Origin of the sequence: Trinickia sp., from assembly GCF_051953955.1 — a bacterium.
In the GTDB taxonomy this organism is placed as follows: Bacteria; Pseudomonadota; Gammaproteobacteria; order Burkholderiales; family Burkholderiaceae; genus Trinickia.
The window spans coordinates 113444-169146 of the sequence record NZ_JBQCIF010000079.1 but is presented as its reverse complement, the minus strand read 5'-3'; the positions used below and the strand labels follow the sequence as shown (position 1 = coordinate 169146).

Genomic DNA, 55703 nt, shown 5'->3' with positions numbered 1-55703 from the left:
AAAAAGAGATTGAAATCACTGTGAATCATGAATTTTCCCCGGATTGATGAATTGACAATCTCGAAATGCGGGATTAGCATGACTTCCATCGATCGCGGCGCGGGTGCGCCGCTACGTGTCTCATCAGGACAAGCCGATTGGAAACTACTTATTCCCCCGCTCTCGCCCCGGACACGACCGGCGCCGATGCTGCGCCGAACGGCGCCGAACGTCTGCTCCTCGCCGCGCGCGCCGCTGGCGCCGAGGTTTGCTTTGCCAATCCCGGTACGACGGAAATGCCGCTCGTCGCCGCGTTGGACGCCATCCCTGGAATTCGGGCCGTGCTGGGCTTGTTCGAAGGGGTGTGTACGGGAGCCGCCGATGGATACGGGCGGATGACGGGCAAGCCGGCGCTCACGCTGCTGCATCTCGGCCCAGGGTTCGCGAACGGAATCGCCAACTTGCACAACGCAAGGCGTGCACGTACGCCGATCGTCAACGTCGTCGGCGACCACGCGAGCTGGCATCTGCAATACGACGCGCCACTGACCTCCGACATTCATTCGCTGGCTCGGCCGGTGAGCGGCATGGTCAGAACGATCGAATCCACGGCGGACATCGAGGGTGACACCGTCGAAGCATTCCGAGCCGCGCTGAAGGCGCCCGGCAGCATCTCGACGCTCGTTTTTCCCGTCGATCACCAGCAACATCCCGCCCCGGCGAATGTCGGTGCGCCAGCGTTGATTCCCTCCGCGCGCGGATTCCAAGAATCGCGCGTGCAAGCCGTCGCGCAAATGCTGAAGGCGGGCAAGCGCCTCGTGTTCCTGCTGGGCGGCGGTGCGCTGTCCGAGCGCGGGCAGCGTGCCGCCGGTCGAATCGGTGCGAACGCCTCTGTGCGTTTCTTCAGCGAGACCTTTCCGGCTCGGACGGAGCGCGGGGGCGGCCTTCCCGATATCGATCGTCTGCCGTATTTCCCCGAGAAGGCGATCGAGCAACTTCAAGCCGCGGACGCGGTGGTGTTGGTGGAAACGATCGCGCCCGTTGCTTACTTCGGCTACGAGGGGCTGCCGAGCCTGCTCGTCGATGAGCGGCGATTGGTGACGCTCGCCGATGTGGCGGAGTGCGGCGAGGGCGCGCTGGAACGACTCGCGCACCTCGTCGGACCGGGCGATTCCGAGACTTTTGTGCCGGCATCGCGCTATCCGATTCCTGATAGCGCGCTCGATCCGGCGCTCGTCGGCAAGGTGCTGTCGAACGCGCTGCCCGATGCAGCGATCGTATCGGTGGAAGGCGGGACCTGCGGCTATCCGTTCGTCACTGCGTCGGCGTCGGCGGCCCGCCACACGATTCTCACGAATACGGGCGGCGCGATCGGACAAGGGTTGCCCGTCGCGCTGGGCGCCGCCGTCGCCTGTCCGGCGCGCCGCGTGTTCGCCCTGCAATCGGACGGCAGTGCTCAGTACACGATTCAGTCGCTCTGGACGATGGCGCGCGAGCGCTTGCCCGTCGTCATCCTGATTGCGTCCAATCGCCGCTACGGAATATTGCAGACGGAACTGCGCCGCGCAGGCAGCGAACGGTTCGGTCCTCAAGCTCGCGCGCTCACGGAACTCGACGACCCGGCATTCGATTGGCCCTCGCTTGCTGCGGGCTACGGCGTGCCCGCCGTTCGTGCATCGACCACGCGGGAGTTCGAAGCTGCGCTCGGCGATGCGCTCGCTCACACGAGCGGCCCTTTCCTCATTGAAATGGTGCTCGCCTGAGCATCGCCTACCGGATTTCGAAACATGTCCACCGACGTTAATGGTTGGCGCGATCTCATCGGCGATGCGGCGCGTCGTTTTGCAATGCGCCCGCATCGGCTGTTCATCAATGGCGCTTGGCACGACGCCGCTGAGGGGGGCACGTTCGATACGCTCGATCCCGCAAGCGGGACGGTCATCACGAGCGTGGCCGACGCGGGGGCGGCAGATGTCGATGCGGCCGTCCGCGCCGCGCGCGCAGCGTTCGAATCGAATGCATGGCGCAAGATGACGCCGATCGATCGGGGGCGCTTGCTGAACCGCTTGGCCGATCTGATCGAGACCAACGCGCAGGAATTGGCCGAGCTCGAATCGCTCGACAACGGCAAGCCGCTGACGGCCGCGCTGAACGGCGACGTGGCGGGCACCGCGAAAATGTTCCGCTACTTCGCGGGGTGGCCGAGCAAGCTCGAAGGCGCGACGATTCCCGTATCGCCGAGCGGAGGACGGACGTTCTTGAACTACACGCGCAGCGAAGCGGTGGGTGTGTGCGGGCTGATCGTTCCGTGGAATTTCCCGCTTTCGATGGCTGCGTGGAAGCTGGCGCCGGCGCTCGCGGCGGGCTGCGGCTGCATCTTGAAACCTGCCGAGCAGACGCCGCTCACGGCGTTGAGACTGGCCGAATTGATCGACGAAGCGGGGTTTCCGGCCGGGATCGTGAACGTCCTGACGGGACGAGGTGCGACTGCGGGCGCGGCACTCGTCGCCCACCCCGGCGTGGACAAGATTGCGTTCACAGGGTCCACGCTGGTCGGCAAAAACATCGCGCGCCAATGTGCGGATTCGCTCAAACGCGTCACGCTCGAACTGGGCGGGAAATCGCCCAACATCATCTTGCCCGACGCTGATCCCGCCGAGGTGGCGGAGGCCGCGGCTGCCGCGATCTTCTACAACCAAGGTCAGGTCTGCACGGCCGGCTCGAGGCTCTATATCCATCGAAAGCACTTCGATCGCGTCGTTGCCGACGTCGTATCGAAGGCCCAAGCGATTCGAATCGGCCCCGGGCTGGAAGCCGGCACGCAGATGGGACCGCTCGTTTCAATGCTCCAGCATCAGCGCGTGAGCCACTACGTGGACGTCGGGCGCAGCGAGGGTGGCACGACGGTCACCGGCGGCGGACGCCCGCACGGCAGAAAGGATGGGTACTTCTTTGAACCGACGGTCTTCGTCGATACCCGAGACGGCGCACGCATCGTCAAAGAGGAAATATTCGGCCCGGTGCTGACGGCGATGCCTTGGGACGATATCGATGACCTCGTGAATCGCGCGAACGATTCGCCGTTCGGCCTCGCGGCGGGCCTGTGGACGCGCGACGTCAAGCAAGCGCATCGGATCGCCGCGCGCCTGAAGGCCGGAACCGTCTGGGTGAATTGCTACAACGTGACGGACCCGGCGTCGCCGTTCGGCGGCTTCAAAGAGTCGGGGTGGGGCCGAGAGCTGGGCCGCAAAGGCATCGAAAACTACCTCGAAACGAAAAGCGTTTGGATCAACGTCGATTGAAAACGGAGCATGCAATGGATTTGGGATTGAGGGGCCAGACGGCATTCATCACGGGCGGCAGCATGGGCATCGGCAAGGCCATTGCCCAGCAACTGGCCGGTGAAGGCGTGAACGTCGTGCTCGCCGCACGGCGCATGGAGCATCTCGAAGAGGCCGCGGCCGAGATTCGCTCACGCTTGCCGGCCGGTTCGGGAGAGCTCGCTTGCATTTCGGTCGACACGTCGAGCACCCCCTCGGTGGAGGCCGGTGTCGAGCAGGCGGCGAAGCGATTCGGCCGCATCGACATCTTGATCAATGGTGCGGCCCACCCGGGCGGCCTAGTACGTTCCGAACTCGAGGATGCCGATGCGGACGGCCTGTTGAAAGACATCGATATCAAGGTCGTGGGCTATTTCCGCTGCGCAAAGGCCGTCGCGCCAATCATGAAGCGCCAGCGATACGGCCGCATCCTCAACATCGGCGGGCTGACGGGGCGCGGGAGCAAGCAACTGTCGGGCATGCGCAACGTGGCGATCGTCCACATGACGAAGGTGCTGTCCGATCAGTTGGGGCCTTTCAACATCACGGTCAACACGATTCATCCTGGCGTCGTCGAAACGCCGCACATCCACGAGCTCTACGAGAAGGAGGCGGCCAAGCAGGGACTGACGGCCGACCAAGTCGAGCAGAACTACATCAAGGTCACGCCCATTCGCCGCGTGCTCCAGCCGGAGGAAATGGGTTGGATCGCTGCGTTCATGGCCTCACCGAGAGCCGGAGCGATCACGGGAGAGTCGATCGGCGCCGACGGCGGAATCACGCGAGGCATTTTTCTGTAAAGAGGAACAGCGAGTGAACAAAACCATTCTGGTCGCGACCGCCGGCCAGGGAATACTGCGGAGCTCCGATAACGGGAAGTCGTGGAAGCGGCTCGACCTGGATCAGGACATCGAATTCGACGGCGTGGTGCGCAGCCTAGCCGTGCATCCGAGCGACCCCTTCGTGGTGTTCGCCGGTGCCGATGTCGGCCTTTGCAAGAGCACGGACGGCGGCGTCAATTGGAAGCGCATCGATTCGATCCTGAACGGCCAGACGGTATGGTCGATCTGTTTCGATCCGAGCAATCCGAAACACATGCTCTGCGGCACGGGTGCTCCCTCGCGTGCGGGCTTCTTTCGTTCCACCGACGGCGGCGAGAGCTGGACGAAGCTCCCGCCGGAAATTCCGGAGCGGTGCGCCGGCGTGAGCAAGCCACGCGTGTTGACTTGCGCGATCGACCCGTCGAACCCGAGCCATTTGTGGTTCGGTATCGAAGAGGGGGGACTCTTTCGCAGCCGAGACGCAGGGGAAACGTGGGAGCGTATCGATGGCCAGCGAGGCGGTGTCGCCAATTCCGACATCCATTGCGTCACGTTCATTCCCGGCCCGCCGCAGACCTTGCTCGTCGTCGTGGTCAACGCGATTTATGTCTCCAAGGACGATGGCAAGACCTGGAAGGGTTTGAACGCAAAACTGGAATGGACGCTCCGTTACGCGCGCACCGTGCGTGTCCGGCCCGGCACCAACGAAGCGTTCCTCGTCATCGGCGATTCCACTCCCGGTCATACGAGCAAGGTGCTCAAATCGACGGATCTCGGCGAATCGTGGGTCGAGGTGCCGCTGACACAAACGCCCAATTCGGCGTTTTGGGCCGTGGGGGTCAACGATGCGGATCCGCTTCTCATGTTCGCCGGCTCGAAATACGGCCACTTGTTCCGGACCGAGGACGGCGGGCAGACCTGGTTCAAGGAGTGGCGCGAGTTCAGCGAAATCACCGACGTGACATGGACACCGGTATTGACCGTCGACAACCCTCCTCAACACCATTGAGGCCTGACATGGAAAAACCCAACGTCAAACGCACGCACATTGCGCTTTACGTTCGCGATCCGATTGCATCCGGCAAGTGGTACGAAGAAGTGCTCGGCATGGAGGAAACGGCGCGAGGCGAACACTGGGTGTTCATGTCCTTCGGCAAGAAGCACCACGACATCGCCCTGATTCGAACGGACGAGGCGAGACCGCCGATCAAGCGTGGCCTGCAGCACTACGGCCTCGAGATCGGCGATGACGTGACCTACTTGCGGCGCTTGTACGGAATGCTCTTGCGCAAGAACGTGGAAGTCGTGAAGACGACCGATCACAAGATCGGGTACGGCTTGTACTTCAACGATCCTGACGGCAATCGGCTCGAATTCTTTTGCGACCTGGTCTTCGACGATGGCGAGGGCAAGCGCCTCCTCCACGAGTATCACGCGCCCAGCGATCCCATCGATCTGCAACCCTTATTCGACTAACCGGTATCCGGAAATGAAAACGTCATCCAACTTCGAAAGCTTCCAAGTCCGCAAGTGGTACACCCAAATCGACGATACCCTCACGAACGAGAGTGGACTTCACGCCGACGGCGCACCACTGCGAAAAATCGTGATCGCCGCGGCGATCCTCAATCCGTTTGCGGGCCGCAGCGTGCAGGACCTCAGCGAGGTCGTGAATGCTTCGCCCGCGCTGGGCCACGAGTTTGCCCGGCGCATTCGGCAGTTGCTTGGCGATGACACGGTCGAGAGCTACGGCAAAGCGTGCGTCGTGGGCGCGGACGGCGAATACGAGCACGGCAACGCCTTCCTGACGAGTGTGTTCGCCGATCCGGTGCGCGATGCCGTGGGCGGCGGCAAGGCGTGGGTGCCGTCGACGGGCAAGCGCGGCGGCGTCAATACGACGATCGACATCCCCTTGGCTCATAAGGACGCGTTGTACGTGCGCTCGCACTACGACACCGTATCCGTCATGTTCGCCGACGCGCCCAATCGCGACGAAGTCGTCATCGCGTTCGCATTTGCTTCGCGCGGCCGGCTGCACGCGCGGCTCGGCGGCATCAAGGCTTCCGAAATCAAAGGCCAGGACGGGTTGCATTGACGGCCGGCGATAGGGGTGACATGCGATGAGCGAGTGGCAACCGAGAACGGGTGAGTTTCGCAGTGGAGCATTGACGCTGCGATACGTCGAATGGGGGCCGGTGGATGCGCCGCCGGTAATTCTCCTGCATGGCTTGCGAAGCTATGCGATGACATGGGAGCCAACGGCCAGGTTCTTTTCCGAAGACCTGCGATTGATCGCGCTCGATCAGCGAGGACGCGGCGACAGCGATTGGGACCCGGCGTGCAACTACTACACCCAGGCCTACGTCGACGACCTCGAAGCGATGGTGGCTCACCTCGATATCGACACGTTCGTGCTGATGGGCCACTCGCTCGGCGGCACGAATGCATTGGCTTATGCGGCGCGCCACCCCGAGAAGATCCGCGCGCTTGTCATAGAAGACATCGGCCCGGGCTCCTCGATCGCGACCGAAGGCGCAAAACGCATCGTGCACGAAATCGAGTCCACGCCTACGCGCTTCGACGACTGGGATGCCGCGCGGCAGTTCTGGCGGAGCAAGAGGCCGACGATCTCCGAACAAGCATTGAACTCGCGGCTCGATTACACGCTGAAGCAGAATGACGATGGCAGCGTGGTGTGGAAGTACGACGCCGAGGGGATCGGCCGGGCGCGTATCGAGCTCGCGCGGCGGCCCGAGTTGGGGGTGGAACTCTGGCCGATCGTGGAAGGCATCTCTTGTCCTACGCTCGTCGTTCGCGGCGAGCATTCGGACTTCTTGCCGAGATCGACCGCACAGGAGATGTCGCGGCGCAATCCGCGCATCGCGTGGTGCGAAGTCGCGAACGCGGGGCATTACGTTCACGACGACAACGCCGTTGGCTTCCTGCTCGCGCTCGACGATTTTTTTCGGAAGCTGAAAGCCGCGCAAGCCGTTTGAGTTCAACATCATGGAAAAGATCTGTACCAGCGTAGCGATCGTCGGCGCGGGGCCGGTGGGATGCACCGTGGCCAATTTGCTGGGTGTGTACGGCATCGACGCGATTCTGATCGACCGCAGTGAAGACATTCTCCCGTACCCGCGCGCGGTCGGCATGGATGACGAGGCGTTGCGCGTCTTTCAGACGGCCGGCGTCGCCGACGCTTTGCTCGACGACATCATTCAAAACGTTTCGTTGAGGATGTTCACGGCGAAAGGCGGGCTCTTTGCCGACATCCGCCCCGGCACGCGCGAGTTCGGATGGTATCGCCGCAACATCTTCATGCAGCAGCTCGCGGAGGCGACGCTGCGTGAGCATTTGGCGCATTTTCCTCACGTCCGGATGCGGCTCGGAACCGAAGTCATATCGCTTCGGCAGGGCGCGCGGAACGCGACGCTCACGGTGACCGACCGAGACGGCATCGTGCGCGAGATCGAAGCGCAGTATTGCGTGGCCGCCGACGGCGGCCGCAGTACGCTTCGGGACCTCGTCGGCGTGACGTTGGTGGGCAATACGCACCCCATCAAATGGCTCGTCGTGGACGTGCGCAATGCTGAGCTCGACGCGCCCTACACGGCGCTGCACTGCGACCCGAGACGGCCTAACGTATGCATTCATTTGCCCTTCGGTTATCGACGTTGGGAGTTCATGGTGTTTCCGCACGAAGATACGGATCGCCTGGTCGAGGAAGCTTCGGTCAAATCCTTGATTGCGCCGTACGTCCGCGATGCGGATCGTCTGGACGTCGTGCGCGCGCGCATCTACACGCACCACTCGCGCGTGGCGGATCGCTTCGTCGTGGGCCGCACGATGTTTGCCGGCGATGCGGCACATCTGAGCCCGCCCTGGATCGGGCAGGGATTGAACATCGGTTTGCGGGACGCAGGCAATCTCGCATGGAAGCTCGCTGCCGTGGTCAAGGGGCAGATGGATTCGTCGATCTTGACGAGCTATGAAGTGGAGCGACGCAACCACGCCAAGGCGATGATCGATCTTGCCGATACCTTCGGCCGGATTCTCATGCCGACGAGCAACGTCATAGCGTGGCTTCGCGACGCGTTTTTCAAGTCGTTCGGCTCGCTTCGCGCCGTGCGCAACTATGTGCTGCAGATGAAGTTCAAGCCGATGCCCCGCTATGACGGAGGGCTCGTCGTCGAACCGTTGCACGAGGCGGCCGATATTGCCCATACGGCTGTTGGCCGTATGTTCATCCAACCGGACGTCGAAGTCGGGTTTCGAAAAAAACGGAAACTGGACGACGTGCTCGGACCATGGTTCGCGATCGTCGGGTGGCGCACGGATCCCTATGAAGCGCTCGATGAACAGGGGAGAGCGTTTTGGCGCACCATGAATGCCGCCTTCGTCCGCGTCGAGCGTTCGCGCAGCGGTGTGTCGCGAGACGAGCGGCTCGTCGGGTCGGAGACGACGGTGTGCGTCGAGGATCTAGAAAATGCGCTGGAACCTTGGTTCCAGCAGCAAGGGCACACCATCGCGGTCATTCGTCCGGATCGGTACGTGGCGGCGCTCGCCGACCGAGCGTCGTTTGCGGAGGTCACGCGTGCGTTTGCCGCGAAGGTGCGTTCGAAAAGCGATGAATTGGAGGCGGTGCTGTGATACTCGAAGAACGAAGGTACACCTTGATACCCGGCGGCGTGCCGCAATACATCGCGCACTATCGCGCATTGGGGCGCGAATCGCAAGAAAAGCACCTGGGCCAAATGGTGGGCTGCTTCCAATCGGAAGTGGGCGAATTGAATCAACTCGTCTTCCTATGGCGCTACGAGAGTTTGGCCGACCGGGAAGCGCGCCGCGCTGCGCTGATGGCCGATGCGCAGTTCACCGAATTTAGACAGCGCGTGCGGGGCCTGCTGGTGCAACAAAAGAACTGTATTCTCAATGCGGTCATTTTTCCGGGGGCCGAGCGATGAGAGAGACGAATGGAGAGATCGAGCGGATGCCGCTGAGCGATCCCGCTTTGCTGCGCAGCGAGGCCTTCATCGTCAAGCAATCCGGCATGGGGCGAGACGGTTCGCGGTTCAGCATCGACGACTACACGACGCCGAAATATACGGGTATCGCTCGGTTGTGAGATCGCGGCCAGGCGTTGGCGAAGATGCGAAGGTCGGTGGCACCGGCCGCCGCGAGTAGGCTGGCGTATCGAAAAGTCCTTCTGTTTCAGCCCTTTTGGTGCTAATTTTCGCCCCAGAGGTAGCGCACGTTGCGCAGCCCGCACCCGCAAGGAAGATCGCAGTGGACAAGACCTGGGACATCGTCAAAACGGAAGCGGAAATCGCCAAGTTGATGGCGGAGACGGCGAAGCTGAATTTGGAGTCTCGCTGGATGCCGTTCGTCTGGGCTAGCGGCTTGATCCTCGCCGTCATGATGATCACGAAGTTCTTCTTCGAATAGACATCCAAGGGCCGGCGCTAGCCGGCTTTTTACATGAAATATACGGCCCCCACAGCCGAAGACTTCCAGCGTCTCAAGAACGAACTCGGCCGCACCGGCGAATGGATGGCCGAGCTTTTCGGCGTCGCCGGCGGCCAGCAGTGGCGCAAGTACACCGGCGGCGCCGCCCCCAGAGAGATGAGCCCGCAGATGCTGTTCTTTGGCGCAGCGCGGCTCGTGCTGTCTGAAGATGAGTTCGAGCGAGTGCTCGCGAAAATGCGCGAGATCGGCGCGCAGATCGAGCTTTAGCTTTGCTCGCCGGTGAACGCGACGGTACGTTTGCGGCGCTCATCGACGGACAACGAGAACACATCCGGGCGCGCGTAATGACCGACGACGTCGAGGTCGTAGCGGGCGCGCGTCAGTTCGTCCGTATCGATCTCTGCCACCACGAGTCCGGCCTCTCGATATAGCGGCCCCGCGAGGATGTCGCCCAACGGCCCGACGACGACGCTGCCGCCGTTGATGAGCGGCCTGTCGTCATCCCAGTGCACCACCTTCGCGCCGAGCTGTGCCGGCGATGGCTGGACCTGACACGCACTGACCACGAAGCACCGGCCTTCGTGAGCAATGTGACGCATCGAGCATTGCCAGATTTCGCGCTCATCGACAGTCGGCGCACACCAGATCTGCACGCCTTTCGCATACATTGCGGTGCGAAGAAGGGGCATCTGATTTTCCCAGCATATTGCGGCGCCGATCGTCCCCGCGTCCGTTTTTACCGTCGCGAGCGTCGAGCCGTCTCCTTGGCCCCAGATCAAGCGCTCGGTGCCGGTCGGCATCAGCTTGCGGTGCTTTGCGACGAGGCCTTCCCCCGGGTTGAAGAACAGCGCGGTGCAATAGAGCGTGCTGCCGTCACGCTCGATGACGCCGATGACGATGGATGCATCGCACCGAGTGGCGAAGTCCGCGAGCGCCTGCGTCTCTTCCCCGGGAACGTCGATCGCATTGTCGTAGTACCGTGCGAACGCTTCACGCCCTTCAGGCAACCGATAACCCAGACGGGTTCCGAAGATTTCACCCTTCGGGTAGCCGCCCAACAGCGCCTCGGGCAGAACGACGAGCCTGGCGCCGGACGAACGAATCTCGTCTTCGAAAGACAGGATGTGTTCGAGCGTCTGGGCCTTGCCGGCGGCCGATGAGCCGATTTGAAGGGCTGCAACCTTGGATTTGGACATGGCGAATCTCCTTGATCTCCTGTGGGAACGTGCACGAATGTTCTTGCAACGATAAGATTCCGTGAACAGATATCGGAACTATGTGATATGAATAGAATTAATATCGATGACGTCGACCTCAACCTCTTCAAAGTCTTCGAAGCGCTGGCTGAGGAGGGCGGGGCGAGCCGGGCGGCAATCCGCTTGAACATGACGCAGTCGGCTGTCAGTGCGGCGTTGCGGAGGCTGCGCGAGGTGTTTTCCGACGCGCTGTTCGTTCGCACTGGCCGAGGCCTCGCGCCGACATCGCGCGCGAAGGAGCTCAAGCCCATCGTCAGCGAGGCGCTTGACCGTTGTCGGCAGAGCCTGGCTATTGCATCGCCCGAAGCCACGAGCTTTCATGGCCGATCGATTTCCGTGGGCATGTCGGATGACTTCGAGATCGCCCTCGGACGGCAACTCATCGAAACAGTCGCGCGGATGGCACCTGGTGTAAGGCTGATTTACCGGCAGACGCATAGCCAAATCGTCAGCGATGCGTTGGCTAACCAGGAAATGGACCTCGCCGTGTTCGCGGGGGCTTTTGCCGGGCGGGGGCTTCGGCATCAGTTGATCGGCGAAGGAAGCTACGCCTGCCTGATCGACGCTACTCAGCATAAAAAGCGGCGCACCCTCAGCGTCGATGAATTTACATCGAGGGCGCACGTTCTCGTCTCGTCCGGTGGTGTGGTTGGAATCGTCGACGAGGTTCTGGCGGCGATCGGAAAACGCCGAACGGTTATCGCTTCCACTACCCATTTCGCGTCGTTGCCGCACCTGCTGAAGGGTACGAAGGCGGTTGCCACGATTCCAGAGCATGCGGCCGTAGCGATTTCGAGGATGACGGGTCTCGCGTTATTGCCTTGCCCGATCGATCTGCCGAAGTATCCGGTCGCGATGGGCTGGAGAAGCAACGCGATGCGGGATGCCGCGATTGTGAGAGTGCATGCCGCAATCGTTGGCTGCTTCGAGGCGAGCGTGCTCCGTCTTTTAGGCGGAGACGAGCGGTGACGCAGACGGCGACGCGTTGAACTCGACCGGCGCGCTTACCTCTGCGAAGCATGTCGGACTTCGTCCGAAAAAATGCGAGGAACCGCTCGAAGCCGACATCTGAAGGCTAGTATCGGCCGGTGACATACCCGATTGAAATGATGACCATCTCAAATATTCGCCGCCGATCGAGAAGCGCTGACGCCGAGTTACCCCCGCCACCGATTGACAACACCGGCGGCGGTGGCGATGATGGCCGAATGGATGCCAGAATCGTTGCCCTTGAAGCGGCTAATCTTGAAACGCGTGATCGGCTTGCAAGGATCGAGACGCGCTTGACTTCCGTCGCCACCCGCGAGGATCTTCATAAGGAGATCAACGCCCAGACTTGGCGACTGGTGACATTCGTCTGCAGCTTTGGTACCGCACTCGTTGCGGCTACCTACTTCGTCGCCACGCAATTCCGTTAAGCGTTGATCCCTCGAGCTGCCTGGGGCTCCTCGGCGGCGGCCGGGCACGCCGGAGAATTGCATGGAATCCAGAATCTCGGCACTCGAAGCTGCCAGCATAGAGACGCGCCTTGACGCCGTCGCGACCAAGGCTGATCTGCTCGATGTGAAGGCGGATCTTCGTCGTGAAATTAACGCTCAAACCTGGAAGCTCGTGACCTTCGTATGCAGTTTCGGTACGGCACTTGTTGGGGCGACATACTTCATGACCAGGTACGTATAAAATCCGCCGCCTTCGTCTTTACGCGTACTTATCGCCGACCGCCCCGCGGATCGGATGCGTGTCGTAGACGATGATCATCCGCTCGATGAGGCCGTTCTCATCGAATTCGAACACGTCGACACATTCGAATTGGACCGACGTGCCGTCCTTCAGCCCCCAGTCATAGACGAAGTAGCCCGTTGCGCGTCGCGCGCCTGTGGCGCTGACGCAGATGTCGATCGGCGTGATCGTGCTTTGGCCCGACGCCGCATCGACCTTCGAAAAGAAGGGCGCAGGTTCCATCCACCCGAGAAACGGCGAGTGGATTTGCGCGTCGGGCCTGAACAGTGCACAGATCGCGGCCACGTCGCCGCGTTCCAATGCTTCGAGGTAGGTACGAATCTGCCGCGTGTATAGTGTTGCGGACGATGAAGCCATCATCTTTCTCCGATCGTTTATTCGTTGAAATCCCGCTTGCTCGCGTGAGCGGGCATCGCGTACTCGTACGATAGCCACGCCTAGATGACCGAACAATCGAAAAATCCGCAAGCCGGGTATGCGGCGCATGCATACCCGCTGGCGGATTTGACGCGCCCGCTGCCGCCGATCGCTGCCTTGCAGGCATTCGTGACGGCTGCCCACCTCGGCAGCATCAGCAAGGCCGCCGAGCATTTGTGCCGCACGCAAGGTGCGGTGAGCCGCCAGGTTCAGCAGTTGGAGGCACACTATGGCTGTGCGCTATTCTTGCGCCATGCTTCTGGCCTGACGCTGACGACGGAAGGGCACACCTTGCTGAACGTTGCCGTCGACGTACTGAGCCGGTTGGCTGAGCATGCCGACCTCCACGCGGGAACGAAATCGATTCTGACGCTCCGATTGCCGTCCACGTTCGCGATTCGGTGGTTGCTTCCGCGCCTGCGGGACATCCATCATGCGCTTGCCGGCATCGAACTGCGAATCTCGACCTCCGCCGACGATACGCCGGAGTTCGACACACCCGACGTCGACGCGATCATCGTGCGCGGAGCAGGGAGGTGGACAGGGCTTGCGGCCCTACCGCTGTTCGAGGAGACGCTGACACCGCTGTGCACCGCGGAACTGGCGTCGTCGCTGAAATCGCCGGCCGATCTCGCCCGCGTCGTCTTGCTCCATCCGGGCCCGAGCCACGGCGAGTGGCATTGCTGGTTGGATTACGCCAAAGCGTCACAGGTGAACGCCGAAAGCGGGCTCGTTTTCGATACGCTCGAATTGACACTCACCGCGGCCGCACAGGGGCACGGTGTCGCCATCGGCGATCCGAGAATGGCGCGCGAGCGGCTCGAGACGGGCGCATTGGTCGCGCCATTTGGACAGGTCGCGGCGAACGGCTTGGGATACTTTCTCGTCTATCCGCCGCAACGTGCGGGGCAGTCGAAGATTCGCGCGCTTGCCGATGTCCTCGCGAAGATGGCGCAGGCGGATCGATCGATTGGGATGTCGTCGTGATGCCATCTCCGCCTGCCATGCCGCCCGCAGCCCAAGCGTCAGCCGAGCCAGCCCTTGATGCGCGTGCACATGGCTTCGGTCGCGATGCCGTAACGCTCGTGCAGCGTCGGTAACGCACCCGCGTCAAGAAACTCATCAGGCAGCGCAATTTGCCTGAAAGCCGGTGCGACCCCCGCCGTCAGCAATTCCCGCGCGACGGCTTCGCCAAGCCCTCCGATCACCGTGTGATTCTCTGCAACGACGACCATGCGGCCGCTGCGTTTCGCCTCGTGCAGGATCGTTTCCGTATCGAGCGGCTTGATCGTCGGCACGTGCAGCACGGCAACGCCCACGTTGTCGGCTTGCAGCGCTTTCGCGACTTCGAGCGCGCGCATGGTCATGATGCCCGAGGAAATCAGCAGAACGTCGTTCCCGCCGCGCAACAGCTTGGCTTTGCCGAGCTCGAACCGATAATCGTATTCGTCGAGCACTGCGGGCACATTGCCGCGCAGCAGGCGCGCGTAGACGGGCCCTTTATGCGCGGCGATCGCCGGGACCATTTGTTCGATGTCGAGCGCGTCGCAAGGATCGATCACGGTCATGTTGGGCATCGCACGCATCAGCGCGAGATCCTCCGCGGCCTGGTGGCTCGGGCCATAGCCGGTCGTCAAGCCCGGCAGCGCGCAGACGATCTTAACGTCGAGGTTGTCCTCGGCGATCGTTTGATGGATGAAGTCGTACGCGCGTCGGGTTGCGAACACGGCATACGTCGTGACGAACGGCTGAGCGCCTTCGTGAGCGAAGCCCGCTGCAGCGCCCATCAACAGCTGCTCTGCCATCCCCATTTGGTAGTACCGGTCGGGGAATGCCTTCGCGAAGATGTGCAGGTCGGTGTACTTGCCGAGGTCGGCCGTCATGCCGATCACGTTTTGCTTCACATGCGCCAATTCGACGAGCGCATGACCGAACGGGGCGGAACGCGTGACTTGCCCGTCCGCCGCGATCGAAGCGATCATCGCGGATGTTTTGAGGCGCGGCTTTTTCTCGATGGTGCTCATGCGTGTCTCCCGGCTTCGAGTGCTTCGAGCGCGAGTTGCCACTCGTGCGCATCGACTCGGATGAAATGGTTCTTCTCCCGCTCCTCGAGGAACGGCACGCCGCAACCCATCTTCGTGTCGCAGATGATGATGCGCGGCTGTGGCTCGCCATGACGGCGCGCGTTGTCGAACGCACGCTTGACCGCTTCGATGTCGTTCCCGTCCACGCGCTGGGCGTACCAGCCGAATGCTTCGAGCTTGGGCAGCAGCGGCTCGAATGCCAGGATCTGGGTGGAGGGACCGTCGGCTTGCTGATTGTTGACATCGACGATGGCGATCAGATTGTCGAGCTTCCAGTGCGAGGCCGACATGATGCCTTCCCAGATCGCGCCTTCGTCCAGCTCGCCGTCGGAAAACAGCGTATAGACGAATGCGCTCGAGCCTTTTCGCTTCAAGCCGAGGCAACGGCCGACCGCGATCGTGAGCCCTTGGCCGAGCGAGCCGCCGGACATTTCCATGCCGGGCGTATAGCTGGCCATGCCCGACATCGGAAGGCGGCTGTCGTCGCTGCCGTAGGTTTCGAGTTCGTCGGCGGGCAAGATGCCCGCCTCGAACAGCGCCGCGTAGAGCGCGATGGCATAGTGGCCGTTCGACAGCAGGAAGCGATCGCGGCCTTCCCACTCGGGGTCGTGCGGCCGGTAGCGCATCGCGCCGAAGTACGACACGGCGAGCACGTCGGCGATGTCGAGTGCTTGGCCGATATAGCCTTGCCCTTGGACTTCGCCCATGAGCAACGCATTTCTTCGTACCCGATACGCGCGCTCGGCGAGCGAGACGTCCTCGGTGATGGCTTCGGTGTTCATCAGGACTCCTTGGTATCGAAAGACCGTTGATCTGTTGATCTTTCAGCGATTGACCGACTTGGCCGGAACGAGGAACACGAGCAGTGCGCCCAATGTGACGGCCAGGGCGATGAAAATGAGCCCCGCCGTCGATTTGCCCGTGATGTCGTTGAGCCAGCCGACGATTGCCGGCGAGAAGAAGCCGGCTAGGTTGGCGAAACAGTTGACGGCGGCGATGCCCGCGGCGGCCGAAACGCCGCCGAGCAATGCGGTCGGCAACGACCAGAACTGCGACGATGCTGCAAGAATGCCGGCCGATGCGATGCTCAGGCAGACGATCGAGGCCGCGACGCTGCCCAGCATCGGCAGCGTGGCGAAGCCGGCGACGGCGACGAGCATCGGAATCGCGAGGTGAAAGCGGCGCTCGCGAAGACGGTCCGCGCTCATGCCGATGAGCGGCAGCGCGACGATCGCGCAGAGATAGGGAATGGCGGTGAACAGTCCCACCCACAGCGGGTCCGACACGCCGGCCTTGCGAATGATGGTCGGCAGCCAGAACGTGAGACCGTACTGGCCGAGCACGACGCAGAAATAGATGGCGGCCAACAGCCATAGGCGGCGGTCGCCGATGAATGCCTTGATGGAGCCGTGCGCGGTCTTGTGGGTGTCGTCGCCCTGGACGTTGCGTGCGAGCAGGCGTTTTTCGGCATCGGTGAGCCACTTGGCGCCGGCAATGCCGTCGTCGAGATAGAGCAGGATCACGACGCCGAGCACCAGGGAAGGCACGGCTTCGAGCAGGAACAGCCATTTCCATCCCGTCAGCGACAGCGTGCCTTGCAGCGAATGCATGATCCATCCCGACAACGGCCCGCCAAAAATGCCTGCGAGCGGAATGGCCATGAAGAAGATCGACAACGCCTTCGCGCGCCGCTCGCTGGGGTACCAATAGGTCAAGTAAAGGATGACGCCGGGCGCGAAACCGGCTTCGGCGATGCCGAGCAAGAAGCGCAGCGCATAGAATGCCGTCGGCGTCTTGACGAAGATGAAGCAGGCGGAGATGGCGGCCCACGTCAGCATGATTCGGGCGAGCCATTTGCGGGCGCCGACTTTGTGCAGGATGACGTTGCTCGGCACTTCGAACAAGAAGTAGCCGAGGAAGAAGATGCCTGCCCCCATGCCGTAAATCGTTTCGCTGAAACGCAGATCGTTCAGCATCTGCAGTTTCGCGAAGCCGACGTTCACGCGGTCGAGGTAAGCGCCGAGGTAGCACAGCATCAGGAACGGAATGATTCTGCGGCTGACCTTCGCATAGGTTCTAGCCTCGAACGTCGGCGAGCTGATGTTGCCGTCGGCGATCGCGTCTTCCGTGGCGGGCGATGCCGCGTAAGTGGATTTCATCGTTTGTCTCCTGGGGGCCTAGTGCTCGGCGATCCATGCGCGGCATGCGTGCGTACCGCTGTCCGCGCAATGGTCCGGTCCGAACTCCAGGTCTCGTTCCCGTGTCGTTTCGTGTTATGCCGGGTAACCGGTTCCCGCACTGCTTAGCGCGGCGCAGTCGTTAGTGGATCAGCATGCCGCCGTTGACGTCGAGCGTGATGCCGGTCAGATAGGCCGACAGATCGCTGACCAGAAAGAGGCACGCGTTGGCGACGTCGGCGGCATCGCCGAGCCGGCCGAGCGGAATGCCCTTGATGATGTCCACTCGCATTTCCGGCGTGAGCTTGTCGCCCGTGATGTCGGTTTGAATGAGGCCGGGGGTGATGGCGTTCACGCGGATATGGTCGGAGCCGAACTCGCGTGCCATCGCTTTGGCAAGGCCGAGCACGCCGGCTTTCGCGGCGCTGTAATGCGGGCCGCCGAAAATCCCGCCGCCGCGCTGGGCGGAAACGGACGACATGCAAACGATGCTGCCGCGCTTTTGCTCTTTCATCGCCGGGATCACGGCCTGCGACATGTAGAGCGTGCCGCGCAGATTGACGTCGACGATCGCATCGAAATCCTTGCCGCCGATATCGAGCGTTCGCACGGGTTGCGTGATGCCGGCGTTGTTGACGAGGCCGTCGATTACGCCGTACCGCTCGAGTGTGGCGCGGGCGGCCGATAGGCAGGCCGTTTTATCGGTCACGTCGCAGGCAAGGCCGAGATGGCCCTGGCCTAGATCCGCCGCTGCCGCCTCGGCATCTTCCTTGCGCAAGTCTAGGACGACGACATGTGCGCCTTGCGCGGCGAGTGCCTTCGCCGTTGCTTTGCCGATGCCGCGGGGCGAGGCGGCGCCGGTGACCATGATGACCTTGTTCTCGAGCAACATCGATTGTCTCCTGTGTTTCGATGGGTGCCCGTAGTGTTCGCCCAAGGGGCGACTGAAACAACGCGGAAACGCTCAACAATGGCTGAGAAAAATTCAGATAAGCGGTGTGCTCGCTCAGGCGCGCGCGGAAGCCTCGCGCTCCATCCATGCGAGAAAGCGTTCGACGCGCGGCAAGTCGGCGTTTTGAGTCGGGTAAACGAGGTGATGAGCGCCGACCTCGACGGAATGCGTGTCGTCGAAAACGGGGACCAATACCCCCTCCTTGATCCGCACCGACGCGAGCATGAGGCTTTCGAGCGCGATGCCGAGACCGAGCGCCGCCGTTTCGATCGACATGTATGAGCGATCGAACGAAAAATCGAATGTCTTTTGCGCGGCGGGCACGCCCGTGCGGCCGAACCACTGCTTCCACTGAACGAGCGGCGTTTCCGAGTAAATCAGGCGATGGGCGAGCAGGTCAGCCGGGGCGTCGACCGGATGCCGCTCGAGATACGCCGGCGAAGCAAGCGGAGCGATGCGTTCGCCGCGAATCGTCCGGACTTCGAGGTTGCTCCAGTTGCCGTAGCCGTGGCGGATGTCGACGTCGTAGTAGCCGCTCGAGAACGAGATGTCCTCGTATGAGCAGGCGAGGTTCAGTTGAATGTCGCCGTTTGCTTCCTGGAACGAGGACAGCCGCGGCAGCAGCCACATGAGCCCGAAGCTCGGGCTCGAATGCACGCGCAGGATGTCCACTTCCTTGCGGCTCGACGCGCGCTCGGTGGCACGGCTCAGATCGGCCAGTGAACCCGTTACGTCGGAGAGATAGCGGTCGCCCGTCGGCGTGAGCACGAGGCCGCGCCCCGAGCGTTGGAAGAGCGGCTGGCCGATGATCGACTCGAGGTTGCTCAGTTGATGGCTGACCGCGGAGGCGGTGAGCCCGAGCTCCTCAGCTGCGCGATTGACGCTTTTCGTTCTGGCGACGCTTTCGAACGCGATGATGGCTTTCAGCGGTGGGATACGCATCGTGAAATTTTTTTCAGTCGCAGTTGAGCAAAACCGCATTGCTCCGGCGCGCAGGGCGCTGCCATCCTGTCGACAAGCACACGGCATCGAAGGCTCGACGATGAAGCCGGCCCTGTGCAGGCGGGATCCGTTTTCGAATCCCAGCTTCATACAGAAATGACGCAGTGCATCACTGCGCAGGAGACATCCGTGCATTATCCCCACTTCGGTTCCCGGGCGCGAACCCCGACACGAAAAAAAAACTAGGCAACGCCCTCGTCGGATTGCCTTTGCCATTTTCATTCCTGCCTTTCGCCGGCTCGCCGCGAGCGATGCAATCGGCGTCCGCCGTCGGAGATTGAAGAGATGAATTCACAGCCGTATTTGCTGTCGGCTCGTTCGATCGTGAAGCGTTTCGGGCCAACCAGCGTGCTCAATGGCTTCGATTTGTCGATCGCGCGCGGCGAGGTGCATGCGTTTCTAGGAGGCAATGGGGCCGGCAAGTCGACGCTGATCAAGATCATCTCCGGTCAGCATGAACGAGACGGCGGCACGCTCGAGTTCGATGGACAAGCGCTGGGTGCCTCCGTCGCCGCGCACGTCGATGCCGGCGCCATTGCGGTGGTCAACCAGGAGTTGGCGCTGCTGCCGCATTTGTCCGTCGCGGAGAACATTGCGCTGCCGCGGTTCCGGCGCGCAGCACATCGGTACAGCGAGCGCGCATCGGAGGCCATTGCAGAGGAAGCCCTGTCGCTGATCGATCGTCGTTTTGCGCGCGAATCGGTGCGGCGCATGGTCGGCGATCTGACGCTGCACGAGCGGCAATTGGTGGAGATCGCGCGTTCGCTCGGTTCAGGCGCCAAGTTGCTGCTGCTCGACGAGCCCACCGCGAACTTGACGGCCGCCGAGACTGCACGGCTGTTCGCCGTGATTCGCCGCCTCGTCGCCGAGAAGGGCTTGGCCGTGCTTTTCGTTTCGCACCGCATGCGGGAAATTCGGCAGATCGCCGATGTTTGCACGGTGATTCGCGACGGCAGGACGGCGATCGACCGAGTCGCGCTCAATGCCGTCACCGACAGTGAGATCGTCGAATGCATGGGGCAGGGCATTCCGTCCGAAGAAAGCGCGGAAGAGCGCGGGCCCAATCGGGCGCGCGCTGCGGTTCGGAGCGAGGCGGCCGCAGCGGACACAGCGGGGCATGACGCGATCACGATCGCGCATGCGGGCATCCGTCTCACGATCCACTCAGGCGCCATTGTCGGGCTTGCCGGTGCACCGACGGGCCCCACGGCGCTGATCGAGGCCTTGACCGGGCTCGCTGTGCACGATGCGTGGGAGGTCGAGCGCAACGGCAAGCCAATGCGATGCGCGAGCTCGGCCGCGGCGGCGCGCGCCGGCGTCGGCTTCGTTTCGGGCGATCGCGGCAACAAGGGCATTCTCGCCACGCTGCCGATCATCGACAACCTCATGGCGGCCCGACGCGTCGTCGAGCGGCGCGGCTTGACGAGCCGTGCCGAACCGCGGGAGGCCGCCGGCCTCGTCGATGCCCTCGAGATCCGAGCGCGTTCGCTCTGGGATCTGCCGTCGACGTTGAGCGGGGGAACGCAGCAAAAGTTGCTCGTCGCGCGCTGGCTCATGCTGAAGCCCAAGCTGCTGGTGCTGGAGGAGCCGACGCGCGGCGTCGATATCCGCACCAAGCGCGAGATCTACGCGCTGATCCGGAAGATGGCGGCGCAAGGCACGGCCGTCATCTGGTGGTCTACGGAGTATGTCGAACTCGTCGAACTGTGCGACACCGTGCTGGCATTCGATCTAGATGGGCGCCCGACGCGCGTGCTCTGCGATGAGCAGGTAAACGAGGCGGGGCTCGCCGACGCCACGGGCATGGCCGCGTGAGCGCATCCGGCTCGCGCGCAAAACATTTCAATCTGGAGACAAGCTGATGAAGTCAGTCACGCATCCGCTCGCAACCGAGCAGCGTCGGGCCGGCGGTGGCCTCAAGCGCCTACTGTCGACGTATCGAACGGAAATCGCGATCGCGATCGCCATCGTGATCGTCGAGTTGGCCGTCGGCATGGTGGTGCCGGCTGCGCTCTCCGGCGGCAATATCGCCAACGTGATGCAGGCGGCCGCCCCGCTCGTGATCATGTCGTTCGGCGTGCTGCTCGTCATCATCACCGGCGGGATCGATCTATCGGTCGGCTCGGTATTTTCGTTGACGGGCATGGTGACCGGGCTCGCCATGGCGCATGGGTATGGTGCGATCGCGAGCAGCCTGGCCGGGTTGGCGGTCGGCATCGTCATCGGTCTGATGAACGGTGCGCTCGTCACGTTCGTGGGGCTCGCCCCGTTCGTCGTCACGTTGAGCACGTATGCGATCGCCGGCAGCCTGTCCTTCATCGTGACCAACGGCAATTCTCTACCGATTTCCGATCCGAACTATTGGCTGCTCGATGCGGGCGCGTTGATCCCAGGCGTACCGAACTATCTGCTCTGGAGCGTGTTGCTGCTCGTTGCGATCGAGTTCTCGCTGCGCAAGCTCGTGGCGGGGCGCTGGCTTTATGCCGTCGGCAGCAGCAGCGCATCCGCCCGCGTGATCGGCGTCCCCGTCGGCCGCGTGCGGCTTGCCGCCTATCTGCTGTCGGGGTTGCTCGCATCGTTCGCGGGCATCGTCAGCGTGTCGTACGTCAGCAATGCGGAAGCGACGGCGGGGGCGAGCCTCATGCTGCAGTCCATTGCCGCCGTCGTGATCGGCGGCGCGAGCCTCTTCGGCGGCACCGGCTCCGCGATCGGTGCGCTGCTCGGCTCGCTGATGATCACGATCATTCAAAACGGCGCAAACCTGATTGGCGTGAATAGCTTCTGGCAAGGCACCGTCACGGGCATCGTCATTCTTATCGCGGTCCTCGTCGACCGCATCACCAAAGCACGGCGCTGAGCCGCATCAACGAGGCTGAAGGAGACACGCATGAACATCACCCCTATGAAGCAATGCGGCGGCGCGAAGCCGTTGGCAAGATGGATCGCGGCTGCGGCCGTGACGATCGGCTCCGTATTCGCATCGCAAGCGGGCTTCGCGCAGGCGAAGCAGACGGTCGCCTATATCGCGCCTTCGCTCGATATTTCGTACTGGCAATGGGTCGGCTACGGTGTGAAGCAGCGGGCGCAGGAACTCGGGATGAACTACGTCGAATTCACGTCGGAGAACTCGCCGGCAAAGCAGATGGACAACATCCACACTGCGTTGACGCGCGGCGTCAGCGCGATCGTCATGGGGCCCGTCAGTTCGACGAGCACGCCTCCCGTTCTGCGCGTGCTGAAAGAGAAAGCCGTGCCGATCGCCTTCGCCGGGATCGGTCCGCAAGCCGGTCAGACGGATTTCACATCGGCCGTGACGGCAAACAACTACGAAACGGGCAAGGCGGAGGGCTCGTACGTTTGCAAACTGGCGAAGGCGCGCGGCGGCAACAAGGTCGCCATGCTCTCGCTTCCGCTCGACCGGGAGAATGCGCAGAAGTACATGAAAGGGGCGCAGGAATCGTTCAAAGCCGACGGCTGCGATCTCGTTCAAGTGCTGCAGACGCATGGCCTGACGGTAAACGAAGCGATTTCGCAAGCGAACGATATTCTGACGGCTCACCCCGACGTCAAAGCGATCTACGGGATGTACGATGAAGCCGCCATCGGTGCGGCGAAGGCGCTGCAAACGCGAGGCCTTACGGGCAAGGTGGCCGTCGTCACGGCTGACGGCAGCCCGACGACGATCCATCTGCTGCGCGACGGGTCGATTCAAGGCATCTTCCTGCAAGAAGCCGTCGGGCAGGGTATCGATGCGACGACTCAGGTATTCGATGCGCTCAATCACAAGGCGACTACGCAAGCACTCGCGCTGAAGGAGCCGCTCGTGACACACGACACGATCGATCAGCCCGAGGCGCAAGCCAAGCTCAAGCGCGTTTATCCGCCTTCGGCCGGCAGTTATTGATCCTTTCGAGCCGGACGCCGCCCGCATCGACGCGGGGCGGCTCCGTCCGCTTTCGCGCAGCTTTGGAGACATCATCGTGGATAGCCTGCCCATTATCGATCCGCATCATCACCTTTACGACCTGAAGACGGGACACTATCCGTGGTTGCAGGGGCCGATGCTCGACCGCGTGTTCGGCGATTACTCGGCCATCCGCAAGGACTATCTGATCGAAGATTTCCTGGCCGACATCAAGCACCAGAACGTGGTGAAGACCGTGCATCTTCAGGTCGAGTACGACCATAACGATCCGGTTGCCGAAACGCGATGGCTGCAAAGCGTCGCAAACGAGCACGGCTATCCGCACGGCATCGTCGGGTTCGCCGATCTGTCTTCGGACGACGTGCAAGCCGTGCTCGAGGCGCATTGCGAATTTCCGAACGTGCGCGGCATTCGCCAATGCCTGAACTACCATCGTGACCCCGTGAAGACGTTCATCGACAACCCGCATTTGATGATCGATCCGCGCTGGCGGCGAGGGTATGCGTTGCTCGCGCGCTATGGGCTGTCGTTCGATCTGCAGCTCTACTACACGCAAATGGAGGAAGCGCTGGCGCTGGCGCGCGATTTTCCCGATACGCCCATCGTGCTCAACCATACGGGAATGCCCGTCGATCGCACGCCGGAGGACATCGAAGGATGGAAGAAAAGCATGATGCTGCTGGCGTCGGCACCGAACGTCTCGTGCAAGATTTCGGGGCTCGGCATGGGCGATTGGACGTGGACCGTCGATAGCATCCGGCCGTTCGTGCTGCATGCCATCGAAGCGTTTGGGGCCGAGCGGTGCATGTTCGCGAGCAACTTCCCCGTCGATAAGCTCTTCAGCAGCTATGACGGCGTGTTCGACGCGTTCAAGGCCATCACGCAAGATTTTTCCGCGCAGGAGCGGTGCGCGCTGTTTCACGACAACGCGCAGCGCGTTTATCGGCTCTAGCCGACTGACGCTATCTTGCTGAGCGGCGCGCTATTGTTCCTCGACGTCCGGTTTCAACGCGCCGCTGATCCACCGCTCTTCGGATGCCATGAGATGTGCGCGAATGGCGGTTTGCGCCGCGATCGGGTCTCCGGCCTGCAGCGCCCGCAGTACCGTTTCGTGCTCCTGCACGGCTGCCGTCCAGGTTTGCGCGCTCTCAGCGTGGCCGCGCATGGCCGCCGCGATCGGATCGTGGCGGCTGTCGAATAACTCTCCCATATAACGGCTCAGCACCGAGTTGCCCGCGGCTTCCGCGATCAGCATGTGGAACTGCCGGTCCGCCTCCACGGGCGATTTGCCCGCGGCTGCGAGTCGACGCATCCGCTCGACGGTGCGGCGCAGCCGATCGAGCATGGCCGCGGTCATCCGCGCCGTGGCCAGCACGATCACGCTGCCTTCGATCGCTGCCCGCGCCTGCATCAATTCCGATGGGCTGTCGCCGAGCGCCCCCACTGGGCCGGCATCTTCCGCGCTGGCGTCGCTGACATAGACCCCCGATCCCATTCGGATCTCCACCTGTCCGCCGATCTCGAGCGCGATCAACGCTTCGCGCAGCGACGGACGCGACACCCCCAGCTTCAGCGCGAGCTCGCGCTCGGGCGGCAGACGCTCCCCCGGCGGAAATTCGCCTTGACGGATCAAGGCGAGGATCTGCGTGGCGACGGATTGGTAAAGCCGCTTCGGTTCTGTCGATTTCATGGTGCGGAGGATTGAGTTGCCGCTCGGGAGGACCCAGCTTGCGCCGAAGTCTAGCACGGAGCCTTGTCTGGGCTGGCCGGCGGGCGATTTCTGGATATATCGGGGTTTTCACTATTGGTAAGATCGCTCGCTATAAACGATGATTGGCTTGACCAACACGACGATTTTCGTTTTAATTTCGCCAATTGGACTGACCACGCCCCCACAGCCAGGTCGGCCGCTACAGGAGACGCAATGACAGTGCTTCGCGATTCATCCAGCCTCGCCGTCGCCGATCCCGACGACTCGGGCCGGGAGATCCTGCGCCTCGAGGGCATCGTGAAGCGCTTTCCGGGCGTCGTCGCACTCGACGGCATTCGTCTCGATCTGCGCGCGGGCGAGGTTCATGCGGTCTGCGGCGAGAACGGTGCCGGCAAATCGACGCTGATGAAAATCATCAGCGGCCAGTACCTGCCCGATGAAGGCGCCATCCACTATCGCAACGAACCGGTGCGATTCACGTCCACGTCCCAAGCGCAGGCGGCGGGCATCGCGATCATTCATCAGGAACTGAACCTCGTTCCCCATCTGAGCGTCGCCGAGAACCTCTACCTCGCACGCGAACCGAAGCGCGGGCCGTTCGTCGATACGCGCAAGCTCAACGCCGATGCGGTGCGCTGCCTTCAGCGCATCGGCTTGGACGTCGCTCCGACGACGAAGGTGGGGACGCTTTCGATCGCGCAGCAGCAGATGGTCGAAATCGCGAAAGCGCTGTCGTTCGATTCGAGTGTGCTGATCATGGACGAGCCCACGTCGTCCTTGACCGAATCGGAAACGGCGCAGCTCTTTCGCATCATTCAAGAGTTGCGCGCGGCCGGTGTCGCGATCCTGTACATCTCGCACCGGCTCGACGAAATGGCGCAGATCGTCGATCGCGTGACGGTTCTGCGCGATGGGCGGCATATCTCGACCGACGATTTCTCGGCCGTGACGGTGAACGACATCGTGGCGCGCATGGTGGGACGCTCGCTCGACGATGCTTACCCCGCACGCCAATCGGTGCCGACGCAAGACGTATTGCTGAAGGCGAGCGACTTGCGGCGAGAGGGTGTGTTCGGCCCCGTGTCGTTCGAGTTGCGCAAAGGGGAGATTCTGGGTTTTGCGGGCCTCATGGGCGCGGGGCGGACCGAGGTGGCGCGCGCCATCTTCGGTGCCGACCGGCTCGACGCCGGCACGATCGAGTTGCACGGCACGCGCGTGACGATCCGCTCCCCGCGAGAGGCGATTCGTCACGGCATCGCCTACTTGTCGGAAGACCGCAAGCAAGACGGCCTCGCGCTGGGGATGTCCGTCGCCGCGAACATCACGCTTGCGAACGTCGGCGCGATTTCGTCGCGTGCGGGCTTTCTGCGCTTCGATGAAGAAAGTGCCGTCGCGCGCCGCTATGTACAGGACTTGGCGATTCGCACGCCATCGGTCGAGCAGATCGTGCGCAATCTGTCGGGCGGCAATCAGCAGAAGGTCGTCATCGGCAAATGGCTGTATCGAGGCTCGAAGATCCTGTTCTTCGATGAACCCACGCGCGGCATCGACGTCGGTGCGAAGTTCGCCATTTACGGGCTCATGGACAGGCTGGCCGCGGACGGCGTCGGCGTCGTGCTGATCAGTTCCGAATTGCCCGAACTGCTCGGTATGAGCGATCGAATCGCCGTTTTTCACGAAGGCCGGATCACGGCCGTTCTCGAAACCAAACAAACTAGTCAGGAGGAGATCATGCACTTTGCTTCGGGGCGCACCCATGCTTGAAATGACATCGGATCGGAGCCAGGTCGCCGATCGCACGGCTCGGCAGCGCCGCCGCGATCTCATTCAGAAGTTCGCCGCATTGGGCAGCTTGGTCGCACTCGTCATCGCGTTTTCGGTCACCAGCACAGCGTTTTTCTCGGTCGACAACATGATGACCGTCAGCTTGCAGGTGACGTCGATCGCCTACCTCGGCGTGGCGGCTACCTGCGTCATCATCACGGGCGGGATCGATCTATCGGTCGGTTCGGTGCTTGCGCTCGCGGGCGTGTCGGCCGCCTTGCTCGCGAAAGCGGGCGTGCCGGTGCCGGTTGCCATGTTGTGCGGTGTCCTCGTGGGTGCCATGTGCGGTTACGTCAACGGCATTTGCGTCACGCGGATGGGGCTGCCCCCGTTCATCGCGACGCTCGGCATGATGCTGGTCGCGCGCGGTCTCGCGCTGCAAATTACCGGGGCGCGGCCGGTTTCGGATCTCAGCAATGCGTTCGGCGTGCTCGGCAACGGCGCATTGTTCCGCGTCTCTCACATCGGCGCGGACGGGTTTCCGGATACGACGTTTCCGGGCATTCCCTATCCCGTCGTCATCATGGTCGTGTTCTTCATCGCCGGCGCGATTCTGCTCTCGAAAACATCGCTCGGCCGCCACATCTATGCGGTCGGCTCGAATCCCGAGGCGGCGCGTCTGTCCGGTGTCAACGTTCGTGGCGTGACGCTGTTCACTTATGTGCTCTCGGGGGCGTTGGCCGGCGTGACGGGGTGTGTGCTGATGTCGCGCCTCGTGACGGGGCAGCCGAACGAAGGTGTCATGTACGAGCTCGATGCCATCGCGAGCGCGGTGATCGGCGGAACCTCGCTGATGGGTGGCGTGGGCACGATCTCGGGCACGGCCATCGGCGCGTTCGTCATCGGCGTGCTGCGCAATGGACTGAACATGAACGGGGTATCGAGTTTCATTCAGCAGATCATCATCGGCGCCGTCATTCTCGGCACGGTCTGGATCGATCAATTGAGAAGCAGGAAGCGGTAACGGTAAACCAAACGTAGTCCCATCACGAAAAAAGAGGAGCGAGACATGCAGAGGCTTTCCATTTTGGCGGTATCGGCAATGCTGTGCGCGGCGTTCAGCACGGGCGCGCAAGCGGCGGGCGGCGAGATCGCCGTGATCGTCAAGACCGTCAATTCGAATTACTGGCAAAACGTGCAGAAGGGCGCGAAGGCCGCGCTGGAGGAAGCGAAGGGCTACACGATGACCTTCCAAGGGCCGGCTGCGGAATCCGATATCACGGATGAAGTGAACATGGTCGAGAACGCCGTGAATCGGCATGTCGCCGGCATCGTGCTGGCGCCGTCCGATCCCAATGCGTTGGTACCGGCCATCAAGAAGGCGTGGGAGGCGCACATCCCCGTGGTGTTGATCGACTCGGCGCTGTCCGATGCAGGCAAGCAGTACTACCAGTCGTTCTTGTCGACGGACAACGAGAAGGCCGGCGAATTGTGCGCGAAGGCGCTGATCGACCGTGTCGGCCAGACGGGCAAGATCGCCGTCATGTCCTACGTGCCGGGTGCGGGATCGGAAATCGGCCGCGTCGGCGGCTTCAAGAAGTACATCGAAGCGCATTCGAAACTGAAGATCGTCGGACCGTACTACTCGCAGTCGCAGATGGCGACGGCGCTCAATCAGACGACGGACGTGCTCTCCGCGAATCCCGACCTGAAGGGCATTTTCGGTGCGAACGAACCGACGGCGGTCGGGATGGGACGCGCGCTCAAGCAATCGGGTAAAGCCGGCAAGCTGGTTGCGATCGGATTCGACGGCAATCAGGACCTGCAAAACTTCGTGCGCGACGGGACGCTCGAGGGCATCGCCGTTCAAGGTTCCTATCAGATGGGCTACAAGGGGATTCAGACGGTCGTGAACGTGGTCGAGCATAAGCATGTGGCGAAGGACATCGATACGGGTGTCGTGATGGTCGACAAGCAGAATCTCGACTCGCCGGAAGCGAAGAACGTCCTCTACTGAGGAACAGGACGGCCTGCGCCGGCGCCGGAGGGTGACCGGCGCAGGCCCTTGCGATAGATCCAACGATCGATAGTTTCGATACTTTCGATACATTCACGGTTGCGTCCCTCGATGATCAACGCGTTCGATATCCGCACCTTGCCGCGCAGTGGCGTGCAGCTCACGGCCTTGGGGCTCGGCTGCTCACAGCTCGGCGGTCTGTATCGCCCGATTTCATGGGCCGATTGCGCCGCGCTCGTCGACGCGGCGTGGTCCGCGGGGCTGCGGTATTTCGATACGGCGCCTTATTACGGCTATACGCTTTCCGAGCGGCGCGTGGGACAGGCGCTCTCTGCCCGCGCGCGACACGCGTTTTCGCTGAGCACCAAGGTGGGGCGCCTGATGCGCCCGGACGCGAGCGTGCAGCCCGGGGACGACGGTTGGGCCGAGCCGCTGCCGTTTCGGCCCGTCTACGATTACACCTATGACGGCATCATGCGGTCGTACGAGGACAGTGAGCAGCGCCTCGGAATGGCTCGCATCGACATTCTTTACGTGCATGACATCGGCGCCATGACGCATGGCGAGCGTCATGCGCATCACTGGGCTCAGTTGACCAAAGGCGGCGGGTTTCGCGCCTTGGAGGCGTTGCGCGACGGCGGCGCGGTGCGAGCGATCGGGCTCGGCGTCAACGAGTGGGAAGTCGTCGTCGACGCGATGAACGAGACGCGGCTCGACGTCGTGCTGCTCGCCGGCCGATACACGCTGCTCGAGCAAACGGCGCTCGAGCCGTTGCTCGACGTTTGCGTGCGAGCCGAAACGGCCATCGTCGCCGGCGGCGTGTTCAATTCGGGCGTGCTTGCCGGCAACGGCAAGTTCAACTATGCGGACGCCCCGGCCGAGGTGGTCGAGAAAGTCCGGCGCTTGTCCGCCGCATGCGAGCGTTTCGACGTCCCGTTGCCCGCTGCCGCGCTGCAATTTCCGTTTGCCCATCCCGCCGTCGTCTCATGCGTGATCGGTGCGCGCAGCGTCGCGCAATTGGAGCAAAACATCGCCTGGCTCGAACGGCCCATCCCGGCGCAATTTTGGCAATCGTTGCGCGACGAGGGGCTTATCGCCGTTCACGCGCCGACCCCGGAGGGGCGAGCATGACACTGCGCGTCGACGCCCATCAGCACTACTGGCGCATCGGGGCGCGCGCCGGTCATTGGCCGCCTGCGGAATTGAGCGCGATACACCGCGATTTCGGCCCCGAGGACTTGCAGGCCGACTTGAGCGCGGCTCGGATCGACGGCACCGTGCTCGTGCAGTCGCTCCCCACCGAAGAAGATACCCGCTTTTTACTCGACCTCGCGAGCAAGACCGACACGGTACGCGCGGTTGTGGGCTGGGTCGATTTGAAGGCACCGGATGCTGCCGCCAAAATTGCGGCGTTTGCGGCGCACCCGAAATCTCGCGGTCTACGCCCGATGCTGCAAGACCTCCCCGACGATGCGTGGATCGACGATCCGAAGCTCGACGAGGCCGTCGCGGCGATGATCGAGCACGACCTTCGATTCGATGCGCTCGTCATGCCGCGGCATCTCGACGCGCTTCATTCATTCGCGCGACGTTATCCGGCGTTGCGCGTCGTCATCGATCACGCGGCGAAACCCGATATTGCACAGCAAGCCGTGGAGCCATGGCTTTCGCGGATTGCTCGCCTCGCGCGGCTGCCCAACGTGCACTGCAAGCTGTCCGGACTGTGGACCGAGGCGGGGCAGGCAACCGAGGCCGGTGTGCTCGAGCAGCGCGTCAGTCCTTACGTCGGTGCGCTCGCCGAACTGTTCGGCCCGGAGCGCGTGATGTGGGGCAGCGATTGGCCCGTGCTGCGCTTGGCTTCGGGCGGGGGGCGTTACGACGCGTGGCTGGCTGCGTGCGCGCGCGATTGTGAACGGCTCTTGGGCGCGGCGGCGCTTCCCGAAATTTTCGGCGGCAACGCCTGCAAGTTCTATCGCATAGACGCGGCCGCCGGCCGCGCATGATTTGATCAAGAGGACATCGATATGCTTAGCGTGATTTGCGAATCACCCGGGGTTCTGCGCGCGCAGGAATCCGAACTGCCCGTCAGGGCGGCAGGGGAGGTCTTGCTGCGTGTTTCCCGTGTCGGGATTTGCGGCACCGACCTGCACATCTTCACGGGCAACCAGCCCTATCTCCAGTATCCGCGCGTCATGGGGCACGAGTTTTCCGCGGTCGTCGTCGAAGCGGAGCCAGACTCGGGGTTCGCACGCGGAGACGGTGTCTACGTCATGCCGTATCTATCGTGCGGGCACTGCATTGCATGCCGGCAAGGGAAGACCAACTGCTGTGTCGACATCAAGGTGTTGGGCGTTCACCGCGACGGCGCGCTGACCGAGTACCTCAGCGTACCGGCTCAGTTCGTGCACAAGGCGGAAGGCGTCACGCTGGATCAGGCCGCCATGCTCGAATTTTTGGCGATCGGGGCGCATGCCGTGCGGCGAGCCGACGTATCGGCCGGCCAACGCGTGCTCGTGGTCGGGGCCGGGCCGATCGGCATGGCCGCGATGATTTTCGCGAAGCTGCGAGGGGCCAACGTGACGTGCCTCGATACGCGCACGGATCGCTTGGCGTTGTGCAAGTCGCAATTGAACGTCGATGCAGCAGTGGCCGTGGGGCCAACCGACACGGAACAGCTTGCTTCGCTGACGAACAACGAGTTCTTCGACGTCGTGTTCGACGCGACCGGCAATATCGATGCGATGAACCGCGGGTTCGGATTCGTGGCGCACGGCGGCAAATACACGCTGATCTCGATCGTGCCGGGTCAAGTCACGTTCTCCGATCCCGAATTCCACAAACGCGAGGCGACGCTGCTCGCGAGCCGAAATGCGACCACTGCCGATTTCGAAACGGTGCTCGAAGCGATGCGCGCGGGCCGCATTCCGGATCAAGCGCTCAATACGCACCGCATGCGCCTTGCCGACGTTCCCGAGGCGTTCCCGCGTTTGTTGGAGACGGGCCAGACCGTGGTGAAAGCGTTGGTGGAATGTTGAGCGAGCGCCGATGAAACGTTTAGGACAGCCGGCATGAGCGAACCCATCCTTCAATTCGGCACGAGCCGCTTTCTGCTGGCGCACGTTGCGTTGTTCGTGTCGCAAGCCTTGGAGCGCGGCGACGCGATCGGCGGCATCAGCGTCGTGCAGACGACGGGCAATCCGGTCAGTCATGCGCGCGCCGCGGCGTTGTCGCAGCCCGGCGGTTATCCCGTGCGCATCCGCGGGCGGGAGCACGGAGCGGTCGTGGATAAGGTCGTCCTCGGCAACGCCATTCGCGCGGCATGGATCGCCGATCGAGACTGGCCGGCGGTTCGCCGCGCCGCAATCGACGACGTGCGCGTCATCGTCTCCAACACGGGCGACACGGGCTATCGGTTGGACGAGCAAGACTCGGCCGCGGTGCTCGAGAATCCGGCAGCCGTGCCGCGCAGTTATCCCGCGAAGCTGCTGGCGTTGCTTCACGCGCGCTGGCGGGAACGCGCACACGATGGCGTGTCGATCTTTCCATGCGAATTGGTAGAGAACAACGGCGACACATTGCGCGAGATCGTCATCGATTTGGCGACACAATGGTCGTTGCCCGAGCCGTTCGTCGGCTATCTGCGGGAGCGATGCATTTGGGTGAACTCGCTCGTCGATCGGATCGTATCCGAACCGATCGATCCGGTCGGTGCCGTGGCGGAGCCTTATGCGCTGTGGGCGATCGAGCGGCGGCCAGGGATGGAATTGCCGTGCACGCACGAGAACATCGTGTTGACCGACGATTTGCGCAGCTATGAGCGCCTGAAGCTCTTTTTTCTCAATCTCGGCCACACTTGGCTGGCGGAGCGTTGGCTCATGGAACAGCGCTCGCCGTCCCAAACCGTGCTCGACGCGATGCACGATGCAACGATGCGCGCCGAAGTGGAAGCCGTGTGGCAAGAGGAGGTCTTGCCCGTCTTCGCGGCAATGGGGATGCGTGATCGTGCGCTTGACTACGTCGAAAGTGTGCGCGAACGATTCCTGAATCCGTACCTCGATCACCGGATTGCCGACATCGCACAAAACCATGTGGCGAAGATTCAACGGCGCATCTTGCCTTTGGTCGAGCTCGCGCGGTCCTTATCGCTGCAAAGCGACCAGCCTCGGTTGCGCAGCCTGCTCGCCAAGCGCGGGTTCATCGCGCATCCGGCAAACGACAATTAGGCATTCATCATGACAGATCGGACAGTCGTGCTGCTGCATGACGATGACAACGTGGCCGTTGCGCTGCGCGCGATTGCGGAAGGCGAGAGCGTCGACGTGGGTGGACGCCGGGTGCGCGTGCCGGCCGCTATTCCGGCCGGGCATAAAATTGCGACGCGCGACATCGATGAAGGCGCGCGAGTCTGCAAGTATCGGCAGGCAATCGGCGTTGCGCTGCGCGATATCTTGGCGGGTGAGCACGTTCACGTGCATAACGTCGGCATGCCGGAGCGCCACGAGCAGGGTCAGCTGAGCGTCGAAGCGAAGGGCTTGCCGCAGCCAAAGGTCGCGCGCTCCGATACATTCCTCGGGTTCGTGCGGCCCGACGGCCAGGTCGGCACGCGCAACTTCATTGGGGTGATCGCGAGCGTCAATTGCTCGGCGACGGTATGTCATGCGATTGCCGATGCGTTCAAGGGCGACGCCATGAATGCGTTCGCGAACGTCGATGGCGTCGTGGCGATCACGCATCAGAGCGGATGCGGTATGTCTTCGACGGGCGAGGGCATCGCCCTATTGCGCCGCACGCTCACGGGTTACGCGCGCAGTCCGAACTTTGCCGGCGTGCTGTTCGTCGGGCTCGGTTGCGAGGTCAATCAGGTCGGCGGCATGGTGGAATTGCTCGAACCGCTCGGCCCATGTCCGATCAGAACGCTAGTCATCCAGGAGGAGGGCGGCGCGCGAGAGACGATCGGCCGAGGCATTGCGGTCGTTCGGGAGTTGCTCGAAGTGGCGAACGGCGCGACGCGTACGGTGGTGCCGGCTTCGAAATTGAGGCTCGGGCTGCAATGCGGCGGCTCCGACGGCTACTCGGGAATCACGGCGAACCCTGCGCTGGGCGTTGCCGTCGATTTGCTCGTCGGCAACGGCGGGACGGCGATTCTCTCGGAGACGCCGGAAATCTACGGCGCAGAGCATCTGCTGACGGCGCGAGCCGCATCGAGCGACGTGGCCGAGCGCCTGCTGGACAAGCTTCGGTGGTGGGAGCGCTATGCGGCGGCGGGAGGGGGCGAGCTGAACAACAATCCGTCGCCGGGCAACAAGGCGGGCGGTATCACGACGATTCTCGAGAAGTCGCTGGGTGCGGTAGCGAAAGGGGGAAGCTCGATGCTCAGAGCCGTGTATGACTATGCCGACCCCGTGCGCGACTCGGGCCTCGTGTTCATGGATACGCCCGGTTATGATCCGGTGTCCGCCACGGGGCAAATCGCGGGCGGGGCGAATCTCGTCTGCTTTACGACGGGCCGCGGATCGGTGTTCGGTTCAAAGCCCGTGCCGACGATCAAGGTCGCGACGACCACGGGCTTGTTCGAGAAAATGCGCTCGGACATGGACTTCAACAGCGGTCCGATCGTCGATGGGACGCTCAGCGTCCAAGAAGCCGGGGCACAACTATTTCGGCTGATGCTCGCGGTTGCGTCGGGGCAGCGGACCTGCAGCGAGATCAACGGAATCGGTGACCGCGAATTCGTGCCCTGGTTGCAAGGCGCGGTCATGTAAGAAGTTGGGGGAGAGAAGAGAGATGCGCTACTGTCTTGCACTGGATTTGAAGGACGATGCCGAGCTCATTGCTCGTTACGAGGAATTTCATCGGAAGGTCTGGCCCGATGTCATTCGCCATATCCGAGAGCAGGGCGTCTCGAGCATGGAGATCTATCGCCTCGGCACGCGATTGTTCATGGTCATGGAGACGGACGATGCCGTCTACGATGCCGAGCGCATGGCCGAAGCGGCGCAGAGCAATGCGGTGATTCAGGAGTGGGAGGCGTTGATGTGGAAGTTCCAGGCCCCCACGCCTTGGACGCCGGCAGGGCAGAAATGGGTTTTGATGGATCGGATATTCGATTTACGGCAGCAATAGGGCGGGTTGTGGCAATGTCACCGGCGTGCCTTGCTGCGCGCGTTGGCGGCATCGCGCAGTGCTACTTCGAAGCTAGGGGGCGTCGATCTCGCGCGCGGCATCGCCCCGTGCTGACGTCGACCTAGCGACCCTCATGCCGCGCGTGGTCCATCGCCGTGACGGCTTCCTTCAAGAGCGCGCGCAACCAAGCGAGCCCCGGATCCGGTGTGCGATGCTTGTGCCATTGCGCGGACTGCTCCATCGTGGGAACGGCTACGGGCACGTCGCGCAGCACGATCGGCAGGCTGCGCGCGGCCGCTTCGGCCAGCCGCCGATGCATGGTGGCGATCCGATTCGTGCCCGCGAGCAGATGCGCCGGCGAGAGGAACCCATACGTGCTCGCTTCCACGCGCTTGACGATCCCGAGCCGCTGCATGAACCAATCTTCGATCGCCGATTGTCCGTCGCCGACTTGCACGACGACGTGCCCTGCCGCCATATAGCGCTCGTACGTCATCTCTCCTTGTGCGAGAGGACTCTCCTTCCATACGACGCAGCAGAACGTTTCCTGTAGCACGACCTCCGCCGGATGCTCGGTCGAGCAATATTCCTTGGGAATGATCAAGAGGTCGGCTTCGCCGCGCTCGAGCACGCGGTTAGGGTAGGTGATCTGCGGACGCAAATCGAAGCGGATGCCGGGCGCCCGCTCATAGGCAAGCTTGAACAGATGCGGCATCAGCGTCGTCATCGTGTAGTCCGACACCAGTAGGCGAAAAAGGCGGCTCGCGTGCGCCGGCACGAATTCGGGCTGGGCCGCCACCGTCGCATCGATGCGCACGAGGATGTCGCGCACCTGATCCCTCAGCGCCTGCGCGCGTAGCGTCGGCTCCATCTTGCGCCCGACCTGCACGAGCAGCTCGTCCTCGAAGTACTCGCGCAGCCGAGCCAGCGCATTGCTCATGGCCGACTGGCTCAAATGGATTTTTTCCGCAGCCCGGCTGATGTTCTGTTCGCTCAAGAGCGCATCGAGCGCCACGAGCAGGTTGAGGTCGAGCTTGTTGAACCGCATGCGTGTTGTCTCCGCTCACGCGTTTATCAGGGTTTGACCTGAATGTATTGATGGCGTCGATATCGCCAATGGATCGAATCCATTTTTAGGATACCGCGGGCTATCTTAACCTAGCGCTGTGTTCGGGGATAAGCGTGGCGTAGGCGCCGCGCGGAGCCGGGGCACGGCATCGCCATCCCGAAGCAAGTGCAAGACGTGCCGCGCATCGGGAGCCAGCGTGCGCAGTTCCGGGTCGAGCGTGCCGCCATACGCCGTCCGTTCGCATCGCTTTTCACTATTAGATAGACGCCAAGCGGCGCGTGCGCCGCTGGGTTGAGGAGACAGCATGTCCAAGAAACTGATCGCTGCCGTCGTCGGCTGCACCGCGTTGGCCGCCGGTTCGATGAACGAAGCCCAGGCGTTCGAAGGCGGCGTTTCGCCGTATCCGGCGGGTGCCGTCGGCACGAACATCGCCAATATGCCGCCGATCCCCGGTTTGTTCGCGCTCGAGCAATTCAATTACAGCTTTGCCAACGGCCTATATGGCAACGACGGCAAGAAGCTGCCGATTCCCTTCAAAACATCGGTGTTTTCGGAGACGACGCGGCTGCTGGTGGCGTATCCGTTTCATCTCCTCGGCGGGAACGTCTATACGCAATTGGTCGTTCCCGTGGTGTCGCTGCATACGAGCGTATTTGGGCAATCGAACACGCAAAACGGTCTGTCCAATATCACGCTCACGCCCGTGCTGCTGGAATGGCGCCTGTCTCCGAATCTGGCGATCGCCTCGGGGATCGACTTCGCGTTCGAAACGGGCTCGTATAGTCCTGTCAAGCCGAGCGTGGCCGTCGGCTACACCTCGATCCAACCGGTGCTCTCCGTTCGCTACAACGTGCCCAACGGCCTCGACGTCGGCCTTGCGAACCGCCTGCTTCTGAACACGAAGAACGGCACGACGAACTACAGCTCCGGCGACGGCTACGTCGCCGAATTCAACGCCGGCTGGAACTTTGGCCAATGGAAGCTCGGCGTAGTCGGCGCGTATCTGAACCAATTCAGCGACGACAAGGCCAACGGCGTGAGCGTGGGTAACCGCATGCGCACCTTCGGCATCGGTCCGTCGGTGGTCTACGACGCCCGAAGCTGGAACGTCAATCTGAACTATCAGCAAGGCCTTTATGCCGCAAATACGGCAAAGAGCAGCAGCGTTTGGCTGAACATTGCCATTCCGCTGTGGCCGGGCTTCGGGCGCAAGGGCTGAGCATCGGCGGCCCCGCACGAGCGAAAACGACATCGTTTGATAGGGAAAAACAAGCGCCGCTCCTGGGACACCGCAATTTCAACGAAGACAATCCGCCATGTTTCGCTACTTTCCTACCAATTACGTTTGGGACCTGTCCGTCAACCTCGCCATCGAAATGGGCGCTCGCATCGGCGAGATAGAGGACATGTGCCGGCCGCTGCAAGAGGCGGCGAAGCAACCGGACGCGGACGGCACGCGAGCGTTTCGCGAGGCTTGGGTCCAAACGGCCGATCGGCTTTGCGAGCTCGCGCGTGAAGACGAAGGGCGGGGGCGGCTGCTGTCGGCGGGCGAGAAGTACAAGCGGGCAGCCATTTATCTGATTACGGCCGAGCGCATGCTCGCGCACGATGCGCCGGGCCGCATCGACCTTTATCGCCGCTCGCTCGATACGTTCGACGCAGGCATTGCACTGAAAGGCGAGCGATGCGAACGTGTCGCCATTCCATACGGCGACAAGCATTTGTCCGGTCTCTTCGTAAAGGCGAAACATGCGGGCGAGCCGGGCCCGCTGCTCGTGCAAGTGAACGGACTCGACTCGACCAAGGAAATGAAATACCTCGTGGGCCTGCCGGCGTGGCTCGCGGCGCGCGGCGTGTCCTCGCTGATCGTCGATCAGCCCGGTACCGGCGAAGCGCTGCGTCTGCACGGCATGCATGCCGTCTACAACGCAGAGATCTGGGCGAGCCGAATCGTCGATTGGCTCGAGAGCCGCGATGACATAGACCCGAAGCGAATCGGCATGGAGGGCGTGTCGCTCGGCGGCTACTACTGCCCGCGAGCGGTGGCCTTCGAGCCGCGCTTTGCTTGCGGCGTCGTGTGGGGCGCCAATCACGACTGGCGCGACGTGCAGAAAAAGCGCTTGCAACGCGAGGGAAATTTCCCAGTGCCGCACTACTGGAAGCACGTTTGCTGGGTGTGGGGCGCGAAAGACGTCGACGACTTCATGCGCATTGCCGAAGACGTGCATCTCGACGGCGTGCTCGACCGTATCAAAGTGCCCTTCCTCGTGACGCACGGGTCGAAGGATTCGCAGATCCCGGTTGCCTGGGCGCATCGCACCTACGAGCAACTCGTGAACAGCCCGAAACGCGAACTGAAGATCTTCACCGAGCGCGAAGGCGGCGTGCAGCACTCGAGCTTCGACAATTCGATCAACGCAGGGCATTTCATCGCCGATTGGGTCGCCGAAACACTCGGCGGACACACGGCGCTCTGAACGACCTACTTTCTCCAAGCACAAGCACGCGCATCTCATGAACATCATCGGACCCGATAGGCTCGTCTTCGGCGTGGACGACATCGCCGCCTGCAACCAATATCTGATCGATTACGGCCTGCAGCCCGCTCGCTGCGACCACACCGGCGGCCGTTTCGAGGCGCTCGACGGCACCGGCATCGATATCGCGCACCGTGACGATCCTGGCTTGCCGCCCGCGCTCGGCACGGCGAGCATGCTGCGCAAGACGATCTATGGCGTGGCCGATGCGGCGACGCTCGATGCGATCGCCGAGGAACTGCACCGAGATCGCGAGGTGTTCACGCTCGCCGACGGCTCGATCGAATCGGTCGACGACATGGGTTTTGCAATCGGTTTCCAAGTAACCACCCGCCGCCCGCTGTCCCTACCGGCCGAGCCCGTCAATGCGCCGGGTGCGCCTGCACAGCGCGCGCCGAACGTCGTGGCGGTGCGAGACGATGCGCCGCTCATTCCGCGCACGCTTTCGCACGTCGTCTACTTCGTGCCCGATGCCGCCAAGGCCGAAGCGTTCTATGTCGAGCGCCTCGGGTTTCGCTGCACGGACCGCTTCGAGGGCGTCGGACCCTTCCTGCAGCCCGCCGGCACGCTCGATCATCACACGCTGTTCATGATCCAGACGCCGCCGTTCATGAAGGGATGCGAGCACTTCACGTTTCATATGGGCGGACCCACCGAAGTCCTGCAAGCCGGCACGCGCTTCGTCGAGAAGGGCTATCAGTCGTTCTGGGGGCCCGGGCGTCATCGTTTCGGCTCGAACTGGTTCTGGTACTTCAACAGTCCGCTCGGCTGTCACGTCGAGTACGACGCGGACATGGATTTGCACGACGCGCAGTGGACTGCGCGCGAGGCGCCGATGGGCGCCGACGCGTCGCAGCTGTTCCTGTTTCAGCACCGCGAGAAATGGGCGCCCGGCGGTCCGCCGCCGGCCATGTCCGAGGCGGATCGATAGCGCACGAGCGAGACACGACGATGTCGAGGCCAGCCCCTCCGATTCGCCTCGCGCGGATCGACGATCTACCCGATCCCGGCGCGCGAGGCTTCGATCCCGACGGAACGGGTCGCGACACGTTGTTCGTCGTGCGCCGCGGCGCCGAGCTGCGCGCGTATCGCGATGCATGCCCGCACTTCGGCGATACGCCGATGGCTTGGCGCAGGCACGCCTATCTGAACGGCGATGGCACTCGCATCGTTTGCCACGCGCACGGCGCGCAGTTCGATATCGCGAGCGGCGAATGCCTGCTCGGGCCTTGCCTCGGCCGGCATCTCGAACCTGTCGAGATCGAAGTCACGAGCAGCGGCGACGTCATGCTGATCTCGTGACGAGCACGAAACACGTACACCAGAAGCAACGCCAGCAGCAGAAGCAAAACCAGAACAGAACCGGATGTAAGAAGGAGACACCCAATGACCGCCCCTCTTCAACGCGTCCTCGTCATCGGCGGAGGTTTCTCCGGCATGGCGACGGCGATCCAGTGCGCGAAGCTCGGCCTCACGGTCGATCTCGTCGAGATCGACCCCGGCTGGCGCTCGTACGGCGCGGGCATCAGCATCGGCGGCCCGACGCTGCGCGCGCTGGGCACGATCGGCGTGCTCGACGCCTTCTTCGAGCGCGGGCATGGTGGCGACGGCGTCAACCTGTTCACCGCGGGCGGCCATCCGATCGGCACGCTGCCGACGCCGCGCGTGGCGGGCGACGATGTGCCGGGAGGCGGCGCGATCATGCGTCCCGTGCTGGCGGAGATTCTCGCCAGGGCCACGCGTGCGGCCGGCGTGCGCGTGCGGCTCGGCTGCACGTTCGCGCGGATCGAGCAGGACGACGATCGAGTGCGCGTGTCGTTCACGGACGGCACGCAGGGCAGCTACGGCCTCGTGGTCGGTGCCGACGGCCTCTATTCGAAAGTGCGCCAAGCCGTCTTCCCCGACGCGCCGAAGCCGCGTTACACGGGGCAAGGCGTATGGCGCGCCGTGGTGCCGCGGCCCGCGGACATCGTCTGCGCCACCATGTGGCTGGGGCCGAAGGTCAAGGCCGGCGTCAATCCGGTCTCGCAAGAAGAGATGTATCTCTTCGTCACCGAGGACCGGCCGACGAACGAGCACATCGACCCCGCTGCGTGGCCGCGCATGCTGGCGGATCTCTTGGCGCCGTTCAGCGTGCCGCTGTTGCAGTCCATTCGCGCGCAGCTCGGGCCGCATTCGCAGTGCAACTATCGCCCCCTCGAAAGCTTGCTGCTGCCGGAGCCGTGGTTCGACGCGAGCGTGGTGCTCGTCGGCGATGCGGTGCATGCGACCACGCCGCATATGGCGGCGGGCGCGGGCATTGGCCTCGAAGATGCGATCGTGCTTGCCGAGGAGTTGGGGCGGCAAGCGACGGTGGCGAGCGCATTGCAGGCATTCCAGGCGCGTCGCTGGGAGCGCTGCCGCATGGTGGTGGAAAACTCCGGCCGTCTCGGAGAAATCGAAATCGCCGGCGGCGACAAGGCGGAACACACTCGCATCATGCACGAGACGCTCATGTGCCTCGTGCAGCCGATCTGACCGAACGGAGGCACGATGGAATCGAATCTTTCTCCCACCACCTCGACGCCTGCCGATTTACCGGTCGCATCGGACGCCGCCGCCCCGCTCGGAGCCCTCGGTACCGGTGCGTTGATGTTCGCGCATTGCGCGGGCATGGTCGATATCGTGGCTTTGCCGGTTTGGGTCGGCACGCTGATCGGCTCCTATCGGTTCGATCCGCAACAAGCCGGCTTGCTCGCTACGCTGTTTCTCGCCGCCGCCGTCGCGAGCAGCGTGTTCTTCTCGCCGCGCCTGAATCACTTGCCGGCGCGTGTGATGGTGACGATTGGCTTTTGCGTCGCGATGCTTTCGTTTTTCGGCATGGTGTCGATCGACCGTTATCCCGTGATGGCGGTCTTGCATGCCGTTGCAGGCTTTGCTGTCGGGTGCAGCCTGAGCTTCACGCACGGCGTGATCGGACGCAGCCGCAATCCGCATCGCTTGTTCGCCATCGCCGGCCTCGCGCTGGGCATCTTCGCGATCGCATTTCTCGGCGCCACGCCGGGCCTCATCGCGGCGCATGGCGGCCCGACGCTGTTCCGTGTCTTCGCGGCCGTCATGGGCGTCGCGGCGATCGCATCGGCATGTGCCTTTCCGTCGCCGCGAGCGCAAACCCATGCCGCGGCGGCTGCCGAGCCTCGTTTCGAGCGTGCCGTTTGGTTCGGCATGGCGGGCGTCGGCTGCATGGCACTCACGCAAGCGATGCTGTTCAGCTTCGTCCAGCGCATCGGCCTGGACCGCGGCTTCGGCTTCAATGCGGTGACCGCAACGCTGATCGCGCTCGGCTTCGTCAACCTGTTTCCCGCCCCCGTCGCGGGCCTGCTCGAAACGCGGATTCCGGGCCGCAGGGTCGTCCGGGCGGGGCCCGTCGTTCAGGCGGTGCTTGCACTCGTCATCACGCAAAGCTCGACCTTTGCACCGTATGCGGCCGCCGTATCGGTCTTCGTAGCAGTCATGATCTTCACCCATACGTTCGCGTTCGGGATGTTGGCTCGCATCGACCGCACCGGCCGCGCGGTCGCTGCAACGCCGGCGATGCTGATGACGGGTGCAGCGATCGGTCCCGTGCTCGGCGGCACGCTCGTCAAGCAGTCCGGCTACGGCAGCCTTGGGATCGTCGCCGTGCTGATCGCCGCCGCAGCCGTGTTCTGCTTGTCACGCCTCGAACGCCGTCCGTCTTCCTCAGGAGCCCAAGCTTGAAACCGAATCGCCGTTTCGTCGATCTCTCGATTTATCTCGAGAACGATGTTCTTTCCGATCCGCCGCCGCTCGCGCCGAAAATCACGTATCAAAAGCATGGCGACACGCTGCCCGAATTCATGGCGATGCTGCCGGGCACGAAGCCCGAGGACTATCCGGACGGCGAGGCGGCAGCCGCCGAATGGGTCACGCTGACGACCCATAGCGGCACGCACCTCGACGCGCCTTGGCACTTCCACTCGACGATGGATGCAAGCCTAGGCGAGGCGCGGCCCTCCATCACGATCGATCAGGTGCCGCTCGAATGGTGCTTTCAGCCGGGCGTAAAGCTCGATTTCCGGCGTTTTCCGGACGGTTACGTTGCCACCGCGGCCGACGTCGATGCCGAGCTGAATCGCATCGGCCATGCGTTGCAGCCGCTCGACATCGTCGTCGTCAATACTCGGGCCGGCTCGCGCTACGGGCATGGCGACTATCTGAACGCGGGCTGCGGCATGGGCTACGAGGCGACCATGTATCTGCTCGAGCGCGGTGTGCGCCTGACCGGCACCGACGCCTGGAGCTGGGATGCGCCGTTCTCGTATACGGCGAAGAAGATTGCCGAGACCGGCGATACATCGCTGATATGGGAAGGGCACAAGGCGGGACGCGACATCGGTTATTGCCATCTCGAGAAATTGCACAACCTCGAAGCGCTGCCGCCGACGGGTTTCATGATCAGTTGCTTTCCTCATAAGATCCGCGGCGCTTCGGCGGGCTGGACGCGTGCGGTCGCAATCTTCGACGATGTGGCGGAACCGTCGCCGAAGGCCGGCCTCGTTCGAGGGCAGGAGGCAGCCGCATGAGCTTTGCTCCGATTCGCCGCATCGTGACCGGCCATGATGCCAGCGGACGGGCGGTCGTCGCATCCGATGGGCCGCTGCCGACCGTGGTGGAGATCGCCGCGATTCCCGGAACGGTCTTTCACGAAGTGTGGAGTACGTCGGAAAGCCCCGCCGCCGTGAACAATGGCGCCGATCCGACGATCGGCCCGCTGACGTTGCCGCCGCCGAACGGGGGCACGCGCATCCGTTTCGTCGATATCCCGCCCGATACGCCGGAATTTCTCGCTCACGGTGCCGAGAGCATGCATGCGGCTTTCAGCGAGGTCGGCGATGCCAAAGCATCGACGGTGAAAGCCGATTCGCCGCATCCGCTGATGCATCGTACCGAGTCGATCGACTACGGCGTCGTGATCGAAGGCGAGATGACGTTGATTCTCGACGACACGGAAGTTGCGCTCGCACCCGGCAGCGTGGTGATTCAGCGCGGGACCGACCATGCCTGGGCGAATCGCTCGGGGCGCCCGTGCCGCATGCTGTTCGTCCTGATCGACGGGCTCTACGATCCGGCAATCGCCGCTGCGTTTGCGGCATCGACACGCGGGGATGCACGATGAAATTCGCTACGCTGCGCGACGCGGGTACCGCAGGCCGCCTGCTGCTCGTCTCGCGCGATCTTCGCCGGGCCGTCGAGGCCGAGCCGATCGCGAGCAGTTTGCTCGATGCGCTCGAGCGCTGGGATGACGTCGCACCGAGGCTGCAAGCGCGCTACGACGCCCTGAACGCCGGGACGGTGCCCGAGGCGCATGTTTTCGATCCTTCCGCGTGCTGCGCTCCGTTGCCGCGTAGCCCCCAGTGGTGCGACGCGTCCGCGTTTCTCAATCATGGGCGCTTGATGGAGCAGGCGTTCGACACGCCTCCGATTCCCGACTTCGACACGGTGCCAGTCATGTATCAAGGCGCGAGCGACGATTTCCTCGGCCCGGCCAGCGACGTGCCGTTGCCCGACGAGACGGACGGCATCGATTTCGAAGGGGAATTCGGCGTCGTCGTCGGGCGCGTGCCGATGGGCGTATCGGCGGGGGATGCGCTTGCACGTATTCGCCTGATCGTGCAGCTCAACGACTGGAGCCTGCGCGCGTTCGGCTCGCGCGAAATGAAAACCGGCTTCGGCTTCCTGCAGGCCAAGCCTTCCACGAGTTTCGCGGCGGTCGCGATCACCCCCGATGAACTTGGCGAGCATTGGCGCGACGGACGTGTCCATTTGAGCCTTCACGTCGAGTGGAACGACAGCTGGTTCGGCCACCCGCATGGGCGAGAAATGAATTTCGGCTTCGGGGAGCTCATTGCCCACGCGGCGCGCACGCGCAACTTGTCGGCCGGGACGATCGTCGGCTCGGGCACCGTGTCCAACGCAAGTCGCGACGCAGGCTCGGCATGCATCGCCGAGCGGCGCGTGATCGAGATGATCGACGAAGGCGGCGCGCGCACGCGCTTCATGCGCTTCGGCGACCGAGTGAGGATGACCGCTCGCGATGACGAGGGAGACGCGCCGTTCGGCACGATCGATCAGCGGGTCGTGCGGGCGCCGGCTCCTCGCAGCGAGGAGCCGACGGCATGAGAGTCCTGGTGACTGGGGCCGCCGGCTTCGTCGGAACGGCGCTCGTCGAGCGGTTGCTGCACGACGGGATCGCGCAGGCCGGCGACGTGTCGGAGCTGTTGTTGGTCGATCGTCAATTCGCGGGGCGGCCAGCGATTGGGCGGCGATCGGAAGGCTCGCACCGCGATGTCCGCGTCACTGAGCTTGCCGCCGATTTCAGTCGTCCGGAGATTCTCGAACCGTTGCTGTCGCGACCCGTCGACGTCGTCTTTCATTTGGCCAGCATGCCCGGCGCGCAAGCGCAAGCTCAGCCTACCGAAGGTGATCGAGCGAATTTGTGGGGCATGTTGGCGCTGTTCGAGCGAATCGCCGAGCAGGCGACGGCGCGGGGACACGTTGCGCGCGTCGTTTATGCGAGCAGCGTTGCGGTGTATGGAGACGCGCTGCCCGAGACGATGGACGAGCACACGGCGGCATGCCCTGCCATCAGCTACGGCACGCATAAGCTGATCGGCGAACTGGTTCTGGCCGATTGGACGCGGCGCGGCAAGCTCGACGGCGTTTCGTTGCGTCTACCGGGAATCGTGGCGCGCCCCGAGTTGTCCTCGGGGCATGGCTCTGCTTTCATGAGCCAGATCTTTCGCGTGGCGCAGCGAGGCGATGCCTATACGTGCCCAGTCTCCCCAGCGGCAACCGCATGGTGGATGTCGCGGACGTGTTGTGTCGACAATCTGCTTCACGCCGCGCGTTTGCGCTCGGATGGCTGGCATGCGAGCCGGGTTTGGACGCCGCCGGTTTTGCATTTGTCAGTGGGAGAAATCGTCGATGCGCTCGTACGGCGCTTTGGCGCGTTCGAGATTGCCTACGCACCGGTGGATCGGATCGAACAGCGCTTCGGCCGGCAACCGCCGCTGATCGACCATCGTGCGGTGGCAGCAGGATTCCGGCACGACGGTACGATCGACGAGTTGGTCCGGCACGCGCTCCTCGAAGTGCAATGACGTCAACCGCAGCATGAGTCGGGTAGGCGGGTTGCCGATCGGAACGAGCGAACTCGCCATGGGAACGCCATGGAGCGTTGCTGAAGGCAGAGCTGCTGCCGTCGCGGTATGATCGCAGCGACGCAAAAGCTCTCCCGACAATGGCTCATTCAACTTCACCGTCCTCGGTGGCCGCAACCGTTACGGGCATCGCGGCCGGCATGGCGCTCGTGCACTTTCTCCAACCCGTACTCGTGCCGTTCTTTCTCGCAGCGCTGCTGCGAATATGGGGCGATGCCGTGGTGCGGTCCACTTCGCGGATGCTGCCCCGTGCACCGCTGTGGTTGGTGCGGATGGGAACGGGCGCCCTGATGGTGGCGGTAATCGTCGTGATCTGTTACGTCCTCGCGGAGGGCGTCGGCTCGGTGATCCATCAAGTACCGGCCATCGTTTCGCGGCTCGACGCGCAGTCTCAGCGAATCGCGCACGCCACGGGCATGAGAGGCGCCCGGTTCTTCAGTTCGGCGATCAATCACATCGATGCGCCGGCGCTCGTTCAGTGGCTGGCGTCACGCATTCATGAACCGGTCGAGATCATATTGCTCACGCTGCTGATTGCGACGTTCATGCTGGCCGTGCCGAGTGCGCAGGACAATCCGAAGCTCGAGATTCTCGCCCGCCATGCGGCGCGTGCGGCGAGGCAACGCGCGATCATCATTCACATGACGGACAGCATCCTCAGCTACATGAACGTGCAGTTGGCGGTCAACAGCACGATCGCGCTTGCCGTTACCGGAGCGTGCTACTCGTTCGGGGTGAAAGGGACGGCGTTCTGGGGCGCGACGGCTTTCATCCTCGCGTTCATTCCCGTGATCGGCCCGCTGGTCGCGAGCGCGTTGCCTGCGCTGTTCGCCTTCGCGCAATTTCCGACGGCGTGGCATGCTATCGGTCTCTTCGCTTCCATCGAAGCGATTTTCATCGTGGCTCATAACCTCGTCCTCCCGAACCTGCAGGCCAAAGGTCAGAACATCGATGCCATAGCCGGGCTGCTTGCGCTCGGTATCTGGACGCTGCTATGGGGCGTTTGGGGCGCGCTGCTCGCGACGCCGCTCACGATGTTGATCATGATCACCATGGCGCAATTCGAAAGCAGTTGGTGGTTCGCCGCTGTGTTGTCGCACGATGGGCGGCCGGAAGCGGGTATCGATACGTTCGGCGATGGCCGCACGGAAACGGAGATTTAGCGGGATCTGCCGAAACGAGGCAGAGGCCTCCTCTACCGTCAGTCCGGGGGGGATCCGCGGCGATCTCCGCGTCTCATTCGATCGCCTCGTGCGGCAGCCCCACATAATTCTCGGCGATCGTTTTCAACCCAGCGTTGGAACTCGTGTAGTACTCATAATCGACGCGCTGCATCTGCTTGTCGAAGCCGTCGCGATCGGGAAATTCGTGAAGCAGGTTCGTCATGAACCACGAGAAGCGGACGGCTTTCCAAACGCGTCGCAGCGCGATCGACGAATACTTTTCGATCCAATCGGTGCGGCCGTTCTCATAGACGCCGCGCAGGATCCGATACAGCGCGCCGACGTCGCTCGCCGCGAGATTGAGCCCTTTGGCGCCGGTCGGAGGGACGATGTGCGCGGCGTCGCCGACGAGAAACAGCCGGCCGCATTGCATCGGCTCGACCACGTAGCTGCGCAGCGGCGCCACGCTCTTTTCGAGTGAATCGCCCGTCACGAGCGCATCGGCTACGTCGTTCGGCAAGCGCGCTTTCAATTCGTTCCAAAAGCGCTCGTCCGACCAATTCTCGGCTTTCTCCGTCAGCGGCACCTGCAGATAATAGCGGCTGCGCGTGGTCGAACGCTGGCTGCACAACGCAAAGCCGCGCGGATGGTTCGCATAGATCAGTTCATGGTTGACGGGCGGCGTATCGGAGAGCAGCCCGAGCCACCCGAACGGAAACACGCGCTCGTATTGCGTGAGGCGATCGACGGGTATCGTCTTGCGCGACACCCCGTGAAAACCATCGCAGCCGGCGATGAAGTCGCATTCGAGCGTCACCGTCTCGCCGTCCTTCTCGAACGTCACGTAGGGCGTGTTGCTTTCGACGTCGTGCAATTGAACGTTGCCGGCTTCATAGACGGTCGTGCCGCCGCTTGCTTCGCGGGCCGCCATGAGGTCGCGCGTCACTTCGGTCTGGCCGTAGACGATGACGGTGGAACCGCCCGTCAATGCCTTGAGATCGATGCGGTCACGCCGGCCGTGGAAAGCGAACTCGACGCCTTCGTGCACGAGCCCCTCCGCATCCATCCGTGCGCCGACGCCAGCTTCGCGCATGAGATCGGCCGTGCCTTGCTCGAGCACACCGGCCCGGATTCGCCCCAGCACGTAGTCGCCCGTTTGCCGTTCCAGCACGACGTTGTCGATGCCCGCTCGTTGCAGCAGTTGGCCGAGCAGTAGGCCGGACGGTCCGGCGCCGATGATCGCGACTCGGGTTTTCATGGCAGTGTCTCCTATGGCGACGTGTCGTCGTTTCCTTGTATTTTTCGACGTTCGCCTCCAGGAGAGAAGGCACATTTTTGCAATAGAATAGGACTTTTCAAAGATCGCCAGATTCGCCTTCGGCTCGGTAGCAGGGCGCGAAGGGAGGACGAGGCCGCATATGGATCATTCGCCGCTCAAGGACATCCCCGTCTTCAAGCTGTACGGAGAAGGGCATGAATGGCATACGCCCGATCTGCTGCACTGCGAATCGATCCCGGCGCGCAGCAGTCTGCACGACTGGGAGATCCGCGAGCATCGGCATGCGGACCTCGCTCAGATTCTGTATCTGCAGAAAGGATCGGCGGTCGTCAACATCGAGGGCGAGCATACGGAGATTGCCCGGCCGTCGATTCAGGTCGTGCCGCCCCTATGCGTGCACGGCTTTCGTTTCAGCCACGACGTCGACGGCTTCGTCGTCACGCTCGCCGCGCCGCTCGTCGGATGGCTGCAGGAGCAGATCGACGCCCGGCATCCGATCCTCCACTATCCGGCATGCCATCCGGCCGGCAAGGATCGCGGTTATCTGGATACCCTTTGCAGGACGATCGATCGTGAATACGCCACGCCGGCGCCGTCGCGCGATCTGCTGCTCCGATCGCTCGTCAGCGCGCTCGTGGTGTGGGTAGCCCGGCAACAAGCGCGGGAGGCCAGCGCCGGCGAGCGGCGCGACCGGGGCCAATCCCATCTGCAGGCCTTTTCCAAGCTCGTCGAGAAACACTATCGCGAGCATCTGTCCATCGCCGACTATGCGGCGCAACTCGGCATCACGGCCGTGCATCTGAACGCCGTGTGCCAGCGTCTCGTGGGGCAGAACGCGCTGTCGATCGTTCATCAGCGATTGCTGCTCGAGGCGAAGCGCAATCTCATCTATACGACGCTCAACGTCAGCCAGATCGCCGATTTGCTCGGGTTTTCCGAACCTGCCTACTTCACGCGGTTCTTCAAGCGGTTGACGGGCGGCACGCCGAACCTCTTTCGCAAACGCGGTTGAACGGCGCCTTGCCGCGCCGCGCGATTTCCTTATCGCATCCTCGCTGACGGCCACAGCGGCACTTCCGCTCGTCGGCCCCTCGCCTGGCGGCGGCCGCCATTCCCGATGGATGGCGCACGCCGCCTTTTCCGCGTTTTCCCCTAGTTTCGCGTACTTGCAATTGCTCGCGTAAACGTTATGCTTCATAACGAATATTGAAAATAACTATATCGAACGCGACAACAATCGGAGACGCAGACATGAACGACCCTTTGCAGCACGACACCGCCTACGAGCGCAAGACGCTGATCTTGCTTGGGCTCGGCTTCGGTCTCGTCGGCCTCGACCGCTGGATCGTGGCGCCGCTGTTCCCCCACATGATGCGCGACCTCGGGCTCGATTTTCAGCAGCTCGGCAGCCTAATCGGCATTCTCAGTGTCGCCTGGGGCGTCTGGGCGATCGCGATGGGCCCCGTGTCGGACCGCATTGGCCGCAAGAAGATGCTCGTCGTCACGATGGTCGCTTTCTCTTTGCTTTCAAGCCTGTCCGGGCTCGCGGCCAGCTTCGGCAGCCTCATGCTGATCCGCGCCGTCATGGGCGTGGCGGAGGGGGCCTTCACGCCGGCCAGCGTCGCGGCCACGGGCGAGGCTTCGCTGCCTTCGCGGCGCGGCTTCAATCAAGGGCTGCAGCTCAGCATGTTTTCGCTGCTCGGCCTCGGCTTCGCTCCGATCATCGCGACGCAGTTGCTGCGCGTCGTGCCGTCCTGGCATTGGGTCTTCATGATTTCGGCCGTGCCGGGACTGATCGTGGCCGTATTGATCGCAACGATGCTGCGCGAGCACCCGCGAAACGAGCTCCCGCATCCCGACTTCGTGCATGCGAAGGCAAAGTGGTCCGACTTGTTCCGCAGCCGCAACGTCCTGCTCGCGACGCTCGCGATTCTGTGTGCGATGGCCGGCATCTTCGTCGTCAGTGCGATGGTTCCGACTTATCTCGTCGAAGTGCTCCATTTGGACACGCAAAGCATGGGCTTCGTCGTGTCGGCGATCGGCTTCGGCGGCTTCGTCGGTTCGTTCGGCGTGGCGGGCGTATCGGATTTCATCGGGCGGCGTGCGGCAGCGGTCATCGCTTTCGTCGGCGCGGCCATCTTGCTCTATGTGTTCTCCCGCACGGGAGCCAACCCGCAACTGCTGTTTGCACTGCTGTTCGGCATCTCCGTGTTCGCTTTGGGTTTGCTCGGCTTGCTGAGCGGGCCGATCGCCACCGAAGCCGCGCCGCTGGGTCTCGTCGCGTCGTCGGTCGGATTCGTATCGGGCACGGGCGAGATCTTCGGCGGGGGGCTCGCGCCGTTCATCGCCGGTTTCATCGCGCAGCGCTTCGGCTTGCCGGCGACGCTCGAGTTCGCACTGGCAGGGCTGGCGGGCGGTGCCGTCGTAGCGCTGTTCCTCGTCGAGACGGCGCCGCGCAAGCGCGCGGCCGCTGCGGGCGACGCGTTCGCGGCGTCACGCGATGCCGCGTGACGCCACTGGAAGCGATGCTTCGGTGATTCGTTAGAGATCGATTCGAGATTCATACCAAGCCCGTGGCGACGACCGCGGGGAACACTCAGATCAGGCAAGGAGAGTTTTCGATGAAGCGCAAAGCAGTTTTGGCGGCGGCCGGCACGCTGTTCGCATCGCACGCGTTTGCCCAGAGCAGCGTGACGTTGAGCGGGTTGATCGATGGCGGAGTGTCCTACATCAGCAATTACGGCGGTAAAAGCATCGTCAAATTCGACGACGGCATCGAAGTGCCCAACCTGCTGAAGATCGACGGCAAGGAGGATCTCGGTGGCGGTCTCAAGGCCGTGTTCGATTTGACGAACCAATTTCAACTGGGATCGGGTTCGTTCATGCCCGGCCAGAGCCTGTTCGGACGCAACGCTTATGTCGGGCTCGACGATCGGCAATGGGGCCGTTTGACGCTCGGCAACCAGTACGACTTCATGGTCGATTCGCTGTTTTTTGGTCTCAACGACGCCGCGTTCTATGCGCAGGGCGTCTATGATTTCCGCAATGGCCCATTTGCCGGGCTGGCGTTGCCCAACAACCCGACGGGCGCGTTCGACTGGGACCGGATGGCGGGCGAGCGCGTGCAGAACTCCGTCAAGTATTTGAGTCCGACGATAGGCGGCTTCTCCGCAGGGGCGATGTACGGCTTCGGCAACGTGGCCGGCTCGATCGGCGCGAGCAACGCCCAAAGCTTCGGGCTCAATTACGTCAACGGACCGTTCGGTGCGAATGCCGCCTACACGCTCGTCAAGACGAATGTCGGCGGTGTGCAGGACAGCGTGCGCAACTGGGGTGTCGGCGCGCATTACCATATCGGCCGATTGGTGACGACGGCGCTGTTCACGACCGTGCGCAACGAACTGAACGGCGCCGGCGTGTGGCAGGCCGAGGTCGGCGCGGCCTATTCGTTCAATAGCCCATGGCTCGTGAGCGGCGTCTACTCGTATATGAAGGGCAATCAGATCGTGAACAACAATCACGCTCATCAATTGACGGCCGAAGTGCAGTACAACTTCTCGAAGCGCACGAACGTCTATGTCGCGGCGGTTTATCAGCGGGCCAATGCCGGTGCCAACGCACAGGTGAACGACGTCATGGTCGCGTCGAGCAGCCCTTCGCAATTCATCGGCCGCATCGGTTTGCAGACGCGGTTCTGAATCCGGCGAACCTCGCCAACCTCGCGCTCACGCCTCGCTGCCTTCGGGCGGCGAGGCGGGTGTCCCCCAGCGCCGCATTCATGGCGCGCTTGCGCCTCACTCCACGAAAATCTTGCGCAGCAGCGCCTTCAATTGCTCGCGCTCGGCTTCGCTCAGGCGCTCGAGCGCCTCGGCGTCGGCCAGCGCCGCGGCCTTCAGCGCGCGGCCGTAGTGCCGCACCCCCTGCGTGGTCAACTCGACGTGCTGCACCCGTTTGTCCTCGGTGCTGCGTTGGCGTGCCAGCAAGCCCCGCGCCTCGAGCCGATCGAGCAGCGTGGCCAGGTTCGGCGGCGCGACGGCGAGCGCTTCGGCGAGCGCACGCTGATTGATGCCGGGGTTGCCCCGCACGATGGACAGCACCGAAAATTCGGCCTGCCGTAAGTCGTGCTTTTCCATCTCCTTGTCGAACAACGCCTGAATCACGAGATAGGCGCGCCGGATGTTGTAGCCGACGAGATCGAGCAAGGCGGATTGATCCGCCCGCTCGCTCGCGTCGTCGCCGGAAGAGGGCAGCATCAAAGACATAAGCGTGGGGGAGAGTGATCGGAACGTGCGTGAAAAGGCGCTTCAATCTTAACATGCCATTCCGCGCCGACATGGCGCTCGCAACGACCTTCCTAGATCGTTTGCGCCGTCATCTAGTTATGTGTTATAACTATTTCCATCGAAAACGAATGACTGTTTGGTGGTGGATATGACGCAACCTTCCTACGAATTCCTGAAAGTCGAGCATGCCGATGCTCTGGCATTCGTTTGCCTGAACCGGCCTGCCAAACGCAACGCGATCAGCGATCCGCTCGTCGCGGAGTTGCGCCGGGCTTTCGAAACGATGCCGGACACGGTGCGCGCCATCGTCCTGCATGCAGAGGGCGAGCACTTCTGTGCCGGCCTCGATCTTTCCGAAATGCGCGAGCGCGGCACGGTCGAGGCGATGCACCACTCGCGCATGTGGCATGCGGCGTTCGAGCAGATCCAATTCGGGAAGGCGCCCGTCGTCGCCGTCTTGAAGGGCGCGACGATCGGCGGCGGTCTCGAGCTCGCATCGGCCTGCCACGTTCGGGTGGCCGAAGCGTCCTCGTTCTTTGCGCTGCCCGAGGGCAGCCGCGGCTTGTTCGTCGGCGGCGGGGCATCGGTGCGCGTGTCGCGGCTCATCGGCGTCGCGCGCATGACAGACATGATGTTGACGGGGCGTGTCTATGACGCGCGCGAGGGCTACGACGCCGGTATCGCGCAATACCTCGTCGGGGAGGGAGAGGGGCTCGCCAAGGCCCGCGAATTGGCACAACGCATCGCACAGAATTCTCCAACGACGAACTACGCCGTCACGCAAGTGCTGCCGCGCATTGCCGATCAATCGATCCAGGACGGCCTCTTGACCGAATCGCTGATGGCGTCGGTTGCGCTCAGCGATCCGCAGACCCAAGACCGCCTGGCCGCGTTTCTCGAACATCGGTCCGCCAAGGTGTGGCCGAAATAGATCCGTGCGCGAGCACGCGGCGCGGTGGGGTGTGGTGCGGCACCGCGCGGCGAAAACAAGACCTGCTCGACGGACGATCGGAAGAATCGTAGTCGCGAACGGAATGGAAGGAGACATTCGATGACAACTCACCCTTATCGGCGCGTGCAGTTCGGCGTCGGCCCGCTCGAAGTGACGGAAAGCCGCGACGGCGTCTTGCGCGTGCGGTCGACCACGCCGCTTACCGCCTATCCCGAGCGCGTGATCGATCGGCTGTTCGAGCACGCGGCCGCTGCTCCCGATCGCACGTTCATCGCTCGCCGCGGTGCGGATGGGCAGTGGCAGCACTTGACCTACGCTCGGGCGGCTGCGGCCGCGCGCGGCATCGGCGAGGCGCTGCTCGCCCGGGGGCTCGACGCCGAGCGGCCGGTGGCGATTTTGTCGGGCAACTCGATCGAGCATGCCCTGGTGGCACTGGGCTGCCTATGCGCGGGCGTGCCGTATGCGCCGATCTCGCCCGCTTATTCGCTGCTCGACAAGAGCTTCGGCAAGCTGCATCACATCATTTCGCTCGTCACGCCGGGGCTCGTTTTCGCGGACGACGGGATGCGCTTTGCCGCGGCGATCGCCGCGGCCGTGCCGGCAGACGTCGAGATCGCGGTCGCCGAAGGTGCGCCGGCGGGGCGTCCATGCACGACGCTCGCAGCGCTGCTCGAGACCCCGGCGACGGCCGCGATCGACCGAGCGCGCGCGACGACGAGCGGCGAGACGATCGTGAAATTCCTTTTCACGTCCGGTTCGACGAAGATGCCGAAGGGTGTCGTCAACACGAACCGCATGTGGTCCAGCAATCTCGCGATGGAGACGGCCGCGTGGCCATTCCTTGCGGAAGCACCGCCTGTTTTCCTCGATTGGCTTCCTTGGCACCACACGTTCGGCGGCAATCAGAACTTCGGGCTCACGCTGTTTCATGGGGGCACGCTGTATCTCGACGACGGTAAGCCCACGGCCGACGGTATCGCGACGACGCTCGCGAACTTGCGCGAGATCTCGCCGACGGTCTATTTCAATGTGCCGAAGGGCTGGGAGGAAATCGCACGCGCGCTCGAGGCCGATGCCGCGCTGCGCGAGCGTTTCTATGCGAGGTTGCGCATGCAGTTCTACGCGGGCGCGGCGCTCGAGCAGCCCGTCTGGGATCGGCTGCATGCCAGCGCGGTGGCGCACTGCGGCGAACGGATCGTGATGAACACGGGGCTCGGCATGACCGAGACGGCGCCGTCCGCGCTGATGATCACGGAAACCGAGGTGAGCGCGGGCCAGATCGGCGTGCCGCTGCCCGGCATCGAGCTGAAGCTCGTGCCGATCGGGGAGGGTGCGAGCCGCAAGTTGGAAGTGCGTTACCGCGGCCCGAACGTGACGCCGGGGTACTGGCGCGCACCCGAGCAGACTCGCGACGCATTCGACGAGGAAGGGTTTTTCCGCTCGGGCGATGCGGTGCGCTGGCTCGATCCGTCGAATCCGAACCGCGGGTTCGTCTTCGACGGCCGCGTGGCTGAAGATTTCAAGCTGAACACCGGTACGTGGGTCAGCGTCGGTCCGTTGCGGCAACGCGTGATCGCCGCGGGCAGTCCCTATGTGGCCGATGCGGTCGTCACAGGCCAAGACCGGGACGAGGTCGGCGTATTGATCGTGCCGAATATGTCGGCGTGCCGGGCGCTGGCAAACTTGCCGCAAGCCGATGCCGCGCAGATCTTTGCCGATGCACGCGTGATCGAAGCGTTTCAGCAGATGCTCGACACGCTCTATGCCGAAGGCACTGGCAGTGCGAATCGCGTGGCGCGCGCGGCATTGCTCGATCCGCCGCCTTCGCTCGCGACCGGCGAAATCACGGACAAAGGTTCGATCAATCAGCGTGCCGTCCTGACGCAGCGCGCGGCCGTGGTCGACGCGCTACATCGCGGCGCTGCGACCATGCGGATATGGCTGCCGCGACGCTAAGCAGCAGCGCAACATGGATTGGATTTGCCTTAGGCCGTCCGTCCATTTGGGAAACTAACCAAGGAAGCAAGCGTATGGACATCGACAATTTGATCGCGATCGATACGCACGTACATGCTGAAGTGTCGTGCTGTCAGCCGCCCGACCTGTTCGGCAAGGAATTCGACGATGCCGCCGACAAGTATTTCGGCACCGTGCTGCGCCAGGGGCGGCGCCCGACGATTCCCGAGACGATCGAGTACTACCGCGAGCGCAAGATCGGCTTCGTCATGTTCACGGTCGATGCGGAAAGCCAGATGGGGCGCCGGCGGATTCCGAACGAGGAAATCGCCGAGTTCGCCGCGAACAACCGGGACATCATGATCGCCTTCGCGAGCATCGATCCGCACAAAGGCAAGATGGGCGCGCGCGAGGCGAGGCGGCTCATCGAAGAGTGCGGCGTGCGCGGTTTCAAGTTTCATCCGACCGTGCAAGGCTTCTACGCGAACGA

At 63.1% G+C, this 55703-nt stretch carries 57 protein-coding genes (1 of these 57 cut by a window edge); 46 read left to right on the top strand and 11 right to left on the bottom strand.

All coding sequences use genetic code 11. The annotated features are described in order from the left end of the window. The first annotated feature begins 137 nt into the window (after positions 1-137). From ACTHNZ_RS15385 to ACTHNZ_RS15330, 12 genes are all read left to right on the top strand, one after another. Positions 138-1742 (top strand): acetolactate synthase large subunit, encoded by a 1605-nt coding sequence (locus ACTHNZ_RS15385; RefSeq protein WP_440543377.1) that lies wholly within the window; start codon positions 138-140, stop codon positions 1740-1742. Positions 1743-1766: 24 nt separating this feature from the next. Next, on the top strand, positions 1767-3281 hold the full coding sequence (locus ACTHNZ_RS15380) for an aldehyde dehydrogenase family protein (protein ID WP_440543376.1): 1515 nt from the start codon (positions 1767-1769) through the stop codon (positions 3279-3281). 14 nt (positions 3282-3295) lie between these two features. After that, positions 3296-4099, top strand: a complete 804-nt coding sequence (locus ACTHNZ_RS15375; protein ID WP_440543375.1) for an SDR family NAD(P)-dependent oxidoreductase — start codon at positions 3296-3298, stop codon at positions 4097-4099. Between the two features lie 13 nt (positions 4100-4112). Continuing rightward, entirely contained in the window at positions 4113-5129 is a 1017-nt protein-coding gene (locus ACTHNZ_RS15370; protein ID WP_440543374.1) for a WD40/YVTN/BNR-like repeat-containing protein, read from the top strand. Between the two features lie 8 nt (positions 5130-5137). Further along, on the top strand, positions 5138-5596 hold the full coding sequence (locus tag ACTHNZ_RS15365; protein ID WP_440543373.1) for a VOC family protein: 459 nt from the start codon (positions 5138-5140) through the stop codon (positions 5594-5596). A gap of 13 nt (positions 5597-5609) precedes the next feature. Then, positions 5610-6215 carry an amino acid synthesis family protein gene (locus ACTHNZ_RS15360; RefSeq protein ID WP_440543372.1) on the top strand — a complete coding sequence of 202 codons (606 nt, stop codon included), beginning with the start codon at positions 5610-5612 and terminating at the stop codon, positions 6213-6215. A 25-nt stretch (positions 6216-6240) separates the two neighbouring features. After that, complete coding sequence (locus tag ACTHNZ_RS15355; protein ID WP_440543371.1) at positions 6241-7116, top strand: alpha/beta fold hydrolase; 876 nt, start codon at positions 6241-6243, stop codon at positions 7114-7116. A 10-nt stretch (positions 7117-7126) separates the two neighbouring features. Then, a complete protein-coding gene (locus ACTHNZ_RS15350; RefSeq protein WP_440543370.1) occupies positions 7127-8770 on the top strand; it encodes a bifunctional 3-(3-hydroxy-phenyl)propionate/3-hydroxycinnamic acid hydroxylase in 1644 nt (547 codons plus the stop codon). Then, the gene (locus tag ACTHNZ_RS15345; RefSeq protein ID WP_440543369.1) at positions 8767-9084 is read left to right on the top strand and encodes an NIPSNAP family protein; all 318 of its coding nucleotides are present in this window, start codon (positions 8767-8769) and stop codon (positions 9082-9084) included. The genes ACTHNZ_RS15350 and ACTHNZ_RS15345 overlap by 4 nt, the downstream gene beginning before the upstream one ends. After that, a complete protein-coding gene (locus ACTHNZ_RS15340) occupies positions 9081-9245 on the top strand; it encodes a hypothetical protein (protein ID WP_440543368.1) in 165 nt (54 codons plus the stop codon). Before ACTHNZ_RS15345 ends, ACTHNZ_RS15340 begins: the two co-directional genes overlap by 4 nt. 161 nt (positions 9246-9406) lie before the next feature. Continuing rightward, positions 9407-9565 (top strand): hypothetical protein, encoded by a 159-nt coding sequence (locus ACTHNZ_RS15335; RefSeq protein WP_440543367.1) that lies wholly within the window; start codon positions 9407-9409, stop codon positions 9563-9565. 33 nt (positions 9566-9598) lie between these two features. Continuing rightward, positions 9599-9853: a hypothetical protein gene (locus ACTHNZ_RS15330; RefSeq protein WP_440543366.1), complete on the top strand. Its 255-nt coding sequence runs from the start codon at positions 9599-9601 to the stop codon at positions 9851-9853. Here ACTHNZ_RS15330 and ACTHNZ_RS15325 read toward each other — a convergent pair. Continuing rightward, entirely contained in the window at positions 9850-10782 is a 933-nt protein-coding gene (locus tag ACTHNZ_RS15325; RefSeq protein WP_440543365.1) for a carbon-nitrogen hydrolase family protein, read from the bottom strand. The genes ACTHNZ_RS15330 and ACTHNZ_RS15325 overlap by 4 nt on opposite strands. Before the next feature lie 87 nt (positions 10783-10869). Here ACTHNZ_RS15325 and ACTHNZ_RS15320 point away from each other — a divergent pair, with 87 nt between their 5' ends. From ACTHNZ_RS15320 to ACTHNZ_RS15310, 3 genes are all read left to right on the top strand, one after another. Beyond that, complete coding sequence (locus ACTHNZ_RS15320) at positions 10870-11811, top strand: LysR family transcriptional regulator (RefSeq protein ID WP_440543363.1); 942 nt, start codon at positions 10870-10872, stop codon at positions 11809-11811. A gap of 137 nt (positions 11812-11948) precedes the next feature. After that, entirely contained in the window at positions 11949-12260 is a 312-nt protein-coding gene (locus ACTHNZ_RS15315) for a hypothetical protein (RefSeq protein WP_440543362.1), read from the top strand. 61 nt (positions 12261-12321) lie between these two features. Next, complete coding sequence (locus ACTHNZ_RS15310; RefSeq protein ID WP_440543361.1) at positions 12322-12522, top strand: hypothetical protein; 201 nt, start codon at positions 12322-12324, stop codon at positions 12520-12522. A gap of 18 nt (positions 12523-12540) precedes the next feature. Here ACTHNZ_RS15310 and ACTHNZ_RS15305 read toward each other — a convergent pair whose 3' ends face one another. Beyond that, positions 12541-12939 carry a nuclear transport factor 2 family protein gene (locus tag ACTHNZ_RS15305; RefSeq protein WP_440543360.1) on the bottom strand — a complete coding sequence of 133 codons (399 nt, stop codon included), beginning with the start codon at positions 12937-12939 and terminating at the stop codon, positions 12541-12543. Positions 12940-13023: 84 nt separating this feature from the next. On the opposite strand from ACTHNZ_RS15305, the gene ACTHNZ_RS15300 reads away from it, so the two are divergent. After that, the gene (locus ACTHNZ_RS15300) at positions 13024-13986 is read left to right on the top strand and encodes a LysR substrate-binding domain-containing protein (RefSeq protein ID WP_440543359.1); all 963 of its coding nucleotides are present in this window, start codon (positions 13024-13026) and stop codon (positions 13984-13986) included. A gap of 38 nt (positions 13987-14024) precedes the next feature. On the opposite strand, the gene ACTHNZ_RS15295 is transcribed toward ACTHNZ_RS15300, so the two are convergent. The 5 genes from ACTHNZ_RS15295 to ACTHNZ_RS15275 form a co-directional block, all read right to left on the bottom strand. After that, entirely contained in the window at positions 14025-15023 is a 999-nt protein-coding gene (locus tag ACTHNZ_RS15295; RefSeq protein ID WP_440543358.1) for a transketolase family protein, read from the bottom strand. Further along, positions 15020-15865 carry a transketolase gene (locus tag ACTHNZ_RS15290; RefSeq protein ID WP_440543357.1) on the bottom strand — a complete coding sequence of 282 codons (846 nt, stop codon included), beginning with the start codon at positions 15863-15865 and terminating at the stop codon, positions 15020-15022. The genes ACTHNZ_RS15295 and ACTHNZ_RS15290 overlap by 4 nt, the downstream gene beginning before the upstream one ends. Positions 15866-15907: 42 nt before the next feature. After that, entirely contained in the window at positions 15908-17242 is a 1335-nt protein-coding gene (locus tag ACTHNZ_RS15285; RefSeq protein ID WP_440543356.1) for an MFS transporter, read from the bottom strand. Positions 17243-17402: 160 nt separating this feature from the next. Continuing rightward, complete coding sequence (locus ACTHNZ_RS15280) at positions 17403-18152, bottom strand: SDR family NAD(P)-dependent oxidoreductase (RefSeq protein ID WP_440543355.1); 750 nt, start codon at positions 18150-18152, stop codon at positions 17403-17405. A gap of 114 nt (positions 18153-18266) precedes the next feature. After that, positions 18267-19154 (bottom strand): LysR substrate-binding domain-containing protein, encoded by an 888-nt coding sequence (locus ACTHNZ_RS15275; protein WP_440543353.1) that lies wholly within the window; start codon positions 19152-19154, stop codon positions 18267-18269. 345 nt (positions 19155-19499) lie between these two features. Between ACTHNZ_RS15275 and ACTHNZ_RS15270 the strand changes: the two genes are divergently transcribed. The 4 genes from ACTHNZ_RS15270 to ACTHNZ_RS15255 all read left to right on the top strand — a co-directional run bounded on the left by ACTHNZ_RS15270 (position 19500) and on the right by ACTHNZ_RS15255 (position 24091). Beyond that, entirely contained in the window at positions 19500-21029 is a 1530-nt protein-coding gene (locus ACTHNZ_RS15270; RefSeq protein ID WP_440543352.1) for a sugar ABC transporter ATP-binding protein, read from the top strand. Between the two features lie 46 nt (positions 21030-21075). Then, positions 21076-22071 (top strand): ABC transporter permease, encoded by a 996-nt coding sequence (locus ACTHNZ_RS15265; protein WP_440543351.1) that lies wholly within the window; start codon positions 21076-21078, stop codon positions 22069-22071. A 30-nt stretch (positions 22072-22101) separates the two neighbouring features. Next, positions 22102-23118, top strand: coding sequence for a substrate-binding domain-containing protein (locus tag ACTHNZ_RS15260; protein ID WP_440543350.1), 1017 nt, complete (start codon positions 22102-22104; stop codon positions 23116-23118). A gap of 85 nt (positions 23119-23203) precedes the next feature. Then, positions 23204-24091: an amidohydrolase family protein gene (locus ACTHNZ_RS15255; protein ID WP_440543392.1), complete on the top strand. Its 888-nt coding sequence runs from the start codon at positions 23204-23206 to the stop codon at positions 24089-24091. 30 nt (positions 24092-24121) lie between these two features. Here the strand turns inward: ACTHNZ_RS15255 and ACTHNZ_RS15250 are convergent, their stop codons facing one another. Next, the gene (locus tag ACTHNZ_RS15250; RefSeq protein WP_440543349.1) at positions 24122-24829 is read right to left on the bottom strand and encodes a FadR/GntR family transcriptional regulator; all 708 of its coding nucleotides are present in this window, start codon (positions 24827-24829) and stop codon (positions 24122-24124) included. Between the two features lie 234 nt (positions 24830-25063). Between ACTHNZ_RS15250 and ACTHNZ_RS15245 the strand changes: the two genes are divergently transcribed. The 9 genes from ACTHNZ_RS15245 to ACTHNZ_RS15205 all read left to right on the top strand — a co-directional run bounded on the left by ACTHNZ_RS15245 (position 25064) and on the right by ACTHNZ_RS15205 (position 34754). Next, entirely contained in the window at positions 25064-26614 is a 1551-nt protein-coding gene (locus tag ACTHNZ_RS15245) for a sugar ABC transporter ATP-binding protein (RefSeq protein ID WP_440543348.1), read from the top strand. Then, on the top strand, positions 26607-27638 hold the full coding sequence (locus ACTHNZ_RS15240) for an ABC transporter permease (protein WP_440543347.1): 1032 nt from the start codon (positions 26607-26609) through the stop codon (positions 27636-27638). The genes ACTHNZ_RS15245 and ACTHNZ_RS15240 overlap by 8 nt, the downstream gene beginning before the upstream one ends. A gap of 45 nt (positions 27639-27683) precedes the next feature. Next, positions 27684-28631: an ABC transporter substrate-binding protein gene (locus tag ACTHNZ_RS15235; RefSeq protein ID WP_440543346.1), complete on the top strand. Its 948-nt coding sequence runs from the start codon at positions 27684-27686 to the stop codon at positions 28629-28631. 114 nt (positions 28632-28745) lie between these two features. Continuing rightward, on the top strand, positions 28746-29762 hold the full coding sequence (locus ACTHNZ_RS15230) for an aldo/keto reductase (RefSeq protein ID WP_440543390.1): 1017 nt from the start codon (positions 28746-28748) through the stop codon (positions 29760-29762). Continuing rightward, positions 29759-30634, top strand: a complete 876-nt coding sequence (locus tag ACTHNZ_RS15225) for an amidohydrolase family protein (RefSeq protein WP_440543345.1) — start codon at positions 29759-29761, stop codon at positions 30632-30634. The genes ACTHNZ_RS15230 and ACTHNZ_RS15225 overlap by 4 nt, the downstream gene beginning before the upstream one ends. Positions 30635-30655: 21 nt before the next feature. Continuing rightward, entirely contained in the window at positions 30656-31666 is a 1011-nt protein-coding gene (locus ACTHNZ_RS15220; RefSeq protein ID WP_440543344.1) for a zinc-binding alcohol dehydrogenase family protein, read from the top strand. A gap of 33 nt (positions 31667-31699) precedes the next feature. Beyond that, on the top strand, positions 31700-32854 hold the full coding sequence (locus ACTHNZ_RS15215; protein WP_440543343.1) for a mannitol dehydrogenase family protein: 1155 nt from the start codon (positions 31700-31702) through the stop codon (positions 32852-32854). 9 nt (positions 32855-32863) lie between these two features. After that, entirely contained in the window at positions 32864-34393 is a 1530-nt protein-coding gene (locus ACTHNZ_RS15210) for a UxaA family hydrolase (RefSeq protein ID WP_440543342.1), read from the top strand. A 22-nt stretch (positions 34394-34415) separates the two neighbouring features. After that, complete coding sequence (locus tag ACTHNZ_RS15205; RefSeq protein WP_440543341.1) at positions 34416-34754, top strand: L-rhamnose mutarotase; 339 nt, start codon at positions 34416-34418, stop codon at positions 34752-34754. A 121-nt stretch (positions 34755-34875) separates the two neighbouring features. On the opposite strand, the gene ACTHNZ_RS15200 is transcribed toward ACTHNZ_RS15205, so the two are convergent. Next, on the bottom strand, positions 34876-35802 hold the full coding sequence (locus ACTHNZ_RS15200) for a LysR family transcriptional regulator (RefSeq protein WP_440543340.1): 927 nt from the start codon (positions 35800-35802) through the stop codon (positions 34876-34878). A 325-nt stretch (positions 35803-36127) separates the two neighbouring features. Between ACTHNZ_RS15200 and ACTHNZ_RS15195 the strand changes: the two genes are divergently transcribed. The 11 genes from ACTHNZ_RS15195 to ACTHNZ_RS15145 all read left to right on the top strand — a co-directional run bounded on the left by ACTHNZ_RS15195 (position 36128) and on the right by ACTHNZ_RS15145 (position 46743). Further along, positions 36128-37042 (top strand): SphA family protein, encoded by a 915-nt coding sequence (locus ACTHNZ_RS15195; RefSeq protein ID WP_440543339.1) that lies wholly within the window; start codon positions 36128-36130, stop codon positions 37040-37042. A gap of 97 nt (positions 37043-37139) precedes the next feature. Then, positions 37140-38300 carry an alpha/beta hydrolase family protein gene (locus tag ACTHNZ_RS15190; protein WP_440543338.1) on the top strand — a complete coding sequence of 387 codons (1161 nt, stop codon included), beginning with the start codon at positions 37140-37142 and terminating at the stop codon, positions 38298-38300. 37 nt (positions 38301-38337) lie between these two features. Next, a complete protein-coding gene (locus ACTHNZ_RS15185) occupies positions 38338-39291 on the top strand; it encodes a VOC family protein (protein ID WP_440543337.1) in 954 nt (317 codons plus the stop codon). A 20-nt stretch (positions 39292-39311) separates the two neighbouring features. After that, positions 39312-39662, top strand: coding sequence for a Rieske (2Fe-2S) protein (locus tag ACTHNZ_RS15180; RefSeq protein ID WP_440543336.1), 351 nt, complete (start codon positions 39312-39314; stop codon positions 39660-39662). Between the two features lie 84 nt (positions 39663-39746). Further along, complete coding sequence (locus ACTHNZ_RS15175; RefSeq protein WP_440543335.1) at positions 39747-40877, top strand: FAD-dependent oxidoreductase; 1131 nt, start codon at positions 39747-39749, stop codon at positions 40875-40877. A gap of 15 nt (positions 40878-40892) precedes the next feature. Next, complete coding sequence (locus tag ACTHNZ_RS15170; protein WP_440543334.1) at positions 40893-42098, top strand: MFS transporter; 1206 nt, start codon at positions 40893-40895, stop codon at positions 42096-42098. Continuing rightward, positions 42095-42943 carry a cyclase family protein gene (locus ACTHNZ_RS15165; protein ID WP_440543333.1) on the top strand — a complete coding sequence of 283 codons (849 nt, stop codon included), beginning with the start codon at positions 42095-42097 and terminating at the stop codon, positions 42941-42943. The genes ACTHNZ_RS15170 and ACTHNZ_RS15165 overlap by 4 nt, the downstream gene beginning before the upstream one ends. After that, a complete protein-coding gene (locus ACTHNZ_RS15160) occupies positions 42940-43536 on the top strand; it encodes a cupin domain-containing protein (RefSeq protein WP_440543332.1) in 597 nt (198 codons plus the stop codon). The genes ACTHNZ_RS15165 and ACTHNZ_RS15160 overlap by 4 nt, the downstream gene beginning before the upstream one ends. Then, a complete protein-coding gene (locus ACTHNZ_RS15155) occupies positions 43533-44540 on the top strand; it encodes a fumarylacetoacetate hydrolase family protein (RefSeq protein ID WP_440543331.1) in 1008 nt (335 codons plus the stop codon). Before ACTHNZ_RS15160 ends, ACTHNZ_RS15155 begins: the two co-directional genes overlap by 4 nt. Next, entirely contained in the window at positions 44537-45520 is a 984-nt protein-coding gene (locus ACTHNZ_RS15150; RefSeq protein WP_440543330.1) for an NAD-dependent epimerase/dehydratase family protein, read from the top strand. Before ACTHNZ_RS15155 ends, ACTHNZ_RS15150 begins: the two co-directional genes overlap by 4 nt. Positions 45521-45660: 140 nt before the next feature. Then, a complete protein-coding gene (locus ACTHNZ_RS15145) occupies positions 45661-46743 on the top strand; it encodes an AI-2E family transporter (protein ID WP_440543329.1) in 1083 nt (360 codons plus the stop codon). Between the two features lie 73 nt (positions 46744-46816). Here the strand turns inward: ACTHNZ_RS15145 and pobA are convergent, their stop codons facing one another. Next, a complete protein-coding gene (gene pobA, locus ACTHNZ_RS15140; RefSeq protein ID WP_440543328.1) occupies positions 46817-48001 on the bottom strand; it encodes a 4-hydroxybenzoate 3-monooxygenase in 1185 nt (394 codons plus the stop codon). Positions 48002-48161: 160 nt separating this feature from the next. Here pobA and ACTHNZ_RS15135 point away from each other — a divergent pair, with 160 nt between their 5' ends. From ACTHNZ_RS15135 to ACTHNZ_RS15125, 3 genes are all read left to right on the top strand, one after another. Then, positions 48162-49034 carry a helix-turn-helix domain-containing protein gene (locus tag ACTHNZ_RS15135; protein WP_440543327.1) on the top strand — a complete coding sequence of 291 codons (873 nt, stop codon included), beginning with the start codon at positions 48162-48164 and terminating at the stop codon, positions 49032-49034. 239 nt (positions 49035-49273) lie between these two features. Then, positions 49274-50533: an MFS transporter gene (locus ACTHNZ_RS15130; protein ID WP_440543326.1), complete on the top strand. Its 1260-nt coding sequence runs from the start codon at positions 49274-49276 to the stop codon at positions 50531-50533. A gap of 110 nt (positions 50534-50643) precedes the next feature. Then, positions 50644-51720, top strand: a complete 1077-nt coding sequence (locus ACTHNZ_RS15125; protein WP_440543325.1) for a porin — start codon at positions 50644-50646, stop codon at positions 51718-51720. 96 nt (positions 51721-51816) lie between these two features. Here ACTHNZ_RS15125 and ACTHNZ_RS15120 read toward each other — a convergent pair whose 3' ends face one another. Next, positions 51817-52275 (bottom strand): MarR family winged helix-turn-helix transcriptional regulator, encoded by a 459-nt coding sequence (locus ACTHNZ_RS15120; protein WP_440543324.1) that lies wholly within the window; start codon positions 52273-52275, stop codon positions 51817-51819. A gap of 178 nt (positions 52276-52453) precedes the next feature. On the opposite strand from ACTHNZ_RS15120, the gene ACTHNZ_RS15115 reads away from it, so the two are divergent. From ACTHNZ_RS15115 to ACTHNZ_RS15105, 3 genes are all read left to right on the top strand, one after another. After that, entirely contained in the window at positions 52454-53236 is a 783-nt protein-coding gene (locus ACTHNZ_RS15115) for a crotonase/enoyl-CoA hydratase family protein (RefSeq protein WP_440543323.1), read from the top strand. Positions 53237-53356: 120 nt separating this feature from the next. Next, positions 53357-55213 carry a feruloyl-CoA synthase gene (locus ACTHNZ_RS15110; protein WP_440543322.1) on the top strand — a complete coding sequence of 619 codons (1857 nt, stop codon included), beginning with the start codon at positions 53357-53359 and terminating at the stop codon, positions 55211-55213. Between the two features lie 74 nt (positions 55214-55287). Continuing rightward, a protein-coding gene (locus tag ACTHNZ_RS15105; RefSeq protein WP_440543321.1) for an amidohydrolase family protein crosses the window boundary here: on the top strand, positions 55288-55703 show its start. 493 nt of this gene lie beyond the right edge of the window; 416 of the gene's 909 nt are visible here — the first part of the coding sequence; the start codon lies at positions 55288-55290; the stop codon falls past the right edge of the window.

Coding starts and splice junctions, on each gene's coding strand:
- ACTHNZ_RS15375 (WP_440543375.1), top strand. CDS start 3,296: ATGGATTTGGGATTGAGGGGCCAGACGGCATTCATCACGGGCGGCAGC.
- ACTHNZ_RS15205 (WP_440543341.1), top strand. CDS start 34,416: ATGCGCTACTGTCTTGCACTGGATTTGAAGGACGATGCCGAGCTCATT.
- ACTHNZ_RS15340 (WP_440543368.1), top strand. CDS start 9,081: ATGAGAGAGACGAATGGAGAGATCGAGCGGATGCCGCTGAGCGATCCC.
- ACTHNZ_RS15185 (WP_440543337.1), top strand. CDS start 38,338: ATGAACATCATCGGACCCGATAGGCTCGTCTTCGGCGTGGACGACATC.
- ACTHNZ_RS15150 (WP_440543330.1), top strand. CDS start 44,537: ATGAGAGTCCTGGTGACTGGGGCCGCCGGCTTCGTCGGAACGGCGCTC.
- ACTHNZ_RS15240 (WP_440543347.1), top strand. CDS start 26,607: ATGCTTGAAATGACATCGGATCGGAGCCAGGTCGCCGATCGCACGGCT.
- ACTHNZ_RS15195 (WP_440543339.1), top strand. CDS start 36,128: ATGTCCAAGAAACTGATCGCTGCCGTCGTCGGCTGCACCGCGTTGGCC.
- ACTHNZ_RS15215 (WP_440543343.1), top strand. CDS start 31,700: ATGAGCGAACCCATCCTTCAATTCGGCACGAGCCGCTTTCTGCTGGCG.
- ACTHNZ_RS15315 (WP_440543362.1), top strand. CDS start 11,949: ATGATGACCATCTCAAATATTCGCCGCCGATCGAGAAGCGCTGACGCC.
- ACTHNZ_RS15160 (WP_440543332.1), top strand. CDS start 42,940: ATGAGCTTTGCTCCGATTCGCCGCATCGTGACCGGCCATGATGCCAGC.
- pobA (WP_440543328.1), bottom strand. CDS start 48,001: ATGAAAACCCGAGTCGCGATCATCGGCGCCGGACCGTCCGGCCTACTG.
- ACTHNZ_RS15270 (WP_440543352.1), top strand. CDS start 19,500: ATGAATTCACAGCCGTATTTGCTGTCGGCTCGTTCGATCGTGAAGCGT.
- ACTHNZ_RS15145 (WP_440543329.1), top strand. CDS start 45,661: ATGGCTCATTCAACTTCACCGTCCTCGGTGGCCGCAACCGTTACGGGC.
- ACTHNZ_RS15110 (WP_440543322.1), top strand. CDS start 53,357: ATGACAACTCACCCTTATCGGCGCGTGCAGTTCGGCGTCGGCCCGCTC.
- ACTHNZ_RS15295 (WP_440543358.1), bottom strand. CDS start 15,023: ATGAGCACCATCGAGAAAAAGCCGCGCCTCAAAACATCCGCGATGATC.
- ACTHNZ_RS15320 (WP_440543363.1), top strand. CDS start 10,870: ATGAATAGAATTAATATCGATGACGTCGACCTCAACCTCTTCAAAGTC.
- ACTHNZ_RS15220 (WP_440543344.1), top strand. CDS start 30,656: ATGCTTAGCGTGATTTGCGAATCACCCGGGGTTCTGCGCGCGCAGGAA.
- ACTHNZ_RS15380 (WP_440543376.1), top strand. CDS start 1,767: ATGTCCACCGACGTTAATGGTTGGCGCGATCTCATCGGCGATGCGGCG.
- ACTHNZ_RS15325 (WP_440543365.1), bottom strand. CDS start 10,782: ATGTCCAAATCCAAGGTTGCAGCCCTTCAAATCGGCTCATCGGCCGCC.
- ACTHNZ_RS15290 (WP_440543357.1), bottom strand. CDS start 15,865: ATGAACACCGAAGCCATCACCGAGGACGTCTCGCTCGCCGAGCGCGCG.
- ACTHNZ_RS15280 (WP_440543355.1), bottom strand. CDS start 18,152: ATGTTGCTCGAGAACAAGGTCATCATGGTCACCGGCGCCGCCTCGCCC.
- ACTHNZ_RS15175 (WP_440543335.1), top strand. CDS start 39,747: ATGACCGCCCCTCTTCAACGCGTCCTCGTCATCGGCGGAGGTTTCTCC.
- ACTHNZ_RS15365 (WP_440543373.1), top strand. CDS start 5,138: ATGGAAAAACCCAACGTCAAACGCACGCACATTGCGCTTTACGTTCGC.
- ACTHNZ_RS15330 (WP_440543366.1), top strand. CDS start 9,599: ATGAAATATACGGCCCCCACAGCCGAAGACTTCCAGCGTCTCAAGAAC.
- ACTHNZ_RS15260 (WP_440543350.1), top strand. CDS start 22,102: ATGAACATCACCCCTATGAAGCAATGCGGCGGCGCGAAGCCGTTGGCA.
- ACTHNZ_RS15115 (WP_440543323.1), top strand. CDS start 52,454: ATGACGCAACCTTCCTACGAATTCCTGAAAGTCGAGCATGCCGATGCT.
- ACTHNZ_RS15225 (WP_440543345.1), top strand. CDS start 29,759: ATGACACTGCGCGTCGACGCCCATCAGCACTACTGGCGCATCGGGGCG.
- ACTHNZ_RS15120 (WP_440543324.1), bottom strand. CDS start 52,275: ATGCTGCCCTCTTCCGGCGACGACGCGAGCGAGCGGGCGGATCAATCC.
- ACTHNZ_RS15310 (WP_440543361.1), top strand. CDS start 12,322: ATGGAATCCAGAATCTCGGCACTCGAAGCTGCCAGCATAGAGACGCGC.
- ACTHNZ_RS15130 (WP_440543326.1), top strand. CDS start 49,274: ATGAACGACCCTTTGCAGCACGACACCGCCTACGAGCGCAAGACGCTG.
- ACTHNZ_RS15360 (WP_440543372.1), top strand. CDS start 5,610: ATGAAAACGTCATCCAACTTCGAAAGCTTCCAAGTCCGCAAGTGGTAC.
- ACTHNZ_RS15170 (WP_440543334.1), top strand. CDS start 40,893: ATGGAATCGAATCTTTCTCCCACCACCTCGACGCCTGCCGATTTACCG.
- ACTHNZ_RS15190 (WP_440543338.1), top strand. CDS start 37,140: ATGTTTCGCTACTTTCCTACCAATTACGTTTGGGACCTGTCCGTCAAC.
- ACTHNZ_RS15355 (WP_440543371.1), top strand. CDS start 6,241: ATGAGCGAGTGGCAACCGAGAACGGGTGAGTTTCGCAGTGGAGCATTG.
- ACTHNZ_RS15200 (WP_440543340.1), bottom strand. CDS start 35,802: ATGCGGTTCAACAAGCTCGACCTCAACCTGCTCGTGGCGCTCGATGCG.
- ACTHNZ_RS15245 (WP_440543348.1), top strand. CDS start 25,064: ATGACAGTGCTTCGCGATTCATCCAGCCTCGCCGTCGCCGATCCCGAC.
- ACTHNZ_RS15275 (WP_440543353.1), bottom strand. CDS start 19,154: ATGCGTATCCCACCGCTGAAAGCCATCATCGCGTTCGAAAGCGTCGCC.
- ACTHNZ_RS15350 (WP_440543370.1), top strand. CDS start 7,127: ATGGAAAAGATCTGTACCAGCGTAGCGATCGTCGGCGCGGGGCCGGTG.
- ACTHNZ_RS15250 (WP_440543349.1), bottom strand. CDS start 24,829: ATGAAATCGACAGAACCGAAGCGGCTTTACCAATCCGTCGCCACGCAG.
- ACTHNZ_RS15300 (WP_440543359.1), top strand. CDS start 13,024: ATGACCGAACAATCGAAAAATCCGCAAGCCGGGTATGCGGCGCATGCA.
- ACTHNZ_RS15265 (WP_440543351.1), top strand. CDS start 21,076: ATGAAGTCAGTCACGCATCCGCTCGCAACCGAGCAGCGTCGGGCCGGC.
- ACTHNZ_RS15180 (WP_440543336.1), top strand. CDS start 39,312: ATGTCGAGGCCAGCCCCTCCGATTCGCCTCGCGCGGATCGACGATCTA.
- ACTHNZ_RS15235 (WP_440543346.1), top strand. CDS start 27,684: ATGCAGAGGCTTTCCATTTTGGCGGTATCGGCAATGCTGTGCGCGGCG.
- ACTHNZ_RS15305 (WP_440543360.1), bottom strand. CDS start 12,939: ATGGCTTCATCGTCCGCAACACTATACACGCGGCAGATTCGTACCTAC.
- ACTHNZ_RS15285 (WP_440543356.1), bottom strand. CDS start 17,242: ATGAAATCCACTTACGCGGCATCGCCCGCCACGGAAGACGCGATCGCC.
- ACTHNZ_RS15125 (WP_440543325.1), top strand. CDS start 50,644: ATGAAGCGCAAAGCAGTTTTGGCGGCGGCCGGCACGCTGTTCGCATCG.
- ACTHNZ_RS15155 (WP_440543331.1), top strand. CDS start 43,533: ATGAAATTCGCTACGCTGCGCGACGCGGGTACCGCAGGCCGCCTGCTG.
- ACTHNZ_RS15135 (WP_440543327.1), top strand. CDS start 48,162: ATGGATCATTCGCCGCTCAAGGACATCCCCGTCTTCAAGCTGTACGGA.
- ACTHNZ_RS15210 (WP_440543342.1), top strand. CDS start 32,864: ATGACAGATCGGACAGTCGTGCTGCTGCATGACGATGACAACGTGGCC.